Origin of the sequence: Amycolatopsis silviterrae, from assembly GCF_042684085.1 — a bacterium.
Classification (GTDB): Bacteria; Actinomycetota; Actinomycetes; order Mycobacteriales; family Pseudonocardiaceae; genus Amycolatopsis; species Amycolatopsis silviterrae.
On the sequence record NZ_JBHUKS010000015.1, the window covers coordinates 386,286 to 442,422 of the forward strand.

Consider the following 56,137-nt stretch of genomic DNA (forward strand, 5'->3'; position numbering starts at 1 on the left):
TCGCGGACGTCGCCGATCGCTTCGATCCGGTCCCCGGCGATCGCCACGTCAGCGCGGCGGGCCGCGGTTCCGGTGCCGTCGAGGACGGAGCCGCCTCGGATGACGAGATCAGCGGACATCGTGTTCCTTTCCTTGGGTGCGCGGGGCAGGATCAGGCGAGTACACATGCGACTTCGTGCCCGCCGGTCGACACCAGCGGCGGGTCGGCCCGTTCGCAGTCGGCCGTGCCGATCGGGCAGCGCGAGCGGAATCGGCAGCCCGGCGGGATGTCCACCGGGTTCGGGGTCTCGCCGGTCAGCAGCTGCGGTTTCGTCTGGTGCTCCCGGTCTCGGCGCGGGACGGCCGACAGCAGCGCCTTCGTGTAGGGATGCCGCGGATCGCGCACGACGTCCCGCGCCGGTCCCTGTTCGACGATCCGGCCGAGGTACATCACCACGATCCGGTCGGCGAAATGCGCGGCTGTCGACAGATCGTGCGTGATCATCAGGATCGCGGTGTCCTGGTCCTTGCGCAGAGTGTCCAAAAGGGACAGCACACCGGCGCGCACGGAAACGTCCAACATGGACACTGGCTCGTCGGCGAGCAGCACGTCCGGGTCGAGCACGAGCGCTGCCGCGATGGCGACGCGCTGCCGCTGGCCGCCGGACAGTTCGTGCGGGTAGCGGTCCAGGAACGCTTGCGCCGGCGAGAGACCGGCGCGTTCCAGTGCTTCCTCGGCCAGCCCGGCCCGGTCCGCTTTGGACTCGCCGATGCCGTGGATCAGCATCGGCTCGGCGAGGATGTCCCGCACCCGGCACAGCGGATCGAGCGATTCGTACGGGTCCTGATAAATCATCTGCACCCGCCGCCGGACCGGGCGCAACCGGCGTTCCGGAAGGCCGGTGATCGCGTTGCCCTCCAGCCGGACCGTGCCGCCCGTCGGCTCGACCAGGCCGCAGATCGCTTTGGCGGTGGTGGATTTCCCGCAGCCGGACTCACCGACGACGGCGACCATCTCGCCGCGGCCGAGCCGGAAGCTGATGCCGTCCACGGCATGCACGACGCTGCGCGGCCGACGCGCCAGCGTGCCCGCGACCCCGCGCCGCATCGGGTAGTGGATCGAGAGGTCGTCGACCTCCAGCAGCGCCTCGGTCATGCTGTCACCACGCTCTCGGTACGGAAACACGCCGCCCGATGCCCCGGGCCGGCCGTGGTCAGCAGCGGCAGCTCGGCGGCGCAGCGGTCCATCGGGACATCGCAGCGCGGACGGAACGGGCAGCCGACGATTTCGGTGTCCAGGCGGGGCGGAGCGCCGGGAATGGAGACGACCGGTTCGTCGCCGTAGAGATCCGGGGTGGCGGAGAACAGCAGCCGCGTGTACGGATGCCGCGACTCCCAGCTCAGCTGATCCGCCGGGCCTTCTTCGACCATCTTCCCGGCGTACATTACCGCCGCCCGGTGACAAAACTGGGAGACCAACGGCAGATCGTGCGTGACCAGGACCAGCGCCATGCCGAGTTCGTCGGTCAGCCGGGTCAGCAATTCCAGGATCTGCGCCTGCACCATCACGTCCAGCGCAGTGGTCGGCTCGTCCGCGAGAAGCACCTTTGGTTCACAGGCCAGTGCCATCGCGATCGACAGCCGTTGCCGCATCCCGCCGGAGAATTCGTGCGGGTACCGATCGGCCGCCGCGGCCGGGATTCCGACCAGCTCCAGCAGTTCCCGCGTCCGCTCGCGTGCCTTCGCCCGGCGCGCGATGCCGTGGCAGAGCATCGGTTCGGCGATCTGCCAGCCGACCGTCTTCACCGGGTTGAGCGCGTTCATCGCGCCCTGGAACACCATCGCGAGGTCCCGCCACCGATGCCCGCGCACGGATTCCTCGCCGCCGGCCAAGATCTCCGTACCGGCAATGGAAACCCGGCCCGCCACGGTCGCGGTCGGCGGCAGCAATCCCAGCAACGCCAGGATGGTCGTCGACTTCCCGCAGCCGGATTCGCCGACCAGGCCGTACCGCTCACCCGGTGCCAGCGAGAAACTCACCCCGTTGACCGGATGCACCTGACCGCCGTCCGGAAGGTCGAACCACACGTGCAGATCGTCGCATTCCAAGATGTTCATCGGGCGTCCGCTCCTCTTCCGGCCAGCACCCGCACCCGCCACCGGCGGCCGGACAAATGGGAAACCTTGAGCCGCGGGTTCAACGCGTCCTCGATGGCCCGGCCCAGCAGGAAACAGCCGATGCTCACCGCGGCGATCACGAATCCGTCCGGCACGATGGCCCACCAAGCCCCGGAACTGATCGCGGTGCGCGCGAAAGCGTGTTCCAGGATCGTGCCCCACGTGGTGACACTGGGATCCTCCAAACCGAGAAAGGCCAACGCTGTCTCCAGATAGATCGCCACCGAAACGGTGAGCACGGTGTTGGCGATCAGCAACGGACCCGCCTGCGGCAGGATGTGCCGGACGATCACCCGCGTATTGCTCGCGCCGAGACCGCGCGCCCGCTTCACGTAAGCCCGTTCGCGCAGCGACATCACCTCCGCACGCACGATCCGCGCGGTCGTCGTCCATTCCAGCAGGCCGATCACCAGGATCACGTGGAACAGGCTTGGCCCCCACACCGCCGCGATCACCATGGCCAGCACCAAATCCGGCAGCACGAGCAGCACGTCGGTGATCCGCATCAGCACCGCGTCGACCCAGCCGCCGAAATAGCCGGACAGAATTCCGACCGTGCCGCCGAGCAGCATCGCGACAAGCGTCGCGGCGAATCCGACGACCAGTGACGTCTGCCCGCCGCGCATCAGCAGCGAAAGCATGTCCACGCCGCCGTCGTCGCAGCCGAGCCAATGGTGCGCGGACGGCGGTTCGAAGACCGCACAGGACCGTTCGGTAATGCTGTACGGCGCGAGGTACGGCGAAACAATCGCGAGCACTACGAAAAACCCGAGAATGACGAGACCCGCGACCGCGGTTTTGTGCTCCCGCAGCACGGTGCGAAAGATCCCGGTACGGCGCAGTTCGGCCGGGGCGATGGCGGTCATGCGCTGACCCTCCGATCAAGGCGGAAGTAGACCAGGTCGGCGAGGAAGTTCAGCAGGATCACCGACACGGTCAGCAGCAGGAATCCGCCTTGCACCATGGGGTAATCGCGCTGGCTGAGTGCGGTGTAGGTGGCCATGCCGATCCCCGGCCAGCTGAAGATCACCTCGATCAGCACCGCGCCGCCGACGACGTAGCCGAGATCGAGCGCGACCATGGTGACCATTGGCAGCATCGCGTTCCGTACCGCGTGCTGCCACACCACCCGCCGGTCCGAAAGCCCTTTCGCGCGGGCGGTGAGCACGTAATCCTCGCCGAGAGTCTCCAGCATCGAGGACCGCACCACCAGGGTGTAGCCGCCGTACGCGGTGAGGATGAGCGTGATCGTCGGCAGCACCATGTGACTCGCCACGTCGCCGACGTTCTGCCAGAACGGCGGGCTGTCGAACAAGAACAGATCCGACATGCCGCCGGCGGGCAGGATTCCGGCGAACAGAATCAGCAAGACCAGCCCGAGCCATTGCGACGGGAACGAATAAACGAGCGTCGCCAGCCCGGTGTTGAGGTGGTCCAGCGGGGAATTCCGCCGCCACGCCGCGATCACCCCGGACAGGATGCCAAGCACGATCGCGCCCAGCGTCCCGACTCCGGCCAGAAGCACGGTGTTCTTGAGATCCTCCACCAGCAGATGGGTCACCGGCTGCTGATAGGTGAACGACACGCCGAGATCGCCGTGCAGCAGGTTCTTGAGATAGATCAGGTACTGGTCCCATTTGGACTTGTCGAGTCCAAAGCGGACTTGCAGCGCGTGCTGCAGCTCCGGCGTCGCGTGCGGCACGCGGGACAGGTTGGTCACCGCGTCGCCGGGCAGCACGCGGAAGAGGAAGAAGTTCGCGGTGACAGTGAGAAAGATGGTCACCACCGTGAAAACCCCGCGTCGGAGCAGATAGTCGAGACTGCGCATCGGGTCAGCCCGCCTTTCGCACGGACAGCAGCGGGAGCTTCGACTCCGAGGAGAACGAGGCCCCGCCCACCGGCGTCAGCCCGGTCCAAGACGGCGAATGTGCCTCGATCGCATCCGGATAGTCGAGCACGAGCAGCGGACGCTCGCGGGCGGCCAGCTGCTGCATCCGGTTCACGACGTCGTGCCGGTCCGCCGGGTTCATCGCCTCGCCCTGTTCGCTGTAGAGGCCGTCCCATTCCTTGCTGCAGTAGCCGGTGTCGTTGAGGATGCCCTGGCTGGCGCAGGTGAGATAGTTGAGCGTGTCGTCCGGGTCGCTGGTGCCGCCGCTCCAGCCCCACATGGTCATCGCGAAGTCCCGCGATTTGTTCGCCATGGCAGCGTCATTCGCCGCCGCGTTGTCCAGTAGCCGCGGTTCGAGCCGGATGCCGATCCGGGCGAAGTCGCCGCGGATGATCTGGAACGAGCGCAGTCCGGCGCCGCCGTAGGTGTCCGCCGGCAGGATGATCGGATAGACCATTGGGTGGCCGTCGGCGATCCGCACGCCGTCCGGGCCGCGCCGGTAGCCTGCCTGGTCGAGCAGCCGGTTGGCCAGGTCCAGGTCGAACGACGGCGGCGTGATCGAGCGGTCCGCCCAGTCCGCGGTGCCCGGCGCGATCACCGAACCGCCCGGTTTGCCGTGGCCGAGCAGCGAGGTCTTCACGATCTCGGCCCGGTTGACGGCGTGGTCGAGTGCTTCGCGCAGCAGCGGATTGGTCAATTCCCGGTGCGCCGCTTGCTGTTCCGGGTTGGCGTTGACGGTGATGCTGTCAAACCGCATGCCCGGCGAGGAAAGCACGGCGAACCCGGACGATTCCAGGTTGCCCACGGAGGTGGCCGGGACACTTTGGACCGCGTCGAGCTGGTGGCTTTTCAGCGCGGTGATCATCGCGTCGTCCGTGCTGAAGAACTGGATGCCGAACCCGGCGATGTGCGGCTTCGGGCCGTAGTAAGCGGGATTCCGCTTGAACAGCGCGACCTGTTTCGGCTGGTGTTTGACCAGGACGAACGGGCCACCGGACACAATGGGCGCGGTGTTCGGGAACGTCGTCAGCGCCGCGCCGTCCCCTTCGGCGTACTTCTCCCAGATGTGCCGGGGCAGGATCGGGACGCTCATCAGTCTGCTTAGGACATTCGAGACCGGGCTGGCGTAGTGCAGCACCACGGTATTCGCGTCCGGCGCGGTCGCGCTGTCCAGGTTGACCACGTAGTTCGCGAGACCGGCGGTCGGGCCGTCCTGGAATTTCGCGATCGTGCTGAGCGTCCACGCGACATCCTCGGCGGTGAGCGGGGTGCCGTCGGACCAGGTGGCGCCCGGATGAGTGTGGAACGTCCAGGTCTGGCCGTCCGCCGAGGTACTCCAGTCGGTGGCGAATTCGGGGACGTACTTGTCGTGCGGATCGAGCTGCACCAGTGTCGGATAGATCTGCTCGAACACCGCGAAGGACATCGAAACCACGGAAACGAACGGGTTCAGCGAATCAATCGGCTGGTTGGCGCCGAACCGGAAGACACCGCCGTCGGCGGTCTCGCTCTCGGCCTGACTGCACCCGGCCGCCAGTACCACAGCCAGCAACGCCGCCGCCACGCGGCGGAAACGGTTTCTCATCAAGGACCGCCTAGGGCGTAAAGGTGCGGTAGAGCGGGCATCCGGAGTAGTCCGCGCGGACCGCGAGTCCATTAAGGACGACGTCGAACTTCAACCTCTCCGGCAGCCGTTCGTCCACGCCGACGCGGAAAGAGCCGTCCGGAAGCGGCACGAGTTCGTCGGGCGGGCCGCCGGCGACGGACACCCACAGCCGGTCGCCGCGGGCGTAAACGTGCACATTGGACAGCCACGGGTTGTGGCAGCGGTAATGCCCGACGACCTCGGCCCAGCGCGCGGGCGGATCGTCCGGAGCCAGTGGTGCCGGACGTTTTCGTTCCGGCACCGCGAATTCCGGCACCGGCTTACCCTCGCGCGCGGCTCGCGTCGCGGCGACGAGGTGCACGACCGTCTCCTGCCACGGTCCGGTGCCATTGGCCAGCACGACCGCCCCGATCCCGGCGTCGACGTCACACGCGATAGCCGCGTAGTAGCCGATCATGCCGCCGGTGTGCCAGACGTGCGGGCGGCCGTCGAACTCGCTGATCAGGACGCCGAGCCCGTACGAACAGTCTTCCTCCTCGACCCGGATCTCGGGCGTGCAGAGGTCGCTCGCCAGCGATTCACCGCTCATCAGCAGGCGCAGCCAAGCCGTCATGTCGCGTGCGGTCGAGACGACGCTGCCGTCCGCGGTGGCGGTCTCGATCCAGGTCGCCGGGACCAGGCCGTCCTCGCGGATCGAGACGCGGTCGTCGTAGCGCGGCTCGTATCCCACGGCGCTGCGCGCGCGGAGGTCGTGGGTGATCGCCGGCGCGCTGGCCGACATCCCCAGCTCAGCGAGGAAATCGCCGAGAAGTTCCTGGTACGGCCGCTGGTGGACCGCCTCCAGCACCAGCCCGAGCGCCTTGTACCCGGTGTTCGAGTAGTGGAACCAGGTCCCCGGCGGGGTCGTGGCTACGGTGTCGCGCAGCGCCCAGACCTCGAAGGCGGAGTCGCCGGAGACGTCCGTGCCCTCGATGATCCCGGCGGTGTGCGACATCAGGTGCCGCAGGGTGATCGGCGCGTGCGCGTACCGGACGGAGAACCACGGCAGGTACTCCGTCACCGGACGGTCCAGATCGACCAGCCCGGCGGCACGCGCCCGCAGCAGCAGGGCGGCCGTCATGCTTTTGGAGATCGAGCCGATCTGGAACAGCGTGTCCTCGGTCGCCGGCCGGGCGGCGGCCAGATCGGCGTGCCCGAACGCACCGGACGCGAGGATCCCGTCGCGGCCGGTGACCGCCATCGAGAGCCCGGCGGCGAAGGACTGGTCGTGCAAGGCGGTGGTGCAGGCTCGGTAAAGCGCCTCGGGCTGGGGCGGCGTCATCTGCGGAAAACCTCCGGGACCTCGGTGTCCCGACCACGGCGGGTCGATGGGCGCCAGTATCGGCCGCGCCGGTTCGCCCGAGCCTTGGAGAAGCGCCCAGAGATTCGGCCCCGGCCTTGTGCCTGCGGCCAAAGCAGTGCCCGGTCAGAATTCCGCGCGGAACACCCGCAGGAAGTCCGCCGCCCAGCGGAACCGGCACGCCAGCCGGGCGCCGGACCCCAGCACCGAGACCGTCCCGCGTGGACGCAGCTCCGGGTTCCAACGCCGGAGATCCGCGTCGTCCCGGACTGCGGTCAAGTAGACCGGGCAGGGATGCCAGCGCGGCAGCAACACTTTCTTCAGCACCTGCGTCGTCAATCACCATTGATGCCCCGGCGTCGTCTTCACCGTTTTCATCGCGAACTGCGAATTCGTCCGCGCCACCCCGGGCATCCGGGTCAGCGCGGTCATGTACAGCTGCTCGTACGCCGCCATGTCCGCCACCGCGATCTGCATCAGGTAGTCCGGCGTGCCGAACATCCGCCGGCACGACACCACGTCGTCCAGGCCGGTAGCCGCGTCCTCGAACGCCTCGATGACCTCGCTGCGCTGATCGGCCATCTCCACGTGCAGCAGCACCCCGAGCCTGCGGCCGAGCGCAGCCGGGTCGACCGACGCGTGGTAGCCCGTGATGACCCCGGCCGCTTCGAGCGCGCGGACCCGGCGCAGGCACGGCGACGGCGACAGCCCGACCCGGTCGGCCAGCTCGTTGTTCGGTAGCCGTCCATCAGCCATGAGGTGGCGGACGATTGCGTGATCCGTCTTATCCATGGAATATGATGCTAATCAGACCAGCTGAATGCGCAATCTTCGGCATCGGCTGCCCCGCCTCCCGCACTACCGTCGATTCCGGCACTCGATCTCCCGGAAGGCACCCCGTGAACACCCTCGTCCTCTCCCCGGCGGAGCGCGCCCAAGCCGCCGCCTCGCTGGCCCGTTTCGTCGACAGCTACGAGGAATCCCTGTCGGCCCGCCCGATCCTCCCGGACGTCGACCGGGACACGCTGGCGAAGCTCCTCGCCGAGCCGTTCCCGGCGGAAGGCGTTGGGGTAGAAGGATTCTTCGCTGACCTGCGGGACCGCATCGTGCCTAACTCGACCACCGTCGCGCACCCGCGTTTCCTCGCGTACGTGCAGGGCCCGCCGAACGGCATCGCCCCCTACGCCGACGCGATTACCGCTGTGCTCAACCAAAACTGCAATTTCTGGCAGCTCTCCCCCGCCGCAAGCGTCGTCGAACGCTCGGTCGTCGACTGGCTGGCCGGTCTTTTCGGCCTCGGCCCCGACGCGGGCGGCATCCTGACTAATGGCGGTTCCGGCGCGACCAAGGACGCGATCACCACCGCCCTCGCCGACCGCCGCCCGGATTTCCGTGAGCGCGGCCTGCAATCCGGTGCCCCGCCGCTCGTGCTGTACACGTCCGAGGAGGCACACCGCTGCGTCGACAAGGCGGCCGCGACGCTCGGCCTCGGCCTGGACCACGTCCGGCACATCCCCACCGACGACGCTTTCCGCCTGCGCGTCGACCTCCTCGCGGACGCAATCGCCGCCGACCGCGCCGCCGGGCTCGAACCGTTCTGCGTCGTCGCCACCGCTGGCACGGTCACCAGCGGCTCGATCGACCCGATCGGTCCCATCGCCGATCTGTGCGCGCGAGAAGACCTTTGGCTGCACGTAGACGGTGCGTACGGCGCGCTGTTCGTCCTCGCCGACTCCGCGCGCGAGACGTTCGCCCCGTTGTCGCGCGCGGATTCTATTGCGCTGGATCCGCACAAAATGCTGTTCACGCCACTCGAAGCCGGTGCGCTGGTGGTGAAAGACGCTGGAAAGCTTCGGGCTGCTTTCGCGTTCTCGTCGTCGTATCTGACCGTCGCCGAGGACGAGCTGATGCTCGACTTCATGGACTACGGCCCGCAGCTTTCCCGCAGTTTCAAGGCATTGAAGGTGTGGGCCGCGCTGCGAACGTTCGGCGTCGACACCTTCCGCGCCGCCGCCGAACGCTGCCTCCGCCTCGCCGCCCGGCTCGGCGAACGCGTAGCCGCCGAGCCCGGATTGACCCTGCTGAACCCGGTCGCGCTGACCGCCGTGTGCGTGCGCCTCGACGGCCGTCGTGACGAGGAATACCCGGCGCTGCTTGCCCAACTCGCCGACGAAGGCACCGCTCTGCTGGGTCCGGCACGGCTGCACGGCCAGACCGCGATCCGCGCTTGCGTCGCGAACTACCGCACCACCGAGGCCGACATCGACCTCATCGGCGATCGGCTGGCCGCGCTCGCCGAAGCCTGAATGCGCGGAACGGTCCCGAAATCCGCTAACCCCGGTCCTGGTGCGCACCCGGCCGCGAAATTAGCGTTCCCGTTGTGCCGAAAGAACTACAGCCCGAGCGGATCGACGGCCACACCGTCGCGATCACCGGTGCCACGTCCGGAATCGGTTTCTACGCCGCCGCGCAGCTCGCCGACCTCGGTGCCCGAGTCCTGGTGCTCGGCCGATCCGAATCCCGTGGCCGCACCGCGGTTTCCGCGCTCCCGGACCCGGCTCGGCACGAGTTCGTCCAGCTCGATCTCGCCGACCGGACGTCGATCGCCAAGGTCGGCGACCGGCTCGGCGAACTGCCGCGGCTGGACGCGCTCGTGCTGAACGCCGGGATCGTCGCGGGCGCGTCCGGTCCCGGCCAGGCACACCGGATCGGCGCGTTCGGGGTGGAGGAGATCGTCGGGACCAACCATCTCGCGCACGCGGAACTGCTGCGGCGCGCGCTCCCGGCGGTCCGGCGAGTGGTGAGCCTCGGCAGCATGCTGACCCGCAAGATCCCGTTCGATCGCGAGAATTGGCTCTCCGAGAAGCATTACCGCGCCCGGGTCGCGTACGCGATGTCCAAGCACGCGACGGAGATCTTCGGTTTCGAACTGCACCGGCGGCTCGCCGAGGTCCAGTCGATCGTCGTGCATCCCGGCGGGGCGATCGACGCGCTGAGGCCTGGCGCGACGGTGCGGCGAGCGCTGGCCAAGCCGTTCCGGGGAATCGTGCGGGGAAAGGACCAGGCCGCTCGACCGGTCGTGGCCGCGGTCGCGTCGCCGGAGTTGCGCGGCGGCGAGTACCTCGGTCCGCATCGGACCGCCGCCGCGGAAGTGCAACAGCCGGTGCCGACCAGCCGGGATCCAGAGCTGGGCGAGTGGCTGTGGACGGAGACCGAACGACTGCTCGGCAGCCGCATCCCGGCCGAGCCCCGTCACCCGATCGGGTAGAAAAACCGAACCGGGCCGCCGGTTAACCACCAGCTAGCCTTGAACCGTGGACGACCCGGCTGTTCTGGACTCCCTGGCCCAGCGGCTGGCCCGGATCGGCGAACGCCGGAATCTGGACGTCCCCGCCCTGCTCCGCCGTCTCGGCATCCGGCCGGACCGCACCGGCGTCACCCGCGCGCAGGTCTCCGCACTCACCCGCGAACTGTGGATGCGCACCGACGACGAACTCTTCGCCCTCGGTCCGCGCGCGCCACGCGGGCTGTTCCGGCTGGTCGTCCGCTCGGTCGCCCCCGCGCCCGACCTCCGGACCGCCCTGCACCGCCTGGAAGAGGCCGCCGAAGTCCTCCCCGGCATGCCCCGGGTCGCGGTCCGCATGGCAGCTCCGCTGGTCGAGGTGGAGATCGACGTCAGCCAGCTCGACGATCCCGAGCACGTCGCCGCCGAACTGGTCGCCCTCGTCGTCCACCGGCTGCTCGGCTGGCTCACCGGACAGCGCATCGACCTGCGTGAACTCCGCCTGCCCTGGCCGAAACCGGACCACGCGCCGCACTACGAACAGTTCTTCGGCCGCCATCCGCAGTTCGACGCCGACACCCTGACCTTCGCCTTCGACGGCAAACTCCTGCCCGCCCCAGTCATCCGCGGCGAAGCCGAACTGGCGGAGTTTCTGGCGGACCAGCCGGACGTCTGGCTCGCGACCCGCGACTACGGCTCCACCCACCCCGACCAGGTCCGCGCCCTGATCGAACAAGGCACTGATGTCCCGGACGACATCGCCGACCGGCTCGGGATCAGCACCCAGCACCTGCGCCGGCTGCTGCGCGCTGAGCACACGTCGATCGGCCAGATTCGCGACGCCGTCCGCCGCGACACCGCTATCGCCAGCCTGAGCCGTGGCGACGAATCCATCGAGAAACTGGCGCAGCGCCTGGGTTTTTCCGAGGCCAGTGCGTTTCGCCGTGCTTTTCGCCGGTGGACCGGCCAATCACCCGGCGACTATCGCGGAGGAGACCTGCGTGGCCCCACACCTGCTGGACCATCCAAAGGTCCGTGAGGGGAACCCTGAGGGAATCAGAGTCCGTGAAGGTGGCCCTCACGGACGGACCTGCCGGCCGCCTAACCCGGCACCTTCAGGGCCCGCATCCGCGCGTACAACGTCGTCCGAGAAATCCCCAGCGTGCTCGCCGCCCGCACCTTGTTCCCGCCCGCCGACCGCAGCGCCGCGACGATCGCGTTCCGCTCCGCCCGCTCGATCGGAGCCAGCTCGTGCCCGGACGCGTCCGCCACCAGCGCGGGCGGCAGGTCCGCCGGGCCGATCGCGCCGACGGACCGTTTGCGGATCGCCTGGCCCAGCACGCCGCGCAGTTCCGGCAGGTTCCCCGGCCAGTCGTACGAGCCGAGGATCCGCAGCGCGCCCGGCGTGATGTTGTGCGTCCGCGCGGCCCCGAGTTCGGCCAGCATCCGGGCCGCGACCTCGGGAAAGTCCGGTCGGTGCGCCAGCGGCAGCAGCTCGACGTTCTCCCCGCACGACGCGATCAGCGCCCGTTCCGGCCCGGTCAGACCCTCGCGCGGGCCGGTGGTCAGCACGAGATGCGGGCCGACTCCGCGCGCGGCATGCGTGGCGACCAGGTCGACCAGCTCAGCCGGCAACAGATCCACGCCGTCCACGCAAATGCTGCCCACCCCGGTCTCGACCGCGGCGCTGAACCGCTCGGCCCAGGCCGCTGATCCGCCGAGCACCGCTTCCGCGCCGGTCAGCGTGACGCACGGTTCTTCGGGCACCCGCAGCCGCGCCTCGGTGGTGCGGCCGGTACCGGGCGGCCCCGAAATGTGCACGTGCCCAGCCACCGGACCAGGCACGACAGCCTCGCGACGCCGCGCCCGCCGGGCTTCGTCCGCGCTCAGCGGGCGGATTTCGACGAGCACCCCGCCGCGCGCGCCGGGCACCGGTTCGGCCCGGACTCGCGCGCGCTGGCCGGAGCGCAGTTCGGTCTCCATTTCGGACGGTCCGGCCGCCTCGCCGGTCAGGTTCCACAGCAGCGCGACGTCCGCGCCTTCCAGCAGGTCCGCGGCGGCCTGGTTGCACAGCAGCAGGTCCGGGCCGATCGCGACCACCGGCCGGGTCGGCCGGGACGTCGCCTGGAACGCGGCCAGCAGCGACCGTTCGGACACGCGGCTGCCTTCGAGCAGCTGCCGTTCGATCTCCTCGACGGCCTTCGCGACCAGCGGCGCGAGCAGCGGATTCGCCTCGGCGGCCAGCAGCGTGATGTCGAGCGCGCCCTCCAGCCTGCGGGTGACCGGATGGAAAATCGGGTGCCCGTAACAGCTGAACCCGCGCAGCGCCTCGGCGTAATGCTCTTCCCCGTGCACCACGATGCTCGACCGGGTTTCCAGCGCGGTGCCCGGGCCGGTGGTCCCGACCTCGTCCTCCAGCAGGCAGGTGCCGACCCCGATGCCCAGCTGGTCGAGACAGTCTTCGACGGCGCGGTCGGCGCTCCACCGGTGCACGAGCCTGCCGTCGTGGTCGACGAGCACCGTGGACATCGCGGTGCCGGCGAGGCGTTCGTCGAGGTCCTCCAGCACCGGGGCGGCCGCCGACAGCAGCTTGCTGGCCGGGTCGACGTCGGAAAACCGCAGGTCGAGGAGCGCGGTTTCGGGGCGCACACCGGCGAGCGAGGCACGGCGCCAGGACTGGGCGATCGGTTCCCGCAGCACCACGCTTCGCGAGGACGTCGTCGAACTCACGCGGATCTCCACCTCCGTTGGTGACGCGCAGGAGGATAACCATCGCTCTCCGCTGCCGCTGTACAGAACTTGAACACTCAGCCCCGGTTTCACCCGGCAAGGTGGTCCCCCACCACCACCCGCGTGCACGTGCTGCCTTCCGGCACGCGGTCCTTACCTCGAAAGGGGAATCAGCGTGACTCTCAGTCACTCCGAGCCGGACACCGGGAAGGAGCGCGCGGGCGTTTCCCGGCGCGGGTTCCTCGGGTACGTCGTCGCGGCCGGGACCCTCGTCGTCGCCGCGGACGTCGGGCTCGCCGCCCCGGCCTCGGCCTCCGTGCCCTCCGCTCCGCAGCCGCCCGAGCTGTACGACCTCAACGACGCGCTCACCGACGCCGGGCTCCCGACGTCGCAGCTGATCACCGTCACCATCAACAAGGACGGCAGCGCCTCGTTCGAGATCCCGCGCGCCGAGGTCGGCCAGGGCATCACCACCTCGACCGCGATGATCATCGCCGAGGAGCTGGACCTGCCGGTCGAGAAGGTGCACGTGACGCTCGCCCCGGCGCGTCCGGAGCTGCTGTTCAACCAGCTCACCGGCGGGTCGAACACCACGGTCTCGACCTACACGCCGATCCGCGTCGCCGCCGCGATCGCCAAGCAGCAGCTGCTGCAGGCGGCGGTGCTCCTGCTCGGCGGGACCGCCGAGCGGTTCATCGTCAAGGGCGGCATTGTCACCGCGCCGAACGGCAAGACGGCGACGTATGGCGAACTGGCGACGAAGGCCGCCTCCAGCACCACCAAGCAGGTGCAGCTGGATCCCAGCAAGCTCAAGGGTTCCAGCGAGTTCAAGGTGCTCGGCAAGCCGCAGACCCGGCTCGACGCGCTCGACATCGTGACCGGCAAGAAGCAGTTCGCGATGGACCTGGACGTCCCCGGCGCGCTGCCGACGATGATCTGCCGCCCGCCGACGCTCAACGGCAAGCCGAAAGCCATTCGCAACAAGGCCGACGTGCTGAAGCTGCCCGGGGTCACCGACGTCGCGATCATCCCGACCGGCGTCGCGGTCCGCGCGGAGACGTTCGGCCAGTGCATCGACGGCGTGCGCGCGCTGCAGGTCGACTGGGGCGCCGGCACCGTCGAGGGCGAGAACGACGAATCCGTGCTCGCCAACCTGCGCCGGGCCGAGCTTCCGCTTGCCGTGCCGAAGGTTCCGGTGCTGGCCAAGACGGTCGAGGCGGATTTCGAGTTCATGTTCCGCTCAAGTGCCGCGCTGGAGCCGTACTGCGCGGTCGCCGACGTCCGCGACGGCAGCGCCGAAATCTGGGCCGGGCTGAAGTCGCCGATCGTCGCCCAGGGCGAGGTCGCGCAGGCGGTCGGGTTGCCGCAGGGCAAGGTGAAGGTCCACGTCGTCACCGGCGGAGGTTCCTTTGGGCACAAGCTGTTCGGCAACCACGCGGTCGAAGCGGCGCAGGCGTCGAAGGCGTTCGGCAAGCCGGTGCGGCTGATGTGGCACCGCGCCGACGAGCCGCGCCAAGGCCGGCTGCACCCGATGGCGACGTCGCGGATGCGGGCCACGGTGCTCGCCGGCCAGGTGCTCACCTTCGAGCAGCGGCACACCTCGGTCGAGACGTCGTTCCGGCACGGGCTCGGCGAAATGCTCACCTCGGTCGCCACGAAACTGCCGACCGGGCTGGGCAACCTCGGCGTTGCCGAGGCGGTTTTCGTGCTGAGCCAGGAAATGCCGTACAACTTCGGCGTCGTCGACCAGACGCTCACCGAGACCGACCAGCGGTTCAACACCGGGTCGATGCGCAATGTCTACTCGCCCGACGTCGGCTGCGCCAACGAGCTGATGGTGGACATCCTCGCCAAGGCGATGGGCAAGGACCCGCTGGACTTCCGGCTGGAGTACCTCAAGAACGACCAGGTGAAGGGCGTGCTGCGCAAGGTCGCCGAGGTCGGCGGCTGGGGCCGGAAGATGCCGGCGGGCACCGCTCAGGGCATCGCGATCCACAAGGAGTACAAGGGCGCGAGCGCCTGCCTGGTGGAAATCGACTGCCGCCCGGAGACGGTGAACCGCAAGATCCGCGACGGCGTCGGCGGCCCGCGCGTGACGAAGGCGGTCATCGCCATCGACGCCGGGCTGGTGATCAACCCGCGCGGCCTCGAAGCGCAGATGATGGGCTGCTTCGCCGACGGGCTGGCGCTGGCGCTGACCAGCAGCGTCCACCTGAAGGACGGGCACTTCCTGGAAGCCAGCTGGGACAACTACTTCTACACCCGGCAGTGGAACATCCCGCACGACTTCACCGCGATCGCGATGCCGTCCAACGGCGAACAGCCCGGTGGCGGCGGCGAAGCGGGCGTGGCCTGTTCCGTCGCGGCCGTCGCGTGCGCGTACGCCAGGGCGACCGGGAAGGTCCCGAAGCGCTTCCCAATCAACCACGACGACCCGATCGGCTTCGAGGTCAAGTCGTTCGTTCCGCCCGTTCCCGAGTCGCCGACCGACGGCCTCGACTGGACCTTCTGAGGAGCACGCCACCGATGAGCAAGCACACCTTCATCCTCAACGGGAAACCGGTGTCCGTCGACGTCGACGACAATGTGCGGCTGCTGTGGGTCCTGCGCGACGTGCTCGGGGTCCGCGGCCCGAAGTACGGCTGCGGCATCAACGTGTGCAAGGCCTGCACGTCGCACTTCAACGGCAAGGCGTTCAACCCGTGTTCGGTGCGGGTCGCCGACATCAAGGCCACCGACGAGATAACCACGATCGAAGGCCTGCCGGACACGGTGAAGGCCGACCTGCACCCGATGCAGGAAGCGTGGCTGGAGAACGACGTCGCCCAGTGCGGCTACTGCCAGCCCGGCCAGATCATGGCGGCGGTCGCGAAGGTCAAGGAGGCCAAGGCGAAGGGCCGCGAGATCAACGACGCCGACCTGGACGAGATCCGCAACGTCTGCCGGTGCGGGACGTACTCCCGGATCCGGGAGGCGATCAAGGCGGGGGCGGCGAAGATGTGAGACGTCGTGAGTGTTGATCCCGGTCAGAACCCAATGCCGCGTAGCTTAACCCGGCGCTGACGGTGCCGGGGGCGGGTTTGCGGTCCGTGAGGGGAACCCTGGGGGAATCTGATTCCCTCAGGGTTCCCCTCACGGACGTGACGATACGGTCAGGCGGGCATCAATCGGGCGTTTCGGTGCAGTTGGCGTCCATTGTGGACGAAAGCAGGCCGAGGCGACGCGGCTCAGGTTCCCGGCATTGGGTGAGAACCGGGATCAACACTCACGACCACCCCACCGGCAACCCGCCGAACGCGTGCGGCCCGCCAAATACGGCAACACCGTGCCGAACACGGCCAGCACCCCCAGCGCCAGCCAGACCGGAATCGTTGCCGCGCCTAGCGCTACCAGACCCGAAGCCGCCTGCAGCGTCCAGGAGACCAGGCTAGCCCGGTCGCCCGCGCGCAGCACCCCGGTCTGCCACGCCGGCATTCCGCGTCCCTGCCCGGCGGCCTCCGGTTTTCCGAGTGCGACGCAGGACACATCCCGGGTTGTCACATCCGGCGGCCGGCCGGCATCTCATGGGCATCCGCTTCACCACACTGGAGGATCCGATGAGTGCACGGTTCGACATGATGAGCAACGACCTCGGCAAGTCGCTCGGCAAGCGCTTCGCCGGGCTGAGCATGCTGCTGCACAACGCCCCGCTGCCGAAGGCGACGCAGGAACTGGTTTCGCTGCGGGCCAGCCAGATCAACGGCTGCGGTTTCTGCACCGACATGCACACCAAGGACGCCACTGCGGCCGGCGAGACCGCGGAACGGCTCCACCTGGTGGCCGCGTGGCGCGAGGCGACCGTGTTCACCCCCGCCGAGCGGGCCGCGCTCGCGCTGACGGAGGAGGGCACCCGCATCGCCGACCGCGGCGTCGTTTCGGACGAGGCGTGGGCGGCGGCGCGCGAACACTACGACGACGACCAGCTCGCCGCCTTGGTCTGCTTGATCGGGCTGATCAACGCGGCCAACCGGATGAACGTCATCGCGCGCACCCCGGCCGGCATCTACCAGCCGGGCCAGTTCGCCAGCGTCAGCTGAAGGGAAACACGGGACGCCGCCGAGCAACGGTGGGACTCGGCGGCGACCCGTTCCCCGACACGGGGTGACCCGTGCGTCTTTTCCGGCGCGCTGAGTCCACTCTCGCCGGAGGTCGGCCGAGGGACAACGGGCTGGTTTTCAGATGGTGATAACCGTTCAGATGGCCAGCGCGCGGGACACCCGGCGGGCGGTACGGCGCAGCGACTGCACTGGCGCCGGCCCCGATCGCCGCGCGGGCAACGAGATCGCGACCGCGCCCAGCACTCCCGGCGCGTCGACCGGCGTCGCCACACAGGCCGTACCGAGCAGATACTCCTCACGGTCACGGAAAACATCTCCGCACCGCACCAACATCTGTTCCAGGACCCGGCTGTCGGTGATGGTGTGCGGCGTGAGGTCCGCCAGCCGATGCCGCGACAGGTAGTCCCGGCGGCCCTCGCTCTCCAGGCCGGACAGGATGCACTTCCCGAACGCTGTCGCGTGGGCTGACTCGTGCACGCCGACCCACAGGTCGACCGACGGGGCGGCGGGGCTGTCGGCGATGTCGATGAGTTTGATGTCGCCGTCGGAGTAGAGCGCGAGATAGGCCGCGCCGCGCACCTCGTCGCGCAGTGCTCGCAGCGCCGGGCGGATCCGGGGCAGGAACGTGTGCAGCGACGTGCGCTGGCACAGTTCGCTGACCTGGCCGCCGAGTGCGTAGCCGTCGTCGAGTTTGCGGAGGTAGCCCTCGTGGACCAGGGTGCGCAGCAGGTGATACGTCGTCGGCAACGGCAGTCCGACACTCCGCGCGAGCACCTTGGCCGGCACCGGACGTTCGCTCGCGCCGACCGCGTCGAGCAGGTGCAGCGCGCGTCGCACGGACCCGATCAAGGTCGGCTCGGCCGTCATCCCGGTCACCTCCACCCCGCGTACTCCAGGATGCGCTTCCCGGTCTGACCTGGGCAAGGGCAGTTCCGCCAGGCGGATCACGGGTGTCCGCAGAAAGTCCGCTCGGCGGCGAACGGGTCCGGCGGGACGGTCACTCCGGTCCGGTGCACGGCTCCGGTCAGGTTGGCCCAGAACCGGCCCGGCGACATCGGTTCCCGGACCGAGCGCTGGATTTCCGCCAGATCGCCGCAACTCAGCGCGTGCCGGGCGGCGGCGACCTCGTCCGCGGTCACGTCGGCGCGCACCGCGAAGTTGCCGGGGCTGGGGACCGGCGCCGAGGGATCCGCGTAATCCGCGAGCAGCCAGGCGTTGCTCAACGGTTTCGAGTGTCCCGGCTTCACCGTCGGGAAGTCGAACCGCGCGCCGATCGGGTTGGCCAGGCCCCAGAAATCGACCACGCCGGCGTCCACCGGCGACATGACCCCGGTCGTCCCCAGGTAGATCCCGACGACCATCGACTTCGACGGGACGTCCGGGCGCAGCGGCGTCGTCACGAGCCGCTGGTGCGGGCCGGGGCCTTCGTAGGTCAGCATGCCCGGCCTGGCGGCGGTTTTGAGATACTGCATCCGCCAGGTGAAGTCCGCCGACTCGGTGGGCCACGCCTGGCCGGTCCACGCGTGGTAGTAGCCGCGTTCGTCGTCGATGAGCTTGCCATCCTGCGGGATGAACTGGCCGACGCTGCCGCAGAAAATCGCCCACGCCAGCAGGACTACGCTGACCACGCGGGTTTTCCTCGACGCCGGGACCACCAGTACCGGCAGCATCAGCAGGAAGAAGATCGGCAGGGCCATGCGTGCGTGCATGTAGTCGCCGCCGACCTTCAGCAGATAGCCCAGCGACAGCACCCCCGCGACGACCGGGGTAAGGGTGACGACCAGATCGGTGCGGCGGCGCAGTAATCCAGCCAGCAGGACCGTGCAAAGCACCAGCGGCAGCCACAGCAGATACGGATTCCCGAAGTCGCCGACGTACGCGAATCCCCGTGCCCAGAAGGATTCGCTCGCGTTCTTGGTGAGCGCGGGCATCGGCACGATGATGCCGTAGAAGCCCATGCGGAAAATCTCGTAGCCGACCGGCAACGCTCCAGCGGCGGCCACCGCGGCGACCGTGACTCGCCAGGCCGGCTTCGTCACCACCCACAACGCGGCCAAAAACACCGCGGCGACCAGCGTTTGTTCCGGACGGACCAGCGGCCCCAGCCCTATCGCGAACGCCGCGGCGACCACTGACCTGGGTGACTTGCTCTCGCGCGACCGCACGAGCAGCCACCAGCACAGCGCCATCCAGAACGTGTTGAGCCCGGTTTCCAGCCCGGACGTCGCGTACTGCCACACCGGCCGCACGCCCAGCAGCGCGAGAACACCGGCCGGCACCATCGCCGCGACGTGCCCGCCGTGCAACCGGCTCGTCGCGCTCACCGCGAAGCCGAACCCGGCGGCGGTGAGCAGGAGACCGAGCATCCAGGACAGCGCCGAGGTGTCCGACTGGCCGAACACGAACCCGGCGAACGCGAGCAGCCACTGCCACAGCGTGCTGGTCGAAGCTTCGGCCCGTTCGCCGATGTTGTAGACCGGGCCGTTCCCGGCGAGGATCTCCTGGACGATTCTGGTGAAAATCAGCGCGTCGTCGCAGATCCAGCGGGTGAGATAACCGAGAATGGCGATCAATACCACGGAACCGATGACTATCCAGCGGTTTCTTCGCCTGTTTCCAGAGAACGAAATGGGCGTTTTTTCGGCGCGCGGAAGCACCCTTGGCATAGTGTCCACGAAAAATCCCTTTTTACGAGACTCGGCGGTAATCGGCGATTCCGGCCACGACCAGTGCCACGATGCCGGAGCCCAGGAGGGAGATTTGCAGCAGGTCGATCAGCATGAAGCCGGGTGCGGCCATGGTGGCCCTGAGCACGAGCGGCTGGATCAGCACGAGCGCACAGCACGCCGCGATCGAGAACGACCAAGCGGCCGTGCGGCGCCGGAACGCGAAATAAACCGGGATGATGAGCACGGCCGCCCACGCATACCAGGAAAGCCCGCGCAGATCTGTTTCCCCGGAGAATCCGAAATAGAACGCCGAAGCCCCGGCCGCGCCGAGCGCCAGCCACCATTTCTTCGCGACCGGCAAGGGCGCGCCGACGTGGAATCCGACGACCATCAGCAGCAACGGCAGCCATTGCGGGATGAAATAGCCCAGGAGATCCGGGCTGAAACTGAATGAATACCGGCGCAGAAACGCGGCGAATCCGGCGACCAGCACCGCCCCGGCGAGCACCCGGGCGACCCGGCGCCGTCCGGCGAGGAGGAACGCGAGCGGCACCAGCACCGCGGCGACCAGCGCGAGGTCCCGCCAGAAGTAGTGCGCCGCCTGCGCCATCGCGGGCCCGGCATGGCTGCCGAGCATCCGCGGATAACTGATCGCGGCGGACAACTCGTACCCGGCGGCGAGGACGCCTTTCATCACGCCCCACAGGAGGCCGAGCAGCGCGACGAGACGCACCGTGTCGCCGAACGCGACCACGCGAGCCGGGGCCGAGCTTGCCGCCAGCCGGGCGCGCAGGCCCAGCCCCAGCATCGCGAGCAACTCTCGGCCGCTCTCGAGACGGCCGCCGTCTCGGGCGTCGAGCAGCGCGCCGACCATCTCGTCTTCACGGTCGGCGCGGTACCAGCGAGGAAGCAGCCGCACCATCCGGCGGTAGTGGAGTTCTGGCGCGGTCATGCGGTGGCCTCCGCTCTCTGGATGAGCGGATGGCTGTCGAGGGCGGGGAATCGGCGATGAGGGAGTTCCGCGGTTCGAGGACGCCGCGACCCGGGGGCCGCCGTCACGTCCGGCATCCGCAGAGGCTGCCCGACGACCGCGCCGCCGCCGAGCCCCGCGAACCGGCACCGGTGAGGCCGCAACCCCACGCCCCGAGCCCGGCGAACCGGCGATGACGGGGCAGGGATTCCACGACCCGACGATGCCGCAACTCCACGCCCCGAACCCGGCGAGACCGCACGACCTTCCAGCCCCGCGAACCGGCGACGCCGCAACCCCGAGCCCGCGGTCATGCCCCGCCCTCCGTCCGCGGTGCCCAGCCTTTCGCTCGCAGCACCGAGTCCGCCGCCGCGGCGTTCGCCGCCAGCCGCCGGGACTGCTCGGCCAGGGTACGGCCGCCCAGGTCGGTCAGCCGGTAGTAGCGGCGCAGCCTGCCCTGGTGGACCTCCTCCTTGTCCCGCTCGGCCCAGCCGTCGGCCACCAGCCGGTCCAGCACGCCGTACAGCGTGCCGACTCGCAGCCGGACCCGGTTTTCGGACAGCGTCTCCACGGCCTGGACGATGCCGTAGCCGTGCTTGGGCTCGTCGGCGAGCGCGGTGAGGATCAGGAAGACCTGCTCCGACATGCCTCGTTCGGTCACCCCTCCACATATATCACATCACGATATATGCGGGTCGCCGAAATACCTCGAGCTACAGGGCGGCGACGGCGGTCCCCTCCAGTTCGACCAGCAGGGCAGGAATGGCCAGCCGGGTCACGCCGAGCATCGTGGTCGACGGGGCGACGCCGGCCGCGCCCAGCCGGGCCGCCAGCGCGCCGTAGTGCTGGAAAAGCAGGTCCACGTCGGTCGTGTAGACGTTGAGCCGGACCAGATTCTCCAGCGACATCCCCGCTTCGGCAAGCACGGCTTCCAGGTTGTCGAGGGTCAGCGCGAGCTGCGCGCCCATGTCCCCGGCATGCTGCGGTTCGCCCTCGCCGCTCATCGCGGTCTGCCCGGAGCAGTACAGGGTCCGGACCGGCCCGGACACCAGTTCTCCCTGGTTGTATCCCATCGCCGCCGACCACGCCCACGGGTTGACAGTCGTTCTCTCCACCACTTGCTCCGTTCGAATCTTCAGCAGTACGCGGAGAAGCCTGGCAACCAATACACGACATCCTGTGTCGTGTATTCGGTAGAGTTTCCGGCATGCGCGCCGACCGGTTGGTTTCGCTGGTCCTGCTGCTGCGCCAGCGCGGCCGGCTGTCGGCGGCCACCCTCGCCCGCGAGCTGGAGGTGTCCACTCGCACCGTGCTGCGGGACATCGACGCGCTGTCCGCGGCGGGCGTTCCGGTCTACGCCGAGCGCGGGCGGAACGGCGGTTTCGCGCTGCTGCCCGGGTTTCAGACCGAACTCACCGGGCTGAACCACGACGAGGCGCTCGCGCTGCTGGTCGCCGGATCGCGACGCGGCGCGCAGGCGTTCGGCCTCGGGTCGGCGCTCGCTTCGGCGATGCTCAAGGTGGTCGACGCGCTGCCGGAAAGCCATCGGACCACCGCCGCAGGGGTGGCCGAACGGCTGCTCATCGACCCGGAGATCGACCTTCTTTCCCGCCGCGCGGTCGCCGAGGAAGTGCCCGACGCCGTGGTGGCCGAGATCCGGCGCGCGGTGTTCGCCGGGCATCAGCTGCGCATCCGCTACCAGGCGGTGAACCAGACGCCGAAATGGCGCACGGTGCATCCCATCGGACTGGTCACGGTCCGGGAGCAGGGGTATTTGCTGGCCACCCGCGACGGCGAGGACCGGACTTACCGGCTGTCCCGGGTCTCCGCCGCCGAGGAACTCGACGAACCCGCGCAGCGGCCCGATCAGGTGGACTTGGGCCGGGCGTGGCAGGAACGCAGTACGCGCTTCCGGACCGGCGGCGACCAAGTGGCCGTACTGATGCGGGTTCGCCCTGCGCGACAGGAAGAACTGGCCCGCACGGCGCTCGCCATTCACGCCGAGGAATCCAGTCCGGACGGGTGGCTTCGGCTGGAGGCGACCTTCCAGGACTCCCGACACGCCGAATGGGCGCTGTGGCAACTCGCCGGCAGTGCGGAAGTCCTTTCCCCGCAAGCATTGCGTACCGCGCTGCGTGACCGGGCCGCCGCGCTCGCGGCCGCCTACGCCGGGTCCGCCTGAACCCTCGGCGGCCGCACTGCCTGCACCTTCCGTAGTTGTGCGAATACCTACTCGCTGGTAAGTTACCCGCCAGTCGTGATTCACTTCATGGTTCAAAGGGGAGTCATGATCCGGAAACCCGTCCGCGCGCTGATCGCCGCCGCCGCTCTCGCGATCACGTCCGCCGTCGCGCTGCCCGCCGCGGCTTCGGCCGATTCCTTCTACAGCTACGACGGCAGCACGCCGCTCTCGTCGTACGAGCCGGGCACCGTCCTGAAGACCCGGACACTGACCTATCACGTCTTCGGCTTCCCGACCCCGGTCCGGGCCACACAGCTGCTCTACCGGACCACCGACGCGCAGGGCCAGCCGACCGCGAATGTCACCTCGGTCGTCCGCAATCCCTTGGGCGGCAACGGAAAAGCGATCTCCTACCAATCCGCCTACGATTCGCTCGACCCCGAGGACGCGCCGTCGCGCGCGATCGCGGGCGACGTCCGGCTCGGCGGGATGCTGCCGAACGCCGAGTCGCTGCTCATCGCGCCCGCCCTCGCACTCGGCTACAGCGTGGTCATCCCGGACACCGAGGGCCCGGCCGCCGATTTCGCCGCCGGTCCGGAATACGGCCAGACCACTTTGGACTCCATCCGCGCCGCGACGCACGCGTCCGGCACCGGAATGACCGACGCCACCAAGTTCGGTCTCCTCGGTTATTCCGGCGGCGCGATCGCGACCGGCTGGGCGTCGGCGATCGCCGGAAGCTACGCGCCGGACGTCGAGAAGAACCTCGTCGGCTTCGCCGAGGGCGGGGTGCTCGTCGATCCCGCGCACAACCTCAAGTACGTCGGCGGCAGCCCGGTCTGGTCCGGCGTCATCCCGATGGCGCTGATCGGCGTCGCGCGCGGCTTCGGCATCGACCTCAAGCCGTACGCCAGCGAATACGGCCTCAAGGTGCTCGCCGAACTCGACCACGCGTCGATCGTCAACGCGCTCGGCCGCTACCCCGGGCTGACCTGGCAGAAGCTCGTGAAGCCGGAGTACGCGAACCCGAATTCGGTGCCGCCGTTCGTCGACGCGGTCAACAAGGTGAACATCGGCTCGGCGGCGACACCCTCGATCCCCGGGTTCATCGCGCAGGCCAGCAACGGCGCGCTGGAAGGCACCGTGAGCAACCTGCCGGGCATCGGCGGCGGAGACGGCGTGATGGTGGCCGGCGACGTCCGCGCGCTCGCGAATCAGTACTGCGACACCGGAAACACCTCGATCAAGTACACGCAGTACGACGCGCTCAGCCACGCCACCGCGGTCCCGGTGTGGGCACCGGCCGCGATCGCCTGGCTCGGCGACCGGTTCGCCGGCAAGGCCGCGCCGTCCAGCTGCGGGCAGATCCCGCCGGGGAACTCCCTGGAGCCGGAGCAGCACACCGGCTCGTGACTGGGTCGTGAGTGTTAATCCCGGTTCTAACCGGGATTAACACTCACGACGCCAACCGATCCAGCTGCCGCAGCACGTCCTCCGGCTCCTCGTGGTCCGCAAGCTCGAACAGCACCCGGTCGACGCCCGCCTCCTCGTAGTCGTCCAGCTTCGCCGGATCAGCCCCGTACAACGTCACCGGGACATGCCGGCCGGCCCGCTCGCGCAGTTCCGTGATCCTCGTGCGCAGGAAGTCGATCGGGTACAGCGGCAGCGGGAGCCAGCCGTCGCCGTGGCTGAGCACCCGGTCCAGCACCTTCACCCCGACCCCGGCGATCAGGACGGGCAGCCGCCGTGCCGGTTTGGGCCAGGACCAGATCGGGTCGAAGTCGACGAATTCGCCGTGGAACTCGGGTTCGTCCTCGGTCCAGATCGTCCGGACGGCGGCGACGTGTTCGAGCATGCGCGCGATCGGGCGGGCCGGGTCGACGCCGTGGTTGGCCATCTCCTCGGCGTTCCAGCCGGGGCCGGCCCCGAGTTCGAACCGGCCGCCGGACAGCAGGTCGACGCTCGCCGCCTGCTTGGCCAGGGTGATCGGATGATGCTGGCTGACCAGGGAAACCGCGGTGCCAAGGCCGATCCGCTCGGTGGCGGCGGCGATCGCGGCGAGCGCGGTGAACGGGTCGAAGGTGTGCGAGTAGTGCCGGGGCAGCGGCTGCGGTTCGGCCGCGCCCACCGGGTACGGGGTGAGCCGGCGCGTCGGGATGTGCGTGTGTTCGGTGAGGAACAGCGAGCCGAACCCGCGCTCCTCCACCGCCTGCCCGAGCCGCGCCGGGGCGATGCCGTAGTCGGTGAGGAAGGTGACGATTCCGTGGTCCATGCGACCACCGTAGCCTAAATGTCAGTCGACTGACACTTAGCTCGGAACTGCTAGCGTGACTCCGTGGAGCCCCGAACCGGACGAGCCGACGCCCAGCACAACCGGCGCGCCATCCTCGCCGCGGCGCGGACGGCCGTCCAGGGCAGCGGCGAGGTCTGGCTCGACAAGATCGCGGAGGCCGCGGGGGTCAGCGCGCGCACGCTCTACCGGCACTTCCCGACCAAAGACGACCTGCTGACCGCGGTGCTCGGGGACTACTTTGCCGAGCAAGCGGAGCCGCTCCGCGAGCGCGCGGCCGCCGAGCCCGATCCGCGCCGGGCGCTGGAGCTTGTGCTGACGAGCGGGATCACCGCGTTCCGGGCGCATCCGGGAATCCTCGCGCTGGTCAACGGCAACGCCCTCGCCGCCGAGATCGCCGGGCGGCACCTGGGAGCGTTCGGCGACGTGCTGTCCCGCGCGCAGGAATCCGGTGCGGTGCGCGCGGACCTGACCCTCGAAGATCTCCCCTGCCTGATCACCATGGTCACCGCGGTCGCGGGAACGACCTGGCCCCGTTATCTCGCCCTGCTGCTCGACGGCCTTTCCCCCGCTGCCGCCAGCACCCCGCTGCCCAGCTTCCGCTAGCTGGCCAGGGCCGGTGCGACTCTTGGCGGGTCCGGCTGCCGCAGGGTTGGGTCGTCCGTGAGGGGAACCTTCACGGACTCTGATTCCCTCAGGGTTCCCCTCACAGCCCTTCGAAGGTGCGGGGCCACTCAGCCCAAGTCCAGGTCTGCGCGAAAAGCCCCTGCCCGCGACAACGGCGGACAGGGGCTTTTCGTTGCCAGCTAACGAATCAGCCGTCCGAATCGGCCGACGGGATGAAGGCGCCCGGCACCTGGTCCGGGGCGAAAACCTTGTCCTCCCCCGGATACGGCTGCGTCCATCCGTGCACCTGGTACCACGTGAAGTGGTCCATCTGCGCGGGGTTGGCGTAGTCCGCGGTGGCGTTCGGGCCGGTCAGCTTCTGCTGCGCCTGCCATTGCTGCCACTGCTGCGCCAGCTGCTGCTTGTCCGCGGGCACCGCCGCCGAAGCCGCCGCGGTGGACGGGGTCGGGACGTTGTCCGTGCCGCACGACGGCGGGGTCTTGAGGCCCGCGGTCAGCGACGTCTGGTTCGGCACCGCGGTGAACGGCGCGGGGTCCGGCTTCGCGGTGAACGCGGTCGCCATCGGGGTGGCCGCGCTGTCCTTCTGGTTCATCGGGTGGATCCCGAGGATCTGCTCGATGGTGCGGATCATGGTGATCTGCGAGTAGTACCGGCTGTCGGTCACGCCGCGCTGGGCATACGGGCTGATGATCTGCACCGGGGCCCGGTGCCCGTCGACGTGGTCCAGCCCGGCCTGGGAATCGTCCTCGACCACGAAGATCGCCGAGTCCTTCCAGTACTGGCTGTGCGAGATCTTGTCGACGATCTTGCCGACGGCCAGGTCGTTGTCGGCGACCTGCGCGGCCGGGCTGGGCGGCCCGCCGGTGTGGTCGCTCGACAGCCAGAACATGTTCAGGTCCGCCGGGCCGTTCTTCTCGAAGTCGTTCTTCCAGATCTCGTACCGGTACTGGTCCGGCACCGCGGTGTCGAACTTCGGGAAGCCGGGCACCGAAACGCTGTTCAGCGACGGGATCGGCGACGACGAGACCAGCGGGTACGCGGTCGGCTGGCCGGTCGCGGCCATGTTCTTCGAGTCGCAGTACAGATTCTGCCAGCTCGCGTCCGCGGGTTTGGTCAGGAACTGGTGGAACTCGCCGAAGTCGCGGACGGTCTTTCCCGCCGCCTGCGCCCCGGTCCACAGGAAACCGCTGCGCTGATGGCCCAGCGCGTCGTCCTCGGTGTCGTAGCTGCGTTTGTACTCGCCCGCCGACGATTCGGTGTACTCCGGGTTGTCCGCCTGCATCAGCCAGTTGTGGCCCTCGGCCGAGTTCGTGCCGATGTCGTAGGTGTTGTCGTACAGCCCGAACTGGTCGGCCAGCGCGTGCTGGTTCGGCGTGACGGCCTGGCCGAACTGTGCGAGCGCCGGGTCGCCGTTGCCCTTCTTCATGTCGCCGAAGAGCTGGTCGTACGTCCGGTTTTCCTTGACCAGCAGGAAAACGTGCTTGATCGTGGACGGGTCGCCGAGCCGTTGGGGCACCGGAACCGGTTTGACGGGGCGGTTGGCCTGCCGCACCGAACCGGGCGTCCAGCCGTTCTGCTTGAACACCTGGTAGGTCTGCGTCCACGTCTGCCAGTCGGTCGGCAGGGTGAAGCGCTGGAGGCTCGACGTGGTGTCGTGCGTGGCGTGTCCGGCCGCGGTCGTCGGGCGGCGGGCGTCGATGCCGCGGGTGTTCGCGACCAGGATGTTGTTGCCCGAGGCGGAAATTCCGGAGGGGAAGTAGTCCGTCGGCAGCAGTCCGATGAAGGCGGCGGGGGCCTGCGGGAACCAGTAGCGGTAGACCGCGACCGCGTTCGCCCGGCCGAGGGTCACCAGGAGGTGGCCGTCGTCGGTGAGCGCGATGTCGGTCGGCTCGTAGCCGACGGTCGCTTCCGGCCACGGCTGCGTCGCGATGGTTTGCACCACGACGTTGCGCCGGGTGTCGATCACCGAAACGCTGTCGCCGCCGGTGTTCGCCACGAACAGGGTGTTGTTCTTGGCGCGCAAGGCAGTCGGGTGCAGGCCGACGTCGATGCTCTGCACCGGAGCGGCCGGGTTCGCCAGGTCGATCACGCTGACCGTGCCGGTGGTGGCGGCCGCGGTCTTCGGGTCGGCGACGATGTCGGTGCCGTACGAGTTGATCGTGGTGTCGCCCGGTTTGGCCGCGCGACCGCCCTCGTTGCTGATGTAGATCCGGTTGCCGATCTGGACCAATGCGCGCGGCGCGTTGCCGACCGTCCAGCTCTGCTTGATCTGGCCGCTGGCCGCGTCGATGGCGACGACGCGGTTCTGTCCGTTCACCGCCGAGTACACAGTGGACCCGTCCGGCGAGAAGATCGCGCCCGCGGCAAGGGAATGCTTCGCCCCGTCGGCCGGGATCGCGACCCAGGACGGGTTCGCGACGGTGCCGTCCGGGTTCACGTCGAACTTGCGGTAGCCGTCGATCTGGCCCAGCCACAGCGTTTTGCCGTCCGGCGAGTACGACGGGCCTTCCTGGCCGACGTCGTTGCCGGGCAGCTGCAGGTCGGCCTTCTTGTCCTTGCCGACGAGCTGCTGCACCTTCCAGCTCTTCAGGTCCACAATGGTCAGTGCGATGCCGCCGTCGGTGGTCAGCGCGGCGAGGTGGCTGCCGTCCGGGCTGACCGCCGACGACATGATCTTGCCGTTCGGCAGGACGAGCCGTTCGCCGATCGGCTTGAGGTACTGGTCGCTGGAGATGGTCAGGCCGTTCGCGGTTTCCTGGCCGACCTGGTCGTTGCCGAACTGCTTGGTGGAGGCGAGGCCGATGCCCGAGCCCGCCGCGACGAGGGCGACCGCGGTCGCGCCTGCCGTGACGAAGCGCAGCCTGCGGGGGACGCTCTTCCCGCCACGCCGGCGACGGCGCGTTACTTGCATGTCCTCATCCCTTCGTGGAGGAGAGCAGCTCGACGTTGCCGTCGAACTGCCACAGCGGGTTGGGTTGGTCCCCTTCCGGAGTCCGCACCTGGAAGTAGCCGTTCACTTCCTTCGGTCCGTCGCCGTCGGCGACATACCGCCCGTCCGAGGTGACATCGAGCTGGTAGATCGCCTGCCCGGTGGCCGTGATGCCGGGGAGATGCCAGGAGACGACGCACCGCCAGTCGTTGCCGGGCCCCTCGGCCTCCACGAGGCCGCCGCCCTTGGTGCATTCCGTGCTGGCCGCGAGCTGCTCCTCCGTGACGTCCGGCCGGTGCAGCTGCGCGGCCTGGATCCGGTACAGATGCGCGAACTCGGTGGATAGCGAATGCTGAAGCTTCGCCTGGTCGATGCCCGAACCCGACGCCGGAGTCGCGACCGCGACGACCGCCACCGTGACGCCGATCAGCCCGGCGAGCGGCAGCAAACCCGCAGTGAGCACCCGGCGACCGGCGCCGTCGTAGGTCAGATCGGTGAAGTCGCGGCGCAGGAACAGCGCGTAAGCCAGCGCGGTCGCGACCACCGCCCACACCAGGCTCACCGCGACGCCGATCAGCAGCGGGCCGAGCTGGGCCGGGTCGGTGAAGAGGCCGTTCCAGGAGATGAACGCGTACGTCGGCAGCGCGAGCCGCACGACGACTGGCAACGGCAGCAGCTGCGCCACCGCCATCACCAGCGCGACCACCGCGGGCAGCAGCAGGCCCATCGGCGACCGTCCTAACGCGACAGAGCCGAGCAGGCCGATCCCAGCCAGGGCAAGGGTCGGGGCCAGCACGCAAATCCAGGAGAGGATGACCTTCGCCGCCGCGTCACCGGACGACAGCAGGTGCCCGTCGAGCCCGACCAGTGGCTGCCCGCCCACCGCGACGAGACCGCCGACCGTGCTGGACACCGCCAAACCGAGCACCAGCAACAGGATCACGGTGAGGCTGGCGAGCGTTTTCGAGACGAAAATCCGCCGGTACGACCGCATCGCCACCAGCAGGTGACGCCAGGTGCCGAGCCGGTCCTCGGCGGCGAAGACGTCCCCGGCGACCAGAGAGGTCAGCAGCGGAAGCGCGTAGCTGCCGGCGAACCCGAGCAGGACGAGCGGACCGGCCCAGCCGGTGGCGTTCATCAGGCGGCCGAACAGGGTGTCCACCGGCAGGTCGCTCTGCTGGCTGACCGCGGCGACGAACACCGCGGGCGCGAGCCAGCACGCGAGCAGCAGCACCCGGATCCGCCACTGCGACACCAGTTTCACCAGTTCGAACCGGTATCCGCGGCCCAGTCCGACCGGGCGGACAGCGACCCGCTCCTCGGTGACGGTCATCGCTTCTCCCCCTGCTCGGTCAGCTCCAGGAACGCCGCCTCCAGCGGCGAAACGACCGGAGCCAGTTCCCGTACGCCGATGCCCTTGCCGACGACGCGCGCGACCAGGTCGTCCAGCGCGGGCACCAGGCCGGTCACCACGAGGACGTCGGCCTGTCCGCGCGGGGTCTGGGCGTCGTCGATCCGCAGTCCGAGGACGTTCTCGGCGATCTCACGCGCGGCTTGCTGGTCCGAAGTCACCAGGCGGTAGGCCAGCTCGCGATCCTCGGCGAACAGTTTCGCCATCGGGCCGGTGAAAACGACACAGCCGGCCGACAGGATGGTGACCTCCGAGCACAGCGCTTCGAGGTCGTCCATCCGGTGACTGGACAGCACCACCGCGGTCCCCTCGTCGGCGAGCCGGGCGAGCACGCCGTGGACGTGCTTCTTGCCCGCCGGGTCGAGGCCGTTGGCGGGCTCGTCGAGGATCAGCAGCCGCGGTTTGGCCAGCAGCGCGGCGGCGAGACCGAGGCGCTGGCGCATGCCGAGGGAGAACCCGCGTGCCCGGTCGTCGGCGACGTCGGTGAGCCCGACCTGCGCGAGGAGGTCGTCGAGGTCCGCGGTTTCGCCGCGCAGCGAGGCCAGCGCGGCGAGGTTCTGCCGCGCGGTGAGCGAGGGGTACAGCCCCGGCCCGTCCACAAACCCGGAAATGCCGTCCGGGGTGGCGAGCGCCCGGCCGACCGGACGGCCCAGGATTTCGAGTTCGCCCTCGTCCGCGACCGCGAGCCCGAGCAGCAGGCCGAGCAGCGTGGTCTTGCCCGCGCCGTTCGGGCCGACGAGACCGTGGATCTCACCGTATGCGACGTCGAGATCAACGCCGTCGAGTGCGATCACGTCGCCGAAACTCTTGGTGATCGCGCGGGCTCGCACCGCGTCGCTCGTGTCCATGAATCCCCACTTTCCGAAGCCGTGAGGAACTTAGGCACGACAAGTGACGCGCGAACCCGCGCCAGGTTGAACGTTGGGGAAACCCCGTGCGCCGGAACGGGTTCCGGGAAGGGTCAACCGGACAAACCGGAATCAATCCCGCGCGGACAGTGCGTCCGAGAGCTCCCGGACCAGCACGTAGGACCGCTTCCGTTCCTCGTGGTCGTGGACCGGGGTGGTGATCATCAGCTCGTCCGCGCCGGTTTCGGCGATGACTGTGCGCAACGAATTCCGCAGTGCCGCCGGGGCTCCGGCGAGCACCGGGCCGGGCCCGACCGCCGGGTCCACAACGGCGTCTTCCGGGCGCGGCAACAGGATCCGCTCGCCGCGCGAACGGCTCAACGCCTTGGCCCGAATGGACCTGGCGAGCCATTCCGCCTGGTCCTCGGTCCCGGCGGCGATCACCGCGACGCTGACCACAATGGACGGTTCGGCGATCCGGCCGGGACGGAAGCGCTCGCGGTAGATCCGGGTCGCGGCGGCGGCTTCGGCGGGGCGGAGATGGTAGGCGAAGGCGTACGGCAGGCCGAGTTCGGCGGCGAGGTACGCGCTGGCCGTGCTGGAGCCGAGCAGCCAGACGTCCGGCACGTTTCCGATGGCGGGCGTCGCGCGCAGCGGCTGGTCTGAGTCGGCGAAGTAGGTCAACAGCTCCGCCAGCCGGGCGGGAAAACTGTCCGCTTGGCCGGGGTTCAGTGCGGCCGCCACACGTTGCGGACCGCCGAGCGCGCGGCCGATCCCAAGGTCGATCCGGCCCGGATGAAACGCGGCGAGCGTGCCGAACTGTTCGGCGACAACGAGCGGCGGATGGTTGAGCAGCAGGACGCCGCCCGCACCGACGCGGATCTTTTCCGTCGCGTCCGCGATCCGCGCGACCGCCACGGCCGGCGCGGCGCTCGCGACCCCGCGCATGCTGTGGTGCTCGGGCAGCCAGTAGCGGTGATAGCCCAGCTCGTCGGCCAGCTCGGCGAGGTCCACGGTGCGCCGCAACGCCTCCCGCGCGGTCGACCCCGCGACGATCGGCGATGTGTCCAGCACTGAAACCCGCACCCGGTCATCATCCCGGACCGGGCGCGGACCGTCCACCGCTGGTCGCAAGTGGACGGTCCGGCCGCGGCTACGAGGTCTCGCGCACCGGCGCGGGCGCGGTCTCCTCCTCCGCCACTTCGCTCAGCTGCCAGCCGCCCCGGCGGCGAAGCACCACGAGGTAATAGACCAAGGCCAGCAACGCGATTCCCGCGGTGACAATGAGACTCGGCCGGCCGATCACCGGGTCGGTCGCATTCACGTAGAGCACGAACGCCAGCGCGAGCAACGCCACGACCGGCGCGATCGGGAACCCGGGCATCCGGTACTTCGCGCCCGCCGTCGCCCCGGAGCGGCGGCCGAAAATGGCGCCGAGACACAAAGCCGCGTACACCACGACAATCGACGTGCTGGTCACGACGGTCAGGATCTGCGGGTCCACAAAGCACAGTGCGGCCGCGATGAATCCGGTCGCCAGCGTCGCGACCCACGGGGTGCCGAATTTCGGGTGCACCGCGGACAACGCCCGGTTCATCGCCTTCGGCCACGCGCGGTCCCGGCCGCTGCTGAACACCAGCCGGGAGCTGATCAGCACGATCGCCAGCACCGCGTTGATGATGGCGAGCGCGACCGCGAGGCTCAGCACGGTGTCGAGCGTGCTGCCGCCGCGCGCCTGCACGAAGTACGACAACATGTTGGGAGAGCTGAACAAAGTGCCGAGATCAGGCGCCCCCATCAGCACTGCGGTGACCGGGATCAGTTCGGCGAGGACGGTGACCCCGAGTCCCATGAGGACCGCCCGCGCCACCCCGCGCCCGGCGTCCTTGGTTTCCTCTCCGAAGTAGACAGCCGAGCCGTAGCCGTTGTAGGCGAAGATCGCGATCGCCGTCGCGATCATCACCGCGCTGATCGTCGCCGGAGCACCGCCCGGGGCGACCGGATGCGCGATCAGGTCGGTGAACGGCCGCGCCGGGCTGGCCAGCCCGAGTACCGCGACGACGGCCAGCGCGAGCAGTTCCACCGCGAGGAAAATGCCGGTGACCCAGGCGTTCAGCTTGATGTCGAACACCGCGCAGATCGCGGCGAGCACGCAGGTCACCGCCGCCACGACGGCCGGGGACACCCCCGGCAGCACGACGCTCAGGTAGGTGCCGACGCCGAGCGCGATCACCGCGACGATCAGCACCTGCGTCACGATCATGATGCCCAGCACCATGAATCCGGGAAGTTTGCCCAGCGTGCGGGCGGCGATCGTGTACTCGCCGCCCGCGGTCGGGAAGGCCGAGCCCAGTTCGGCGTACACGAACGCCATGAAGATGCCGACTACGGCGGCGGCCAGGAAGGCGTAGAAGGCGCCCGATCCGGCGCCGGTGAGGACGCCCGGCGCGATGACGAACACCGAGGACGCCGGGCTGATCGCGGAAAGCGTGATCAGCAGCATGCCGAGGGTGCGCAACCCGCGGCGCAAGACGGGGGTGGACAACGCTGGCCTCCATCAAGTCGTTGCTCAGGTACGTTGTTTGAATGGAACTCAAATAACCAGCCGGGCGTTCAGCTAAGGCCCTCAGGCTCGCCACGTCAAGGGTTCTGCGGTCTCGATCCGTTCAGGGGTTGCATTTTTCGAGATTTGTTCAAAGAATCAGGGGCATGGCAAGACCGAGCAAGGCCCCCGAGCGGCGGGCGGAACTGGTGGCCGCGGCGCGGCACACGGTCGTCGAACGCGGCGTGCTGAACCTGAAGCTGCGCGACGTCGCGGACCACGCCGGCATGTCGCCGGGTTCCCTGTTGTACTACTACCCTTCCCTGAGCGACCTGCTCGAAGACGTGCAGCAGGAGGCCGTCGAACGCTTCTGCGTCGCACGCGAAGCCGCGGTGGCCGCCGAGTCCGACCCGCGGGCCAGGCTGCGCGCGATGATCGGCAGCGGGCTGCCGAACGGCAAGAACGACGAACTGTGCGTGCTGCTGTACGAACTGGGCACCATCGCCCGGCGCGAACCGGCTTACGCCGCGCGGCACATCGCGCTGTACGAACGCCAGGTCCGCGGCTACGTCGGCATCCTGGAAGCCGGTGCCGCGACCGGGATTTTCAACCTGGCCGACGATCCGGTCACCCTCGCCCGCAACCTCGTCACCCTCGAAGACGGCTACGGACTGCACCTGACGCAAGCCGTCCCGCCGCTCGACCGGTCCGCCGCCGAGGCGGCCGTACTGTCCTACGCCCGCGTTTCGACCCGATGCTCCCTGGAGGACCCCGCATGACCCGCGCCCGCGACCTAGGCCTGCCGCTGACCGGCAAGCCCGGCCCGCACAACGCGATCACCGACATCCCCGGCGTCGAGGTCGGCTACACCACCCTGGTCGAAGGCGCGTCGGTACGGACCGGCGTCACCGCGATCCTGCCGCGCGGCCGTTCCCAGTTCGATGTGCCTTGCTCCGCGGGCACTTTCTCGTTGAACGGCAACGGCGAAATGACCGGCCGGGCTTGGCTCGCGGAGACCGGGTCTTTGACTCTGCCGGTCTTGATCACCAGCACCCACTCCGTCGGGCAGTGCCATCGGGGCACCATCGACTGGGTCGTGCGCGAACGCCCTGATGCCGCGGCGGAGTGGCTGCTGCCGGTGGTCGCGGAGACGTGGGACGGCTACCTCAACGACGTCAACGCCCCGACCATCCGGACCGAACACGCCGTCGCCGCCATCGACGCGGCTGCCTCCGGGCCCATTGCCGAGGGTTCGGTGGGTGGCGGGACCGGCATGACCTGCTACGGCTTCAAGGGCGGGACTGGGACTTCTTCACGGGTTGTCGCGCATGGTTCGGATAGCTACACCGTCGGTGCCCTCGTGCAGGCGAACTTCGGGAGCCGTCCAGAGCTGACGGTAGCCGGGTCGCCGCTGGGGGCGGAGCTTGCCGATGACAACCCGATGGCCGACACGAGCTGGCTGGCGCCGGCTGGCGCTGGGTCGGTGATCGTGGTGATCGGGACGGATGCGCCGTTGTTGCCTGGGCAGTGCACCGCGCTGGCCCGCCGGGTGCCGTTGGGGCTCGCCCGGACTGGGACCACCGGGTCGCACTTCTCGGGGGATCTGTTCCTGGCGTTCAGCACTGCTAATGCGGGTGCTCTGACCAGCCATTTCCCGCGGCCGGACGATGAGCCTTACGAGAGCATGCGGTTCATCCCTTGGGGGGCGATCGATCCGTTCTTCGAGGCGGTGGTGCAGGTCGTGGAGGAGGCGGTGTTGAACGCGTTGGTGGCTAATGAGGACATGACCGGGCATCGGGGGCATCGGGTGCCTTCGCTGCCGTTGAGCCGCTGGCAGCAGGGGGCCTGAAGCAGGCGCGGCGGGCTCGCCCGGGCGCATGGCTGACCACACGCCGCGCCTGGGCGAGCCGGGACTTCCCACGGACCCGCCCCCGCTGAAAAAAGCCTCGTGAGTGCCTATCACGGTTAGAACCGGGATAGGCACTCACGAGGCCCGCAGGTGGCTAATCGATTCCGTGCCGATCCGGCAATGAACGCCGACGAGCAGTTCGCCAGGACGGACGCAAGGCGCGGATCAGCACGGCGAGATCTCTCAGCCCCTTGGTATCCCCGGTCTTGTGCACGATGAACGCGGCGAGACCGAGCACTGCGACGAAGGCAGTCAGGGTGCACAGGGGAATCACCAGCAACAGCAAGTCAACTCCGCAACGACGTACACCGGCCCCGGTGCCGATGTTGCTGCTTCGAGTTGTATGCAGTTGCTGCGGCTCACGTGTCCGGGTCCCCTGAAACCGAGCACCAATCCGGGTGCTGCTCGATGGCTGGCCGGTAGGCAGCCCGCGCTGCCGACGCAGCGCCTCCAGAGCCCACCCCGTGAGGGCATGAGCCACAAGTACGGCAAATGGTACTTGACGCAGCCTGCGGCACCCCGACCACGCCGCCACCCCTTGCCCCACCCCGCCAGGATCGTATATCTTTTGAGATATCTTCCTCACCCGACGACATCCGGGCAGGTCAACCCCCATGAGTTCCGCATCGAGCACCACCCCGCCGGAGCGGCCGGGCAAGGTCATCGCACTCCACTTGAACTACCCGTCCCGCGCGAAACAACGCGGCCGGACCCCCGCGAAGCCCTCCTACTTCGTCAAGCCGGCCACCTCGATCAGCCCCTCCGGCACCCCCATCGAGCGTCCGGCGGGCACCGAACTCCTCGCCTTCGAAGGCGAGATCGCCCTGATCATCGGCAAGCAGGCCCGCCACGTCTCCCCCGAAGATGGCTGGAGCTACGTCGAGAGCATCACCGCCGCCAACGACTTCGGCGTATACGATCTGCGCCACGCCGACGGCGGCTCCAACCTCCGTTCCAAGGGCGGCGACGGCTTCACCCCGCTCGGCCCCGCCACCATTCCCGCCGCCGACGTCGACCCCAAGAACCTCCGGGTCCGCACCTGGGTCAACGGCGAACTCGTCCAGGACGACACCACCGAAGACCTCATCTTCGACTTCGGCACCCTCGTCGCCGACCTGTCCCAGCTCAGCACCCTCGAACCCGGCGACGTCATCCTCACCGGGACCCCGGCGGGATCCTCCGTCGTCCAGCCGGGCGACACCGTCGAGGTCGAGGTGACCCACGGCGACCTGACCACCGGCCGCCTGGTCACGCCGGTCACCGAGGGCGCCACGCCGCTGCCGGACTTCAGCGCTCAGCCCAAAATCGACGACAACCAGCGCGAACAGGCTTACGGCGACCGGGAATCCGCAGGACTCCCGGCGGAATTCGTGCTCACCGAAGAACTCAAGACCAAACTCACCAGCGTGGGCACCGCGACGCTTTCCGCCCAGCTGCGCAAGAACGGCTACAACCACGTCTCCATCGACGGCCTCGGCTCCACCCGTCCGGACGCGAAACTCATCGGCCGCGCGAGGACGCTCCGCTACGTCCCCTTCCGCGAGGACCTCTTCAAATCCCACGGCGGCGGCTTCAACGCCCAGAAACGCGCCATCGACAGCCTCAACCCCGGCGACGTCCTGGTGATGGAAGCCCGCGGGGAAAAGGGAACCGGCACCATCGGCGACATCCTCGCCCTGCGCGCGCAGGTCCGCGGCGCGGCGGGAATCGTCACCGACGGCGGCGTCCGCGACCTGGCCGCGGTGGCCGCGCTGGACATCCCGACCTACCACTCCGGCCCGCACCCGGCGGTGCTCGGCCGCCGCCACGTTCCCTGGGACGTCGACATCACCATCGCCTGCGGCGGCGCGACCGTGCAGCCGGGCGACGTGATCGTCGGCGATTCCGACGGCGTCCTGGTCATTCCGCCGCACCTGGTGGAAACGATCGCGGACGCGGCGATCGAACAGGAACGCCAGGAAACGTTCATCGCGGAGCAGGTCGCGAACGGCGAAAGCGTCGACGGCCTCTATCCGATGAACGAGCACTGGAAGGCCAGGTACGCCCAGTGGCGCCCGTAGCAGGCGAGAGCAAATCCCAGCGCGCGTACCGCTGGATCAAGGACCGGATCGCCGACCGGACGTTCGGGCCCGGCTATCGCTTGGTGCTCGGGCAGATCGCCAAGGAGCTGGACGTCAGCGTCGTGCCCGTGCGCGAAGCGATCCGGCTGCTCGAAGCCGAAGGGCTCGTCACGTTCGAGCGGAACGTCGGCGCGCAAGTGGTGATGGTCGACGAGACCGCCTACGAGCACACCATGCAAACCCTTGCCCTGGTGGAGGGTTTCGCCACCTCGCTGTCCGCGCCGAAACTGTCCACTGAGGACATCGCGCGGGCGCGCGCGGTCAACGAGCAAATGCGCCTGTCGCTGGAAAACTTCGAACCGCACCGCTTCACCGAGCTGAACCAGGAGTTCCACTCGGTGCTGTTCGAACCCTGTCCGAACCCGCACGTGCTCGACCTCGTGCACCGCGGCTGGCACCGGCTGGCGTCGCTGCGCGATTCGACGTTCAGCTTCGTCCCCGGCCGCGCGCACGAATCCGTGAAGGAACACGAAGAACTGCTGGTGCTGATCGAGCGGAACGCCGATTCCCTCGAACTCGAACTCGCCGCCCGGCGGCACCGCACCGCCACCCTCGACGCCTACCTCGACCGGCGGGCCGCCCCGCCCGCCGAAGCTCCTAGGAAGGACCCCACCCCATGAGGTTCCGCAGTACCCCGAACGCCATCACCGGTTCGATCGCGCCGCTGATGACCCCGTTCACCGCGGACGGCGCGGTCGACCACGAGAGCCTGACCAACCTGGTGAACTGGCAGCTCGCGTCCGGTTCGCACGGCGTCTCGATCGGCGGCTCCACCGGCGAGCCCGGCGCGATGACGGTGGCCGAGCGCGCGGAGACCATCCGCACCGTCGCCAAGGCGGTCGGCGACAAGGTGCCGTTCATGCCCGGCACCGGTTCGGCGAAGCTCGACGAGACGCTGGAGCTGACCGCCGAGGCGCGCGACGCGGGCATCGACGCGGCGCTGATCATCACCCCGTACTACGCGCGGCCCACCCAGGAAGCGCTCTACCAGTGGTACGCCACGGTCGCGAAGGAATTCCCGGACCTGCCGATCGTCGCCTACAACGTGCCGAGCCGGACGTCGGTCGACCTCGCCCCGGAGACGGTCGCGCGGCTGTTCCGCGATTTCGACAACTTCGTCGGGATCAAGGAGACCACCAAGGACTTCGAGCACTTCTCCCGCGTGCTGCACCTGTGCGGCAAGGAACTTCTGGTCTGGTCGGGCATCGAACTGCTGTGCCTTCCGCTGCTTTCCCTCGGCGGCACCGGTTTCGTGAGCGCCACCGCCAACATCGCCCCGGCGGCCAGCGCCGAGATGTACCGTGCCTGGACCGAGGGCGACTTCGACCGCGCCCGCGAGATCCACTACGGCCTGCATCCGCTGGTCGACCTGCTGTTCGTCGAGACCAACCCGGCGCCCGGCAAGTGGGTGCTGGAGCAGCGCGGGCTCATCCGCTCCGGGCACGTGCGCCCGCCGCTGATCACCCCGACCGAACCGGGCGTCGCCCGGATCACCGAACTGATGCGCCAGGGCGAGCAGTACCTCTCGCCCGTCGACGGTTTCACCGTGGAAGGAAAGTGACCATGACCGCGCACTACGTTCCGGAGAACCTGCCGGAGCACATCCGCCACTACATCGGCGGCGCGCCGGCCGACAGCGTCTCGGGCGAGACCTTCGAGGTGCTCGACCCGGTCACGAACAAGCCGTACATGACGGCTTCGGCGGGCAAGGCGGAGGACATCGACCTCGCCGTCGCCGCGGCGAAGGAGGCCTTCGACCACGGCCCATGGCCGAAGATGGTGCCGCGCCAGCGCGCCCGGATCCTCAACAAGATCGCCGATCTCGTCGAGAGCCGGGACAAGCAGCTGGCCGAGCTGGAAACCTTCGACACCGGCCTGCCGATCAAGCAGGCGCTCGGCCAGGCGCAGCGCGCCGCGGAGAACTTCCGCTTCTTCGCCGACCTGATCGTCGCGCAGGCCGACGACACCTACCAGGTGCCCGGCAAGCAGGTCAACTACGTCAACCGCAAGCCGGTCGGCGTCGCCGGGCTGATCACGCCGTGGAACACGCCGTTCATGCTGGAGAGCTGGAAGCTCGCGCCGGCGCTGGCGTCCGGCTGCACCGTGGTGCTGAAGCCGGCCGAGTTCACGCCGCTGTCGGCGAGCCTGTGGGCGGACATCTTCCGCGAGGCGGGCGTGCCGGACGGGGTGTTCAACCTCGTCAACGGCCTCGGCGAGGAAGCGGGCGACGCGCTGGTCAAGCACCCGGACGTCCGGCTGATCTCGTTCACCGGCGAAACCACCACCGGCGAAACGATCTTCCGCAACTGCGCGCCCGGGCTCAAGGGCATGTCGATGGAGCTGGGCGGCAAGTCGCCTGCCGTCGTGTTCGCCGACGCGGACTTCGAGGCGGCGCTGGACTCCACGCTGTTCGGCGTCTTCTCGCTCAACGGCGAACGCTGCACGGCGGGCAGCCGGATCCTCGTCGAGCGCCCGATTTACGAGGAGTTCTGCGCCCGGTACGCCGAACGCGCGCGCAACATCGTGGTCGGCGACCCGCACGACCCGGCCACCGAGGTCGGCGCGCTGGTGCACCCGGAGCACTTCGACAAGGTGATGAGCTACGTCGAAATCGGCAAGACGGAAGGGAAACTGCTCGCCGGCGGCGGCCGTCCGAAGGGACTGGACACCGGGAACTACGTGGCCCCGACGGTGTTCGCCGACGTGAAGCCGGACGCGCGGATCTTCCAGGAGGAGATCTTCGGCCCGGTCGTGGCGATCACGCCGTTCGACACCGACGAGGAAGCGCTCGAGCTGGCCAACAACGTCAAGTACGGCCTGGCCGCCTACGTCTGGACCGCCGACCTCACCCGCGCGCACAACTTCGCGCAGAGCATCGACGCGGGCATGGTCTGGCTGAACTCGCACAACGTGCGCGACCTGCGCACGCCGTTCGGCGGGGTCAAGGCGTCCGGCCTCGGCCACGAAGGCGGCTACCGCTCGATCGACTTCTACACCGAACAGCAGGCCGTGCACATCACGCTCGGCGACGTGCACACGGCGCGCTTCGGGGCCGGGAAGGACAAGGCATGACGACGACCCCGCCGGATGTGATCCGCTGTGCCTACGCGGAACTCATCGTCAGTGACCTGAAAGCGTCGCGAGAGTTCTATGTGGACATTCTCGGCCTCGTGGTGACCTACGAGGACGACGAAGCGGTCTACCTGCGTGCCTTCGAGGAATACCTGCACCACTCGCTGATCATCCGCAAGGGTGCGGAGCCGGCGCTGTCCGTGCTCGCGTACCGCGTACGCAGCGAAGCCGAACTCGACGTCGCTGAGGCGTACTACCGGGAACTCGGCGTCCAGGTGCGCCGCGTCCCGAAGGGCACCACGCGCGGCATCGGCGAAGCGGTGCGCGTGCTGGACCCGCTCGGCTTCCCGATCGAGTTCTTCTACGAGGCCGAACACGTCGAGCGGTTCACCCAGCGCTACGACGTGCACGGCCCGGGCGCGCTGTCGCGGCTGGACCACTTCAACGTGAACACGCCGGACGTCCCGGCCGCGCGGAAGTACTACGAGGGCCTCGGCTTCCGGGTGTCGGAAGACATCGTGGACGACGAGGGCACCGTGTACGCGGCGTGGATGTTCCGCAAACCGACCGTGCACGACGTCGCGCTCACCGGCGGCGCGGGCCCGCGCCTGCACCACATCGCGTTCGCTACCCACGAGCGGCACCAGATCCTGCACATCTGCGACCACCTCGGCGCGGTCCGGAAATCGGACCAGATCGAGCGCGGCCCGGGCAGGCACGGCGTGTCGAACGCGTTCTATTTGTACGTGCGTGACCCGGACGGGCACCGGATCGAGATCTACACGCACGACTATTACACCGGCGACCCGGACAATCCGGTGATCAGCTGGGACGTGCACGACAACCAGCGCCGCGACTGGTGGGGCAATCCGGTGGTGCCGAGCTGGTACACCGAGGCCTCGCGGGTGCTCGACCTGGACGGCAAGCTCCAGCCGGTCGAGGAACGCACCGAGACGAAGGAAATGGACGTGACCATCGGCGCGGACGGGTTCTCCTACACCCGCGCCGACGGGGCCGAACAGGGTTTCAAACTGGGCGAACAGGTCTAAGGTGCGTCCCGTCCGTGAAGGGAACCCTGAGGGACTCTGATTCCCTCAGGGTTCCCCTCACGGACCACCAGCAGCGGTACCGGCACTTCGACGGAGAGGTGACATGATGACGGCAATCTTGCAGACGCCGACCACGGTCGCGCAGGACTTCACGGAGTTCCGGTCCGCTGTCCTGCGGTCGTTCGTGCCGCTGCAGGTGAGCACCGAACACCGCGACCGCTTCCACGGCAGGCTCCGCACGCACGAGGCGGGCGAGATCGCGCTCACCGAGATCACCGCGTCGCCGCACGCAGTGGAGCGCACGCCGGAACTGATCGCCCGCGCCGACCGGCCGTGCTACAAGCTGAGCGTCATGCTGGCCGGCACCGGCATCCTCACCCAGGACGGCCGCGAGGCGGTGCTGCGGCCCGGCGACGTCGCGCTGTATGACACCAACCGGCCGTATTCGCTCGTGTTCGAAGAGAATTTCCGGACGCTGGTGCTGATGTTCCCGCAACAGCAGGTCGATCTGCCCCGCGATCTGGTCGGCCAGCTGACCGCGGTGCGGATGTCCGGCCGCTCCGGGGTCGGGAACGTGGTGGTGCCGTTCCTGGCGCAGCTGGGCGGGAATCTGGACGTGCTGACGAGCCCGGTGGGCGTACGGCTGGCACACAACGCGGTCGACCTGCTCACCACGATGCTGGCCACCGAACTCGACCTGGACCGCACCGCCGCCGACCCGCACCATGACCTGATGCGGCGGATCCGCAGCTATATCGACGCCAATCTCTCCCGGTCCGATCTCGGCCCGGCGCAGATCGCGGCGGAGCATTACATCTCGACGCGGCATCTGCACGGGCTGTTCCAGGAGCAGGGGACGACGGTGGCCGGGTGGATCCGGCAGCGGCGGCTGGAACATTGCCGCCGGGACCTGCGGGATCCGCTGCTGGCGGCCCGCCCGGTAGCGGCAATCGCGGCGCGATGGGGATTTGTCGACGCGGCGCACTTCTCGCGGGTGTTCCGGGCGGCGTTCGCGCAGTCGCCTAGTGAGCTGCGGGCGCGGGCGTCGTGAGTGTTTATCCCGGTTAGAACCGGGATAGGCACTCACGAGGTCCCTAAAGCCGCCGCCCCACGCCACCGCCGCACTACCCGTCCCCGTCCCCGCAGCGCCTGCGTGCGCGGGTGGCGCTTTCGTGCGGGCGGAGGGCGGCGCGGCGGTCACCTCCTCGTGAGTGTTTATCCCGGTTAGAACCGGGATTGCCACTCACGACGGGGTTGACCGCGAGCGTCCGGCAGTTGCCCGCCAGCGCATGAACGTTCGCTCACCGGGCGGGGCACGGCGAGCATGATGGGCATGTCCGACCCTTCCCCTGACGAATGGCGCACCTACGACGAGTTCGCCGCCGGGATCGACACCTACCGGCTGCCCAACGCGGATCTCTCCGGACGCGAACTCACCGTCACCCAAGACGACGGAGCGAAGCTCGAGCTGCGGTTCCTCGACGGCGAACGGCTTACCTGCAACGGCGTCGAGGACCCGTACGACGCGGTCGCCGTGCGCCCCGACGTCTACTTCGTGAACCTGCCGCTGACGAGTGTCGAGGGCGAGGCCCTCACCGTCGTCTACTCGACCACCACGCACCGCGCGCTCACCGTGCGGTCGGTGATCGGCGACGAGGATGTCGAAGGCGCACCCCGGGTTTCGCAGACCTTCCACGCCGGCACCACCGACGGCGGCGAGCCCACCGGCGACGTGCCCGGGCCGTCGCGCGACCTGATCGGCAAGCGGAACGTCTACCGCTACAGCCCGAATCACCTGTATGAGCACGTCTATCTCTCCTCCGAACGCTACTGCTGGCAGTGCGTCGAGGGTGTGCAGCGCGGGCACGGCGACGTGGACATGTCGACCGTCTGGAAGTTCGCCGACGGCCTGTACCTGTTCTGCTTCCGCGAGTTCCGGATCGCGGTGGCCAGCGTCTGGCTGCACGACCTCGGCTACGACCTGCGCACCACCGGCGTTTTCCTCGGCATCACCGGCGACGGCCGGTCCGAGCATTCCCGCGCGGGCGGGCACGTCTACCCGCTCGGCTCCATCAGCTATCCCGACGTCCAGCCGGTTTAAGGAGTTCTCCCGTGTCCAATATGGACGTGATCACCGCGCACTACGCGGCAAGCGACCGCGGCGACCTCGACGGCATGCTCGCTCCGATCGGCCCCGAGACCACCTGGACCGAGGCCGCCGGATTCCCCTACGCGGGCACCTACACCGGACCGGCCGAGGTGAAGCGCAACGTCTTCGAGGCGATCGCCCGCGACTGGGACGGTTACCAGTTCACGTTGTCGGCGCTGCTGGACGCCGGTGACTCGATTGTCGGGCTGGGGACGTATACCGGCACGAATCGCAAGTCCGGCAAGGCATTTACGGCGCGGGTCGCGCACGTGTGGAAGTTCGACGGCGACAAGGTCGCGAGTTTTGAGCAGATCGTGGATTCCGCGCCAGTTGCCGCGGCGACAGACTGAGTTTCCCGGGGAGGCGGCGCGGCCGCCTCTCTTTTCTCTCCCCTCCCCCTCTGGTCACTGTGGACCGGAAAGCCGAGCCATGATGAGAAAGTTCCTGCCCGCGCTCGCCTCGGCCGTGCTCGTCACGCTGGTCGCGGCGGGCTGCGCGGGCACCGCCGATCCGAACGGACCGATCGTGGTCGGCTCGGTCAACGCGCTGAGCGGGCCCGCCACGTTCCCGGAATCCTCGCAGGCCGCCAAGGCCGTCTTCGACGCGGCGAACGCGGCGGGCGGCGTGCACGGGCGCAAGATCGAATACCACGCCATCGACGACAAGGGCGATCCCGCCGCCGCGGCGGCCGCGGCCCGCGAAATCGTGGGCGGCGAGCAGGCGGTCGCACTGGTCGGTTCGTCCAGCCTCATCGAATGCCAGATCAACTCCAAGTACTACCAGCAGGAGAAGGTGCTCTCCATCTCCGGCATCGGCGTCGACCCGTCGTGTTTCACCAGCCCGAACATCGGGCCGGCCAACGTCGGGCCGTTCCACGACATGACGCTGACCCTGCTGTACGGCTCCGAAGTGCTGCACCTGCAGGACATGTGCGCGCTGCTGGAAATCGCCGGGAACACGTTGCCATACTACCGCGCGGCCATCGACGAATGGTCGAAAATCACCGGCAAAAAACTGAAGTACGTCGACGCTACCGTGCCATACAACGGTTCCGACTACACGCCGTACATCGTCAAGGCCCGCGCCGCCGGCTGCAAAGCCGTGACGGTCAACCCGGTCGAGCCCGACTCCATCGGCCAGCTGAAAGCCGCGCAGGCGCAGGGCTGGAAAGACGTGACCTGGCTGCTGCTCACGAGTGTCTACAGTGAACAGTACGCGAAGGCGGTTTCGGAAGCGGGCAACGGCGTTTACGTACCGGCCGAGTTCTACCCGTTCACCGATCCGTCGAGCCCGCGCACGAAGGAGTGGCGGGATCTCATGACGCGCAACAAGATCCCGCTCACCTCGTTCAGCCAGGGCGGCTACCTCGCGGCGAAGTACTTCCTCAAGGTGCTGGAAGAAATGCCGGGCGAAATCACGCGGGAATCGGTGACGAAGGCGCTGCGCGAGATGAAGCCGATCACCGATCCGATGGTCGGCACGCCGTACGTGTTCGGCCCCGGGCAGACGCACCACGACAACACCGCGGGCTGGCCGGTGAAGCTCGCGACGGGCACGAACCGGTGGCAGATCGCCGGTACCGACTGGCTGCGGATCCCGCGGCGCTAGCCCGATCCACTCTGGAAAGAGGAGACTGCAATGTTGCAGGGAGCGCTGGCCGGGCTGGCCGCCGGCGGGCTGTACGCGGTGCTGGCGGTGTGCCTGACCTTGATGTCGAGGCTGGTCCGGGTGGTCAACTTCGCCCAGGCCGCCACCGGCATGTTCGGCAGCTACGTGGCCGTGGCCCTATCGGTCTACAGTGGACTGCCGACCTGGCTGGCCGTCGTCATCGGGGTGCTGCTGGGCGGATTGCTGAGCGTCGCGATCGGCTGGGTCGTTTCGACCTGGCTGGCCGAGGCGGGCACCGGCACCCGCTCGGCGGTCACCGTCGCGGTGCTGCTGCTGTTGATCTCGCTGTCGTTCATTCTGTTCGGCAACAAACCGCAGCCGTTCCAGGCGTTGCTGGCCGGACCGGCCTTCACCGTCGGCGGCGTGGTGATCAGCCAGGTGACGGTCGTGACCGTCGCGCTGGCGGTGGCGATCGCCTTCGCCGCACGGCTGATCCTGACCAAAACGCCGATCGGCATCTCGCTGCGCGCGTTGTCGGAACGCCCGACCACGGCTGAGCTGCTGGGCATCCCGGCGAAACGGCTGAGCGCCGCCGTCTGGGGCGCCACCGGCCTGATCAGCACCATCATCATCGTGATCGTCGCCCCGTCCCAGTCGAACGACGCCACCTCGCTGGCCATGCTGGTCGTGCCCGCCGCGGCGGCGGCCCTGCTGGGCGGGTTCCGCCGGCTGGACCTCGCCGTCGTCGGCGGTCTGGTCCTCGGCATGCTGCAGGGCGCGCTCGCGCAGGTCGACCAGCTTTCGGTAGTGCGGAATTTCGTCCCGTTCCTGGCCATCGTCGGCCTGCTCGTGTGGTCTCAGCGCAAGGAGGTGTGGGATGCAGCTCGCTGACCGGGGCGCAGTGTCCCGCTTCGGAACCCCACTGGTCGTCACGGTGGCCGCGGTCTTGGTCGGAATCGGCCTGACCGTCGGGCTCAACGGCTACTTCGCCTACCTCGGCGTAAGCGTCGTAGTCGCCGCCATCGCCCTGCTCGGGCTGGGCGTCGTCACCGGCAGCGCCGGCATGATCTCCTTGTGCCAGCTGACCTTCGGCGCGATCGGCGCGTGGGTCGTCTCCGCGCTGAACAAGGCCGGTGCGCCTGGCGGCTTCTTCTTCTGGCTGCTGCTAGGCGGTCTCGCCGCCGGTGTGGTCGGTGTCCTCATCGGACTCCCGGCGCTGCGGCTGCGCGGGATCAACCTGGCGGTCGTCACGCTCGGCCTGGCCGCGGCCGCCGACGTCACTCTGGTGGAAATCCAGTTCCCCGGCACCACGGACGGCGTATCGGTGGACCGTCCGTCCTTTGTGGCCGATGACAACGCCTATTTCCTGCTCTGTGTAATCGTCCTGATCATCTGCGCGTTGGCGGTGCATTACCTGCGGCGCGGCCCGTGGGGCAGCAGCTGGGCCGCGGTGGCGTTCTCCGAACGCGGTACCGCCGCCGCGGGTGCCAGCGTCCGCACCGCGAAACTCTCCGCCTTCGCCGTGAGCGCCACCCTGGGCGGCATCAGCGGCGGCCTGCTGACCGCACAGGTTGGTTTCGCCTTCCCGACCAGCTTCGCCCCGCTGCAGTCGCTGGCCCTGTACGTCCTGGCCATCATGTCCGGCGCACACCTGATCGACATGGCCGTCTTCGGCGCGGTCCTGTGGGTCGCGGTGCCGGAACTGCTGAAACGCTGGGGAGTCCCGCAAGACTGGGGTTACGTGATCTTCGGCCTGCTCGGCATCCAAGCACTGGCTGGACGCGGCAACCTCGGCACGGCGATCCGCGAACTGTGGCGTCGCCGGTCAAGGGCCAGCGCCGGAGTCCAGATCACCGCGCTGGACGAAGAACCGCCGCGCCTCCCGCCGGGCGAACCGGTACTGGTCGTCCGCGGCCTGAGCGTCACGTTCGGTCAGGTCAAAGCATTGTCCGGAGTGGACTTAGCCGTACCGAAGGGCGGAGTGCTCGGCGTCATCGGCCCCAACGGCGCGGGAAAGTCCACTTTGGTCGACGCGATCAGCGGCTTCCTGCCGCAGGCCGAGGGATCCGTGGAGTTGGCCGACCGGCCGCTCACCGGCAGCCCGACGCAACGCGCCCGCTCCGGGCTGCGCCGAACGTTCCAGCAGGACCGGGTCCCGTCGGGGCTGACCATCGAGGCGTACGTCCGCTTCGTGGCCCGCCGTCGCCCGCCCGCCGCCGAAGTCGCCGCCGCGCTGGAGTTCTTCGGCTGCCCGCCGGCGGCGACCCCGCTGGACCGGGTCGACGTGGGCGCGCGCCGCCTGGTCGAAGTCGTCGGCCACCTCATGGCGAAGCCGCAGGTACTGCTCCTGGACGAACCGGCGGCCGGTCTCCCGCACGAGGAACACGTGGCCTTCGGCGAACGCCTGCGGCAGGTGCCGGCGAGGTTCGGCGTCTCGGTGCTGATCATCGAACACGACCTGGACCTGGTCCGGTCCGTCTGCGACACCCTGACCGTGCTCGACTTCGGCGAGGTGCTGGCCAGCGGTCCGCAAGCCGAGGTGCTCGCCGATCCGGCGGTCCTCAAGGCCTACCTTGGCGAAACGGAGATGCTGTGAGCACGCTGCGAATCGAAAACCTCACCGTGACGCGCGGGGCGGGCCCCGTCATCGCCGACGTCGGCCTGACCCTGGAACCGGGCAAGATCACCGCGCTGGTCGGCCCCAACGGCGCGGGCAAAACCAGTCTGCTGGAAGCGTTGTCCGGCGTCATCCCGGCCGCGCGGGGCACTATCCACGTTGGACACACCGACGTCACCAAGCACTCACGGGTGGCCAGAGCGAGACTGGGACTGGCCCATGTGGAGCAAGGACGCGCGGTCTTCGCGGGCTTGACCGTCCTGGAAAACCTCCGCCTGACTGCCAAAACCCCCGCGGGTGTAGACGAAGTCCTCGCCCTCTTCCCGGAACTGGAGAAACGCAAGAACTCGCCCGCCGCGCTGCTGTCCGGCGGCGAGCAGCAAATGGTGGTGCTGGGCCGGGCTTTCGCCGCGAAACCCCAGTTCCTGCTCATCGACGAGATGTCACTGGGGCTGGCACCCGCTGTCTTCACCAGGCTCCTGCCGGCGGTCACGGAGTTCGCCAACGCTGGCGCGGCGATCCTTTTGGTGGAACAGTTCACCCACCTGGCGCTGAAGGTCTCGCAGGAAGCCCTGGTCGTCTCTTCCGGCAAGGTCACCTACGCCGGAAAATCGCAGCCGCTGCTGGACCATCCGGACACCCTGCACCAGGCCTATCTGGGCACCAACTGAACAGGAAGGGCGGGCGTCCGCGGTGGGACGCCCGCCCTTCCGGGGATTCAGCCTTTCCGGATCGTCATCTTGGCGATCCGGTCGCCGTCGACGTCGAAGACGAACTTCGACCGGCCGTTGGCGTGGTTGCTCCGCCAGTCCCCGACGACGGTGACGGCGTCCCCGGACACCGAGCTTTCCTCCGGGGTCAGGACGCCGCGCGCGCCGATGAACTCGACGTCGCTCCATCCCTTGATCTCGGCGCGCCCGGTGAATAACCGGCCCCAGTCGTCCACCACGCCGGATTCGGTGAACGCGTCCAGGAACGCGGCCTCATCGTGCTGGTTGACCGCCTTGACGAACGACGACACCGGTTCGGGAATTTCCACCTCGGACATAGACAATTCCTTGCTGTCGTAGCGAAAAATCAGCGCGTAGTGTATCCGCCGTTGGCGAAAATCGTCTGCCCGGTGATCCACCAGCCCGACGTCGCCAGGAACGTGACGATCGGCGCGATGTCCTCGATCTTCGTCAGCTGCCCGCCCATCGCCTGCGACTGGTGGAACTGCACCCGTTCCGGGGTTTCCTGGCCGTAGAAGAACGGCGTGTCCATCGGGCCGGGCCCGACCGCGGTGACCGAGATCCCGCGCGGGGCGAATTCCTTGGCCGCGGCACGGGTGAAGTGCTCGACCGGGCTCTTGCCGCCCGCATAGGTCGAGTACCCGTCGGTGAACGCCGCGAGCAGGCTGGTCACGATCGTGATGACCTTGCCGCCGTCGGCGACGTGCTTGCCCGCCTCCTTGATGAAGAAGTAGGCCGCCTTCGAGTTGATGTCGAACATCGAGTCGTACTCGTCTTCGGTGGTCTCGGTGATCGGCTTGCGCAGCACCTTGCCCACGGTGTTCACCGCGACGTCGATCGGCCCGAGCGCGGCTTCCGCGTCCGCGAACAGCTTCTCCACGTTCGCCGGGACAGTCAGGTCGCCGGTGAGCACGACGCCCTTGCCGCCCGCCGCCTCGACCGCGGCGAGCGTCTCGTCCGCCTGCGGCCGGGTCGCCGCGGAGTTGTAGTGGATCGCCACGTTCGCGCCGGCCTGGGCGGCCTGCCTGCTGATGAGCCCGCCCAGGTTCTTCGCGCCGGCCGCGACGAGGACGTTCTTGCCGTTGAGGGTGTGGTCGGTCATGCGAACCTCTCTTTATCGCTGATATGTGTCAATGTATCACTGCAACAGACGCTACCATAGCGGTGTGACACAGATTGCGAACGCGGATACACGGACCCGGCTCCTGGACGCCGCCGCCGAGCAGGTCGCCGCGACGCCGGGCGAGGACATCTCGCTGCGGGCGATCTGTGCGCAGGCCGGCGTGAAAATGCCGACGCTGTACCACTTCTTCGGCAGCAAACAGGGCCTGCTGGACGCGGTCGTCGAGCGCGGTTTCGACCTGTACCTGGCGAAAAAAGGCGCGCACGAGCCGTCCGGCGACCCGATCCAGGACCTGCGCGACGGCTGGGACGCCCACGTCGCCTTCGGGATCGCGAACCCCGGCTTCTACACGCTCATGTACGGCCAGGTCCACCCCGGCCACGCACCCGAGGCACAGGAACGCCCCAGCGCGATGCTCCGCGCGCTGACCCAGGCAGCCGCCGACCAGGGCCGCCTGACCGTCCCGCCGGACCAGGCCGCCGCGCACATCCTCGTCGCCAACATCGGCGTCACCCTGCGCCAGATCATCCTCGCCGAGGAGGACCGCCCCCTGTCGGTGGCGGTGCGGGAAGGCGCGATCGCCGCGATCACCGGCACTTCAGCGGCTGGCGACCGGCACGCTGAGATCCACCGCGTACTGGAACACGCCGCCGCGAACCCGGAAATCCTGGGCGGCGCGGAAACACAGCTGCTGACCAAATGGCTCCGGACGCTGGCGGAATCAAGCAGCCACAGCACCAGCGGAACGTAAGGCGCGATCGAGGCGTCGGGCGACCCGATACGACTCGCCAGAACCGGCACGAAGACAGGTTCGCAGTCCGTGAGGGGAACCCTGAGGGAATCAGATTCCCTCAGGGAGTCCCTCACGGACCTGCAAATACGAACATATGGCCAGCAATCAGGCATTTCACCCACCCTGGCGTCCTTTATGGACGGTCAGCAGCCCCCGCCGAAGCGCCCCAATGTGGCATTGGGTGCATGCGACGCACCCAATGTGGCGTTCGTTGCGCCAGACGCACCCAATGCCACATTGGGGCGCAAGCCCCACCCCCACCAAACCGCCGCCAACGCACCCACCCCACCAAGACACCCACACCCCCCGCACCCCGATACGAAGCCAAAAACACGGCGCGGGGGTGCTTGTCAAGGCATCTTTCCCGCCTTGACAAGCACCCCCGCGCCGTAGTCACACTCAGGCTGAGGGGTGGTGGCCCCACCTACATCCCAGCCCGCTCAAACGCCAACGTAGGCAAATCAACCGCATGCGCCCCGCCGTCCGCCACCAGCACCGCCCCGGTGATGTACGACGACTCCGAAGACCCCAAAAACCGCACAATAGAAGCAATTTCCTCCGGCTCCGCAGCCCTCCGCAACGGCACCTCGGCAGTCACCCGCCGATACCCCTCATCATGCCCGCCTTCAAACCCAGCCGCCGCAGCGAACTGGTCCATCTCCCCATCCGCCATCGGCGTCCGAACCCACCCCGGGCACACCGCATTGGCCCGAACCCCGCGCGGCCCGTAATCCCGCGCAATAGACCGAGTCAACCCAATCAGCGCATGCTTAGCCACGGTATAACCAGCCACATTAGGCCCAGCGAACAACCCAGCCAGCGAAGAAACAATCACCACCTGCCCCCCGCTCTCCACGAGCGAAGGCAACGCAGCCCGGCAAAACACAAACGCGCTGGACAAATTGGACCGGAGCGCGATCTCCCACTCCTCGTCCCCGGTATCCACCACCGAAGACAGCCCATGCCCGCCAGCATTGGCCACAATCACATCAAGCCGCCCGTACCGCGAAACAATCTCCGCGACAGCAGCCTCAGCGTCCTCCCGAACGCTGGCGTCACCAGCGATCACGTGCGCCCCGGTCTCCGCGGCGACCTTCTCCAACGGCTCCCGCCGCCGTCCGAGCACCACGACCTGCGCGCCCTCCCCGGCATACCGCCGGGCCACCGCGGCCCCAATTCCCGTGCCGCCGCCGGTAATCGCCACGACCCGCGTGTCCACCATCGTCATTCCTTCCGTTTCAAGCAGGAAACCCAGACCGAGCGGAAACGCCGAAATCGGCGAGCAAGGCCTGTCCGTTCACTGTCCGCGCCCGCGCGGAAGCCAGATACACCACCTGCTGGGCGACCTCCTCGGCCGCCTGCACCGGAAAGCCCGGTTCGTCCAGCAGATCCCCCAGATCCCCGCGCGCCATCGGCGTGTCCACCACCGACGGGCACACGCAGTTGACCCGCACCCCGGCGAACTCGACCGACAACGCCCGGGTCAGCGAAACCACCGCGCCCTTCGACGCGCAGTAGGGCACCATCCCCGGCGCGCACACGAACGCCGAATCGCTGGCCAGGAAGACGATCGAACTCCCGTCCCCCAGCCACGGCCGCGCGTGCTTGGCCACCAGGAACTGTCCCAGCACGTTCACCGACATCACCGCGGCGAAGTCCGCGGCGCTGGTCTCCGCGAGCGGCCGTCCGACCGGCCCGGACACTCCGGCACAGCCGACCACCACATCCAGTCCGCCGAACGACTCCGCCACCAGTTCGACCGCCGCGGCGACCTGTCCCTCGTCGGTGACGTCGGCCCGCGCCGCGACGACCTCGCCCGGCAGCGACGGCGGCCGGACCCGGTCGAGCACCCCGACCCGCGCGCCCTCCGCCAGGAAGGCCTGCGCGCACGCCAGTCCGATCCCGGACGCGGCCCCGGTGATCAGCACGGCCTTGCCGGAAAGATCGAGTCGCATCCGGCAATCCTCCAGCAACGGCGTGCCCGGGGATTGGCAACGAGTGCATCCTTGTTGTCAGCGACCGCACGACCCCCCGAGCCCGGCTACCGCTACCCCCGGGCCACCGCCAAGACTGCGGCGAGGAGCGCGAAGGGACACCATGAGCAACGCACACCGCCACCCCCTCGACCCGCTGACCGCCGACGAGCTCGCCGCCGGCCGGGCAGTGCTGGAGGCGCAGGGGCTGGTCACCGAGACCACCCGGTTCCCGCAGGTCATCCCGGTGGAGCCGGACAAGGCCGCGGTACTGGCCGGAGCCCCGGCCGACCGCCGGATCCAGTTCACCCTGCTCGACACCGCGACCGGCGAATCGGCCGACGCGGTCGTGTCGGTGACCGGCGCGGAGCTGGTCAGCCACGAGAAGTGCGCCGAGGGCCAGCCGCCGTACCTGTTCGAGGAGTACGACCTGGCCGAGGCCATCACCAAGGCCTCCCCGGAGTGGCAGGCCGCGATGCACCGCCGCGGCCTCGGCGACCGCATCGAGCACGCGTTCTGCGCCCCGCTCGCCCCGGGCTACTTCGGCCGCGAGGACGAGACCGGCCGGGTCATCCGCTCGCTCACCTTCCTGCGCGAGGACGAGACCGACAACCCCTGGTCACGTCCGGTCGAGGGCCTGGTCGCGCACCTCAACCTCACCGAACAGCGTGTACTCCGGGTCGAGGACGAGGGCGACACCCCGGTCCCGGCGGACTCCGGCCGGTACGGCCACCACGAGCCGCGCACGACGCTCAAGCCGATCGAGATCACCCAGCCGGAAGGCCCGAGTTTCCAGGTCGACGGCTCGCTGGTCACCTGGGAGGGCTGGCAGCTGCGCGTCGGGTTCAACGCGCGCGAGGGCCTGACCCTGCACCAGCTGAGCTTCCAGGACCGTTCGGTGCTGTATCGCGCGTCGGTGCCGGAGATGGTGGTCCCGTACGGTGACACCTCGATCGGCCGGTTCTGGATCAGCTACTTCGACGCCGGCGAGTACCTGCTCGGCAAGAACGGCAACAGCCTCCGCCTCGGCTGCGACTGCCTCGGCGAGATCCGCTATTTCGACGCCTTCCTCGCCGACGACCACGGCCAGCCGGTGCGCGTGCCGAACGCGATCTGCATGCATGAGGAGGACTACGGGATCCTCTGGAAGCACACCGATCTCGACGGCAACGCCGAGGTCCGCCGTTCGCGCCGGCTGGTGATCTCGTCGATCTCCACCATCGGCAACTACGACTACGGCTTCTTCTGGTACCTCTACCTCGACGGCACCATCGAATGCGAGGCCAAGGCGACCGGCATCGTCTTCTCCGGCGCGGGCGAGCCCGGGGTCGCGCAACCGCACGCGTCCGAGATCGCGCCCGGCCTGTTCGCGCCGGTGCACCAGCACCTGTTCTGCGCGCGGCTCGACTTCGCGGTCGACGGTCAGCGCAACTCGGTGTACGAAGTGGACACTGTCGGCATCCCCATCGGCGAGAAGAACCCGTACGGCAACGCTTTCACCTGGAACGCCACGCAGCTGCGCACCGAACAGGAAGCGAAGCGGCACGCGAACCCGGCGACCGCGCGGGTGTGGGAAGTCCGCAGCACCGAGCACACCAACCGGCTCGGCGCGCCGACCGCGTACCAGCTCGTCCCGCGTCCGTCGGCAACCCTGATGGCGCAACCGGAATCGACCGTGTACCAGCGCGCGACGTTCGCCACTAACCACCTGTGGGTCACGCCGTACGCGGCCGAGGAACGCTTCCCGGCGGGCGACCGCCCCAACGCGCACCCGGGCGGGGCCGGCCTGCCCGCGTGGACAGCGGCCGACCGCTCGATCAGCGACACCGACGTTGTGCTGTGGCACGTCTTCGGCCCCACGCACATCCCGCGTCCGGAGGACTGGCCGGTCATGCCGGTCGACTACTCCGGATTCATGGTGCGCCCCTACGGGTTCTGCGACCGGAACCCGGCACTCGACCTGCCCTCGGCCGCCCACGGCCACTGTGACCACTGACCACTGTGAACACTGAGGAAGGCTTTATGCCCGCGACCAATCTGTCCGACACCTCCACCTGGCTGCCGCTCGACGGTCTCGCGCCCGGCTTCGACGCCAACAAAGCGGCCACTGTGGACGATCTGAACAACCAGTCGTTCACTTTGGACTGTGCCGACGGCGGCACCCTCTCGATCAGCTTCGACGGCGGCCGCGCGTCCTGGAACGAGGACGGCACCACCGGCGAGACCGCGTCCGAAACCTTCCTGGTGGACGCCGGGCTTTTCTACGTGCAGTTCCACCCCGGCGCGGAAACGTCGTTCAGCCTGCTGCTGGACGTACGCCAGGGCCGCGCGCTGGTGATCACGAGCACGATCGGCGACGGACTTCCCCGCGTGACGCAACGGTTCCGGCCCGCGACCATCCAGGGTCGCGAGGCGCACGGCGAGGAAATCGCGCCCAGCACCGCGCTGATCGGCCGCCGCGTGCAGTGGGTCTACAGCGAAGAGCACGCGTACGAGCACGTTTACCTCACCCCGCACTGGTACAGCTGGCAGTGCCTGTCCGGACCGGAGCGCGGGCTCGCCGACACCGACGAGAACTCCGTCTACCAGATCCGGCCCGGGATTTACGTGTTCACCTGGCGGGAGAAGGTCATCCCGTGCGCGTCGGTGACCGTCGCCGACCACCGCAATGTGCGGGACCTGCGGTCGCACGGCTCGCTGTTCGGCCTCGGCGAGGACGGCACGACGCCAACGCACTTCACCTTCGGCGCGTACGGCAGGCTGCTCAGCAACACCGTCTATTCGCCGGACTACGACCCCGCTGGACAGTGACCCGTGGCGCCTGAACTGCTCCTCACCAACGCCACTGTGTACACAGTGGACGAAGACCGGCCGTGGGCGACCTCGCTCGCGGTGGAGAACGGCCGGGTGACGACCGCCGCGGCCGGTCCGGACACCGAGGTCCGCGATCTCGGCGGCGCGTTCGTGCTGCCGGGTTTCGTGGACGTGCACAGCCACCACGCGCTCGCCGGGCGCGAATTGTTCGAGCTGCGCCTGGAAAGCGGCTCCGGACTGGACGAAATCCTCGCTGCGGTAAGGGAATGGGCGGCGGGGCTCGGTCCGGACGAGTGGATCGTCGGCGGTGCCTGGCCGTCCACTTTGGCCCCGGAGCTTGGCCACGATTCGGTGCGGCGGGCGCTGGACGAGGCGGCGGGCGGGCGGCCGGTCGTGCTCATGGAGGACAGCAGGCACAACCGGTGGGCGAGCAGCCGGGCGCTGGAACTGGCCGGGATCACCGAGTCCACTTCGGACCCGGCGGGCGGCACGATCCACCGCGACCTCGACAGCGGCGCGCCGACCGGGTTGCTCATCGAGACCGCGGGTTTGGCGGTGGAGCGGGCGATGCGGGACACCCGCACGCTCACCGCCGAACAGCACGCCGAAGC

General features: G+C 68.8%; 54 protein-coding genes (2 of these 54 only partly in view). 27 read left to right on the plus strand and 27 right to left on the minus strand.

What is annotated here, in order from left to right; translation table 11 throughout:
* The 9 genes from ACFSVL_RS22395 to ACFSVL_RS22435 all read right to left on the minus strand — a co-directional run.
* On the minus strand, positions 1-119 hold the beginning of the coding sequence (locus ACFSVL_RS22395) for an N-acyl-D-amino-acid deacylase family protein (RefSeq protein WP_378307137.1). The gene continues 1,450 nt to the left of window position 1, outside the view; 119 of the gene's 1,569 nt are visible here — the first part of the coding sequence; its start codon is at positions 117-119; the stop codon falls past the left edge of the window.
* Between the two features lie 32 nt (positions 120-151).
* Positions 152-1,135, minus strand: a complete 984-nt coding sequence (locus ACFSVL_RS22400) for an ABC transporter ATP-binding protein (protein WP_378307139.1) — start codon at positions 1,133-1,135, stop codon at positions 152-154.
* The gene (locus ACFSVL_RS22405; protein ID WP_378307141.1) at positions 1,132-2,097 is read right to left on the minus strand and encodes an ABC transporter ATP-binding protein; all 966 of its coding nucleotides are present in this window, start codon (positions 2,095-2,097) and stop codon (positions 1,132-1,134) included. Before ACFSVL_RS22405 ends, ACFSVL_RS22400 begins: the two co-directional genes overlap by 4 nt.
* Positions 2,094-3,023, minus strand: a complete 930-nt coding sequence (locus ACFSVL_RS22410; protein ID WP_378307143.1) for an ABC transporter permease — start codon at positions 3,021-3,023, stop codon at positions 2,094-2,096. Before ACFSVL_RS22410 ends, ACFSVL_RS22405 begins: the two co-directional genes overlap by 4 nt.
* Positions 3,020-3,985, minus strand: coding sequence for an ABC transporter permease (locus ACFSVL_RS22415; protein ID WP_378307145.1), 966 nt, complete (start codon positions 3,983-3,985; stop codon positions 3,020-3,022). Before ACFSVL_RS22415 ends, ACFSVL_RS22410 begins: the two co-directional genes overlap by 4 nt.
* A gap of 4 nt (positions 3,986-3,989) precedes the next feature.
* On the minus strand, positions 3,990-5,630 hold the full coding sequence (locus ACFSVL_RS22420; protein ID WP_378307147.1) for an ABC transporter substrate-binding protein: 1,641 nt from the start codon (positions 5,628-5,630) through the stop codon (positions 3,990-3,992).
* Positions 5,631-5,640: 10 nt separating this feature from the next.
* Positions 5,641-6,972 (minus strand): serine hydrolase domain-containing protein, encoded by a 1,332-nt coding sequence (locus tag ACFSVL_RS22425; protein WP_378307149.1) that lies wholly within the window; start codon positions 6,970-6,972, stop codon positions 5,641-5,643.
* Positions 6,973-7,116: 144 nt separating this feature from the next.
* A complete protein-coding gene (locus ACFSVL_RS22430; RefSeq protein ID WP_378307151.1) occupies positions 7,117-7,329 on the minus strand; it encodes a hypothetical protein in 213 nt (70 codons plus the stop codon).
* Positions 7,330-7,782 (minus strand): Lrp/AsnC family transcriptional regulator, encoded by a 453-nt coding sequence (locus ACFSVL_RS22435; protein ID WP_378307153.1) that lies wholly within the window; start codon positions 7,780-7,782, stop codon positions 7,330-7,332. It abuts the gene before it with no gap.
* A gap of 107 nt (positions 7,783-7,889) precedes the next feature.
* On the opposite strand from ACFSVL_RS22435, the gene ACFSVL_RS22440 reads away from it, so the two are divergent.
* From ACFSVL_RS22440 to ACFSVL_RS22450, 3 genes are all read left to right on the plus strand, one after another.
* Positions 7,890-9,296, plus strand: coding sequence for a pyridoxal phosphate-dependent decarboxylase family protein (locus tag ACFSVL_RS22440; protein WP_378307155.1), 1,407 nt, complete (start codon positions 7,890-7,892; stop codon positions 9,294-9,296).
* Positions 9,297-9,370: 74 nt separating this feature from the next.
* A complete protein-coding gene (locus ACFSVL_RS22445; protein ID WP_378307157.1) occupies positions 9,371-10,258 on the plus strand; it encodes an SDR family NAD(P)-dependent oxidoreductase in 888 nt (295 codons plus the stop codon).
* A gap of 46 nt (positions 10,259-10,304) precedes the next feature.
* Positions 10,305-11,312, plus strand: coding sequence for an AraC family transcriptional regulator (locus tag ACFSVL_RS22450; RefSeq protein ID WP_378307159.1), 1,008 nt, complete (start codon positions 10,305-10,307; stop codon positions 11,310-11,312).
* Positions 11,313-11,374: 62 nt separating this feature from the next.
* Here the strand turns inward: ACFSVL_RS22450 and ACFSVL_RS22455 are convergent, their stop codons facing one another.
* On the minus strand, positions 11,375-13,003 hold the full coding sequence (locus tag ACFSVL_RS22455) for a sigma-54-dependent Fis family transcriptional regulator (RefSeq protein ID WP_378307160.1): 1,629 nt from the start codon (positions 13,001-13,003) through the stop codon (positions 11,375-11,377).
* 175 nt (positions 13,004-13,178) lie between these two features.
* Here ACFSVL_RS22455 and ACFSVL_RS22460 point away from each other — a divergent pair, with 175 nt between their 5' ends.
* Complete coding sequence (locus ACFSVL_RS22460; RefSeq protein WP_378307162.1) at positions 13,179-15,515, plus strand: molybdopterin cofactor-binding domain-containing protein; 2,337 nt, start codon at positions 13,179-13,181, stop codon at positions 15,513-15,515.
* Between the two features lie 14 nt (positions 15,516-15,529).
* Positions 15,530-16,006, plus strand: a complete 477-nt coding sequence (locus ACFSVL_RS22465) for a (2Fe-2S)-binding protein (protein WP_037817840.1) — start codon at positions 15,530-15,532, stop codon at positions 16,004-16,006.
* 255 nt (positions 16,007-16,261) lie between these two features.
* On the opposite strand, the gene ACFSVL_RS22470 is transcribed toward ACFSVL_RS22465, so the two are convergent.
* The gene (locus tag ACFSVL_RS22470; protein ID WP_378307165.1) at positions 16,262-16,477 is read right to left on the minus strand and encodes a hypothetical protein; all 216 of its coding nucleotides are present in this window, start codon (positions 16,475-16,477) and stop codon (positions 16,262-16,264) included.
* Positions 16,478-16,599: 122 nt separating this feature from the next.
* Between ACFSVL_RS22470 and ACFSVL_RS22475 the strand changes: the two genes are divergently transcribed.
* Positions 16,600-17,079 carry a carboxymuconolactone decarboxylase family protein gene (locus tag ACFSVL_RS22475; protein WP_378307167.1) on the plus strand — a complete coding sequence of 160 codons (480 nt, stop codon included), beginning with the start codon at positions 16,600-16,602 and terminating at the stop codon, positions 17,077-17,079.
* Between the two features lie 156 nt (positions 17,080-17,235).
* Here ACFSVL_RS22475 and ACFSVL_RS22480 read toward each other — a convergent pair whose 3' ends face one another.
* The 5 genes from ACFSVL_RS22480 to ACFSVL_RS22500 form a co-directional block, all read right to left on the minus strand.
* Positions 17,236-17,967: an IclR family transcriptional regulator gene (locus ACFSVL_RS22480; RefSeq protein ID WP_378307169.1), complete on the minus strand. Its 732-nt coding sequence runs from the start codon at positions 17,965-17,967 to the stop codon at positions 17,236-17,238.
* A gap of 77 nt (positions 17,968-18,044) precedes the next feature.
* Positions 18,045-19,679 carry a hypothetical protein gene (locus tag ACFSVL_RS22485; RefSeq protein ID WP_378307171.1) on the minus strand — a complete coding sequence of 545 codons (1,635 nt, stop codon included), beginning with the start codon at positions 19,677-19,679 and terminating at the stop codon, positions 18,045-18,047.
* Between the two features lie 109 nt (positions 19,680-19,788).
* The gene (locus tag ACFSVL_RS22490) at positions 19,789-20,721 is read right to left on the minus strand and encodes a hypothetical protein (protein ID WP_378307172.1); all 933 of its coding nucleotides are present in this window, start codon (positions 20,719-20,721) and stop codon (positions 19,789-19,791) included.
* 328 nt (positions 20,722-21,049) lie between these two features.
* On the minus strand, positions 21,050-21,385 hold the full coding sequence (locus ACFSVL_RS22495) for a PadR family transcriptional regulator (RefSeq protein ID WP_378307174.1): 336 nt from the start codon (positions 21,383-21,385) through the stop codon (positions 21,050-21,052).
* Between the two features lie 67 nt (positions 21,386-21,452).
* Complete coding sequence (locus tag ACFSVL_RS22500; RefSeq protein WP_378307176.1) at positions 21,453-21,854, minus strand: RidA family protein; 402 nt, start codon at positions 21,852-21,854, stop codon at positions 21,453-21,455.
* Positions 21,855-21,946: 92 nt separating this feature from the next.
* Here ACFSVL_RS22500 and ACFSVL_RS22505 point away from each other — a divergent pair, with 92 nt between their 5' ends.
* Both ACFSVL_RS22505 and ACFSVL_RS22510 read left to right on the plus strand, forming a co-directional pair.
* Complete coding sequence (locus tag ACFSVL_RS22505; protein WP_378307178.1) at positions 21,947-22,921, plus strand: helix-turn-helix transcriptional regulator; 975 nt, start codon at positions 21,947-21,949, stop codon at positions 22,919-22,921.
* A gap of 105 nt (positions 22,922-23,026) precedes the next feature.
* A complete protein-coding gene (locus ACFSVL_RS22510; protein WP_378307180.1) occupies positions 23,027-24,334 on the plus strand; it encodes a lipase family protein in 1,308 nt (435 codons plus the stop codon).
* A 43-nt stretch (positions 24,335-24,377) separates the two neighbouring features.
* Here the strand turns inward: ACFSVL_RS22510 and ACFSVL_RS22515 are convergent, their stop codons facing one another.
* The gene (locus tag ACFSVL_RS22515) at positions 24,378-25,193 is read right to left on the minus strand and encodes an LLM class F420-dependent oxidoreductase (protein WP_378307182.1); all 816 of its coding nucleotides are present in this window, start codon (positions 25,191-25,193) and stop codon (positions 24,378-24,380) included.
* Between the two features lie 63 nt (positions 25,194-25,256).
* On the opposite strand from ACFSVL_RS22515, the gene ACFSVL_RS22520 reads away from it, so the two are divergent.
* Positions 25,257-25,817 (plus strand): TetR/AcrR family transcriptional regulator, encoded by a 561-nt coding sequence (locus ACFSVL_RS22520; RefSeq protein ID WP_378307184.1) that lies wholly within the window; start codon positions 25,257-25,259, stop codon positions 25,815-25,817.
* A 208-nt stretch (positions 25,818-26,025) separates the two neighbouring features.
* On the opposite strand, the gene ACFSVL_RS22525 is transcribed toward ACFSVL_RS22520, so the two are convergent.
* The 5 genes from ACFSVL_RS22525 to ACFSVL_RS22545 all read right to left on the minus strand — a co-directional run bounded on the left by ACFSVL_RS22525 (position 26,026) and on the right by ACFSVL_RS22545 (position 33,571).
* Entirely contained in the window at positions 26,026-28,749 is a 2,724-nt protein-coding gene (locus ACFSVL_RS22525) for a bifunctional YncE family protein/alkaline phosphatase family protein (RefSeq protein WP_378307186.1), read from the minus strand.
* Between the two features lie 4 nt (positions 28,750-28,753).
* Positions 28,754-30,100 carry an ABC transporter permease gene (locus ACFSVL_RS22530; RefSeq protein WP_378307188.1) on the minus strand — a complete coding sequence of 449 codons (1,347 nt, stop codon included), beginning with the start codon at positions 30,098-30,100 and terminating at the stop codon, positions 28,754-28,756.
* Positions 30,097-31,026, minus strand: coding sequence for an ABC transporter ATP-binding protein (locus ACFSVL_RS22535; RefSeq protein ID WP_378307190.1), 930 nt, complete (start codon positions 31,024-31,026; stop codon positions 30,097-30,099). The genes ACFSVL_RS22530 and ACFSVL_RS22535 overlap by 4 nt, the downstream gene beginning before the upstream one ends.
* A gap of 132 nt (positions 31,027-31,158) precedes the next feature.
* Complete coding sequence (locus ACFSVL_RS22540; protein ID WP_378307192.1) at positions 31,159-32,112, minus strand: LLM class flavin-dependent oxidoreductase; 954 nt, start codon at positions 32,110-32,112, stop codon at positions 31,159-31,161.
* Positions 32,113-32,179: 67 nt separating this feature from the next.
* Positions 32,180-33,571: an APC family permease gene (locus ACFSVL_RS22545; RefSeq protein ID WP_378307194.1), complete on the minus strand. Its 1,392-nt coding sequence runs from the start codon at positions 33,569-33,571 to the stop codon at positions 32,180-32,182.
* 164 nt (positions 33,572-33,735) lie between these two features.
* Here ACFSVL_RS22545 and ACFSVL_RS22550 point away from each other — a divergent pair, with 164 nt between their 5' ends.
* Positions 33,736-34,347 carry a TetR/AcrR family transcriptional regulator gene (locus tag ACFSVL_RS22550; RefSeq protein ID WP_378307196.1) on the plus strand — a complete coding sequence of 204 codons (612 nt, stop codon included), beginning with the start codon at positions 33,736-33,738 and terminating at the stop codon, positions 34,345-34,347.
* Complete coding sequence (locus tag ACFSVL_RS22555) at positions 34,344-35,417, plus strand: DmpA family aminopeptidase (protein ID WP_378307198.1); 1,074 nt, start codon at positions 34,344-34,346, stop codon at positions 35,415-35,417. The genes ACFSVL_RS22550 and ACFSVL_RS22555 overlap by 4 nt, the downstream gene beginning before the upstream one ends.
* 154 nt (positions 35,418-35,571) lie before the next feature.
* Here ACFSVL_RS22555 and ACFSVL_RS22560 read toward each other — a convergent pair whose 3' ends face one another.
* Complete coding sequence (locus ACFSVL_RS22560; protein ID WP_378307200.1) at positions 35,572-35,763, minus strand: hypothetical protein; 192 nt, start codon at positions 35,761-35,763, stop codon at positions 35,572-35,574.
* 328 nt (positions 35,764-36,091) lie between these two features.
* On the opposite strand from ACFSVL_RS22560, the gene ACFSVL_RS22565 reads away from it, so the two are divergent.
* The 12 genes from ACFSVL_RS22565 to ACFSVL_RS22620 all read left to right on the plus strand — a co-directional run bounded on the left by ACFSVL_RS22565 (position 36,092) and on the right by ACFSVL_RS22620 (position 48,763).
* Positions 36,092-37,537, plus strand: a complete 1,446-nt coding sequence (locus ACFSVL_RS22565) for a fumarylacetoacetate hydrolase family protein (protein ID WP_378307202.1) — start codon at positions 36,092-36,094, stop codon at positions 37,535-37,537.
* The gene (locus tag ACFSVL_RS22570) at positions 37,525-38,217 is read left to right on the plus strand and encodes a GntR family transcriptional regulator (protein ID WP_378307204.1); all 693 of its coding nucleotides are present in this window, start codon (positions 37,525-37,527) and stop codon (positions 38,215-38,217) included. Before ACFSVL_RS22565 ends, ACFSVL_RS22570 begins: the two co-directional genes overlap by 13 nt.
* Positions 38,214-39,158 (plus strand): 4-hydroxy-tetrahydrodipicolinate synthase, encoded by a 945-nt coding sequence (gene dapA / locus ACFSVL_RS22575; RefSeq protein WP_378307206.1) that lies wholly within the window; start codon positions 38,214-38,216, stop codon positions 39,156-39,158. The genes ACFSVL_RS22570 and dapA overlap by 4 nt, the downstream gene beginning before the upstream one ends.
* Before the next feature lie 2 nt (positions 39,159-39,160).
* Entirely contained in the window at positions 39,161-40,669 is a 1,509-nt protein-coding gene (gene hpaE / locus ACFSVL_RS22580) for a 5-carboxymethyl-2-hydroxymuconate semialdehyde dehydrogenase (RefSeq protein ID WP_378307208.1), read from the plus strand.
* The gene (gene hpaD, locus ACFSVL_RS22585) at positions 40,666-41,718 is read left to right on the plus strand and encodes a 3,4-dihydroxyphenylacetate 2,3-dioxygenase (RefSeq protein ID WP_378307210.1); all 1,053 of its coding nucleotides are present in this window, start codon (positions 40,666-40,668) and stop codon (positions 41,716-41,718) included. Before hpaE ends, hpaD begins: the two co-directional genes overlap by 4 nt.
* Before the next feature lie 106 nt (positions 41,719-41,824).
* Positions 41,825-42,769, plus strand: coding sequence for an AraC-like ligand-binding domain-containing protein (locus ACFSVL_RS22590; RefSeq protein ID WP_182891552.1), 945 nt, complete (start codon positions 41,825-41,827; stop codon positions 42,767-42,769).
* A 282-nt stretch (positions 42,770-43,051) separates the two neighbouring features.
* A complete protein-coding gene (locus tag ACFSVL_RS22595; protein ID WP_378307212.1) occupies positions 43,052-43,819 on the plus strand; it encodes a MoaF C-terminal domain-containing protein in 768 nt (255 codons plus the stop codon).
* 11 nt (positions 43,820-43,830) lie between these two features.
* On the plus strand, positions 43,831-44,217 hold the full coding sequence (locus tag ACFSVL_RS22600) for a nuclear transport factor 2 family protein (RefSeq protein WP_378307214.1): 387 nt from the start codon (positions 43,831-43,833) through the stop codon (positions 44,215-44,217).
* Positions 44,218-44,296: 79 nt separating this feature from the next.
* Positions 44,297-45,475 (plus strand): ABC transporter substrate-binding protein, encoded by a 1,179-nt coding sequence (locus tag ACFSVL_RS22605; protein ID WP_378307216.1) that lies wholly within the window; start codon positions 44,297-44,299, stop codon positions 45,473-45,475.
* 30 nt (positions 45,476-45,505) lie between these two features.
* Positions 45,506-46,366 (plus strand): branched-chain amino acid ABC transporter permease, encoded by an 861-nt coding sequence (locus ACFSVL_RS22610; RefSeq protein WP_378307218.1) that lies wholly within the window; start codon positions 45,506-45,508, stop codon positions 46,364-46,366.
* Positions 46,353-48,071, plus strand: a complete 1,719-nt coding sequence (locus tag ACFSVL_RS22615) for a branched-chain amino acid ABC transporter ATP-binding protein/permease (RefSeq protein WP_378307220.1) — start codon at positions 46,353-46,355, stop codon at positions 48,069-48,071. The genes ACFSVL_RS22610 and ACFSVL_RS22615 overlap by 14 nt, the downstream gene beginning before the upstream one ends.
* Positions 48,068-48,763 (plus strand): ABC transporter ATP-binding protein, encoded by a 696-nt coding sequence (locus ACFSVL_RS22620; protein ID WP_378307222.1) that lies wholly within the window; start codon positions 48,068-48,070, stop codon positions 48,761-48,763. The genes ACFSVL_RS22615 and ACFSVL_RS22620 overlap by 4 nt, the downstream gene beginning before the upstream one ends.
* Positions 48,764-48,810: 47 nt before the next feature.
* On the opposite strand, the gene ACFSVL_RS22625 is transcribed toward ACFSVL_RS22620, so the two are convergent.
* Together ACFSVL_RS22625 and ACFSVL_RS22630 are read right to left on the minus strand one after the other, a co-directional pair.
* A complete protein-coding gene (locus tag ACFSVL_RS22625; RefSeq protein ID WP_378307224.1) occupies positions 48,811-49,140 on the minus strand; it encodes a nuclear transport factor 2 family protein in 330 nt (109 codons plus the stop codon).
* Between the two features lie 29 nt (positions 49,141-49,169).
* Complete coding sequence (locus ACFSVL_RS22630; RefSeq protein WP_378307226.1) at positions 49,170-49,925, minus strand: SDR family oxidoreductase; 756 nt, start codon at positions 49,923-49,925, stop codon at positions 49,170-49,172.
* A gap of 64 nt (positions 49,926-49,989) precedes the next feature.
* Between ACFSVL_RS22630 and ACFSVL_RS22635 the strand changes: the two genes are divergently transcribed.
* Positions 49,990-50,697, plus strand: coding sequence for a TetR/AcrR family transcriptional regulator (locus tag ACFSVL_RS22635; RefSeq protein ID WP_378307228.1), 708 nt, complete (start codon positions 49,990-49,992; stop codon positions 50,695-50,697).
* Between the two features lie 466 nt (positions 50,698-51,163).
* Here the strand turns inward: ACFSVL_RS22635 and ACFSVL_RS22640 are convergent, their stop codons facing one another.
* Both ACFSVL_RS22640 and ACFSVL_RS22645 read right to left on the minus strand, forming a co-directional pair.
* Positions 51,164-51,961, minus strand: coding sequence for an SDR family NAD(P)-dependent oxidoreductase (locus ACFSVL_RS22640; protein WP_378307230.1), 798 nt, complete (start codon positions 51,959-51,961; stop codon positions 51,164-51,166).
* Positions 51,962-51,977: 16 nt separating this feature from the next.
* Positions 51,978-52,694, minus strand: a complete 717-nt coding sequence (locus tag ACFSVL_RS22645) for an SDR family NAD(P)-dependent oxidoreductase (RefSeq protein WP_378307232.1) — start codon at positions 52,692-52,694, stop codon at positions 51,978-51,980.
* Positions 52,695-52,836: 142 nt separating this feature from the next.
* On the opposite strand from ACFSVL_RS22645, the gene ACFSVL_RS22650 reads away from it, so the two are divergent.
* The 3 genes in view from ACFSVL_RS22650 to ACFSVL_RS22660 are tightly spaced (at most 26 nt apart) and all read left to right on the plus strand, a layout consistent with a single transcriptional unit that may run on beyond the window.
* A complete protein-coding gene (locus ACFSVL_RS22650) occupies positions 52,837-54,708 on the plus strand; it encodes a primary-amine oxidase (RefSeq protein WP_378307234.1) in 1,872 nt (623 codons plus the stop codon).
* Between the two features lie 26 nt (positions 54,709-54,734).
* Positions 54,735-55,523, plus strand: coding sequence for a molybdenum cofactor biosynthesis F family protein (locus ACFSVL_RS22655; protein WP_378307236.1), 789 nt, complete (start codon positions 54,735-54,737; stop codon positions 55,521-55,523).
* Positions 55,524-55,526: 3 nt separating this feature from the next.
* Positions 55,527-56,137: the beginning of an amidohydrolase gene (locus ACFSVL_RS22660; protein WP_378307238.1), read on the plus strand. Its footprint extends 1,000 nt past the window's final position; the window shows 611 of its 1,611 coding nt (coding positions 1-611); its start codon is at positions 55,527-55,529; its stop codon lies beyond the right edge, outside the window.

Bases quoted from the DNA above. Each gene is read 5' to 3' on its own strand.
- ACFSVL_RS22650 (WP_378307234.1), top strand. From the start codon at position 52,837: ATGAGCAACGCACACCGCCACCCCCTCGACCCGCTGACCGCCGACGAG.
- ACFSVL_RS22655 (WP_378307236.1), top strand. From the start codon at position 54,735: ATGCCCGCGACCAATCTGTCCGACACCTCCACCTGGCTGCCGCTCGAC.
- ACFSVL_RS22605 (WP_378307216.1), top strand. From the start codon at position 44,297: ATGATGAGAAAGTTCCTGCCCGCGCTCGCCTCGGCCGTGCTCGTCACG.
- ACFSVL_RS22505 (WP_378307178.1), top strand. From the start codon at position 21,947: ATGCGCGCCGACCGGTTGGTTTCGCTGGTCCTGCTGCTGCGCCAGCGC.
- ACFSVL_RS22415 (WP_378307145.1), bottom strand. From the start codon at position 3,985: ATGCGCAGTCTCGACTATCTGCTCCGACGCGGGGTTTTCACGGTGGTG.
- ACFSVL_RS22425 (WP_378307149.1), bottom strand. From the start codon at position 6,972: ATGACGCCGCCCCAGCCCGAGGCGCTTTACCGAGCCTGCACCACCGCC.
- ACFSVL_RS22625 (WP_378307224.1), bottom strand. From the start codon at position 49,140: ATGTCCGAGGTGGAAATTCCCGAACCGGTGTCGTCGTTCGTCAAGGCG.
- ACFSVL_RS22420 (WP_378307147.1), bottom strand. From the start codon at position 5,630: ATGAGAAACCGTTTCCGCCGCGTGGCGGCGGCGTTGCTGGCTGTGGTA.
- ACFSVL_RS22510 (WP_378307180.1), top strand. From the start codon at position 23,027: ATGATCCGGAAACCCGTCCGCGCGCTGATCGCCGCCGCCGCTCTCGCG.
- hpaD (WP_378307210.1), top strand. From the start codon at position 40,666: ATGACGACGACCCCGCCGGATGTGATCCGCTGTGCCTACGCGGAACTC.
- dapA (WP_378307206.1), top strand. From the start codon at position 38,214: ATGAGGTTCCGCAGTACCCCGAACGCCATCACCGGTTCGATCGCGCCG.
- ACFSVL_RS22405 (WP_378307141.1), bottom strand. From the start codon at position 2,097: ATGAACATCTTGGAATGCGACGATCTGCACGTGTGGTTCGACCTTCCG.
- ACFSVL_RS22535 (WP_378307190.1), bottom strand. From the start codon at position 31,026: ATGGACACGAGCGACGCGGTGCGAGCCCGCGCGATCACCAAGAGTTTC.
- ACFSVL_RS22640 (WP_378307230.1), bottom strand. From the start codon at position 51,961: ATGGTGGACACGCGGGTCGTGGCGATTACCGGCGGCGGCACGGGAATT.
- ACFSVL_RS22470 (WP_378307165.1), bottom strand. From the start codon at position 16,477: ATGCCGGCGTGGCAGACCGGGGTGCTGCGCGCGGGCGACCGGGCTAGC.
- ACFSVL_RS22465 (WP_037817840.1), top strand. From the start codon at position 15,530: ATGAGCAAGCACACCTTCATCCTCAACGGGAAACCGGTGTCCGTCGAC.
- ACFSVL_RS22400 (WP_378307139.1), bottom strand. From the start codon at position 1,135: ATGACCGAGGCGCTGCTGGAGGTCGACGACCTCTCGATCCACTACCCG.
- ACFSVL_RS22410 (WP_378307143.1), bottom strand. From the start codon at position 3,023: ATGACCGCCATCGCCCCGGCCGAACTGCGCCGTACCGGGATCTTTCGC.
- ACFSVL_RS22515 (WP_378307182.1), bottom strand. From the start codon at position 25,193: ATGGACCACGGAATCGTCACCTTCCTCACCGACTACGGCATCGCCCCG.
- ACFSVL_RS22495 (WP_378307174.1), bottom strand. From the start codon at position 21,385: ATGTCGGAGCAGGTCTTCCTGATCCTCACCGCGCTCGCCGACGAGCCC.
- ACFSVL_RS22610 (WP_378307218.1), top strand. From the start codon at position 45,506: ATGTTGCAGGGAGCGCTGGCCGGGCTGGCCGCCGGCGGGCTGTACGCG.
- hpaE (WP_378307208.1), top strand. From the start codon at position 39,161: ATGACCGCGCACTACGTTCCGGAGAACCTGCCGGAGCACATCCGCCAC.
- ACFSVL_RS22645 (WP_378307232.1), bottom strand. From the start codon at position 52,694: ATGCGACTCGATCTTTCCGGCAAGGCCGTGCTGATCACCGGGGCCGCG.
- ACFSVL_RS22555 (WP_378307198.1), top strand. From the start codon at position 34,344: ATGACCCGCGCCCGCGACCTAGGCCTGCCGCTGACCGGCAAGCCCGGC.
- ACFSVL_RS22615 (WP_378307220.1), top strand. From the start codon at position 46,353: ATGCAGCTCGCTGACCGGGGCGCAGTGTCCCGCTTCGGAACCCCACTG.
- ACFSVL_RS22480 (WP_378307169.1), bottom strand. From the start codon at position 17,967: ATGACGGCCGAGCCGACCTTGATCGGGTCCGTGCGACGCGCGCTGCAC.
- ACFSVL_RS22565 (WP_378307202.1), top strand. From the start codon at position 36,092: ATGAGTTCCGCATCGAGCACCACCCCGCCGGAGCGGCCGGGCAAGGTC.
- ACFSVL_RS22630 (WP_378307226.1), bottom strand. From the start codon at position 49,925: ATGACCGACCACACCCTCAACGGCAAGAACGTCCTCGTCGCGGCCGGC.
- ACFSVL_RS22525 (WP_378307186.1), bottom strand. From the start codon at position 28,749: ATGCAAGTAACGCGCCGTCGCCGGCGTGGCGGGAAGAGCGTCCCCCGC.
- ACFSVL_RS22435 (WP_378307153.1), bottom strand. From the start codon at position 7,782: ATGGATAAGACGGATCACGCAATCGTCCGCCACCTCATGGCTGATGGA.
- ACFSVL_RS22595 (WP_378307212.1), top strand. From the start codon at position 43,052: ATGTCCGACCCTTCCCCTGACGAATGGCGCACCTACGACGAGTTCGCC.
- ACFSVL_RS22590 (WP_182891552.1), top strand. From the start codon at position 41,825: ATGACGGCAATCTTGCAGACGCCGACCACGGTCGCGCAGGACTTCACG.
- ACFSVL_RS22475 (WP_378307167.1), top strand. From the start codon at position 16,600: ATGAGTGCACGGTTCGACATGATGAGCAACGACCTCGGCAAGTCGCTC.
- ACFSVL_RS22490 (WP_378307172.1), bottom strand. From the start codon at position 20,721: ATGACCGCGCCAGAACTCCACTACCGCCGGATGGTGCGGCTGCTTCCT.
- ACFSVL_RS22550 (WP_378307196.1), top strand. From the start codon at position 33,736: ATGGCAAGACCGAGCAAGGCCCCCGAGCGGCGGGCGGAACTGGTGGCC.
- ACFSVL_RS22530 (WP_378307188.1), bottom strand. From the start codon at position 30,100: ATGACCGTCACCGAGGAGCGGGTCGCTGTCCGCCCGGTCGGACTGGGC.